This is a genomic window from Haloarcula rubripromontorii, assembly GCF_001280425.1.
GTDB classification, from domain to species: Archaea; Halobacteriota; Halobacteria; order Halobacteriales; family Haloarculaceae; genus Haloarcula; species Haloarcula rubripromontorii.
Map to the genome: position 1 here is coordinate 388,037 of NZ_LIUF01000003.1, position 57,114 is coordinate 445,150.

The 57,114-nt window shown below is 64.1% G+C and carries 50 protein-coding genes (2 of these 50 only partly in view); 15 read left to right on the forward strand and 35 right to left on the reverse strand.

What is annotated here, in order from left to right; genetic code table 11:
• The 3 genes from AMS69_RS11625 to AMS69_RS11635 form a co-directional block, all read right to left on the reverse strand.
• Positions 1-1,255, reverse strand: the 5' portion of a protein-coding gene (locus AMS69_RS11625; RefSeq protein WP_053968234.1) for an ArnT family glycosyltransferase. It extends 533 nt beyond the left edge of the window; 1,255 of the gene's 1,788 nt are visible here — the first part of the coding sequence; the start codon lies at positions 1,253-1,255; its stop codon lies beyond the left edge, outside the window.
• A gap of 42 nt (positions 1,256-1,297) precedes the next feature.
• Positions 1,298-1,984: a glycosyltransferase gene (locus AMS69_RS11630; RefSeq protein WP_053968235.1), complete on the reverse strand. Its 687-nt coding sequence runs from the start codon at positions 1,982-1,984 to the stop codon at positions 1,298-1,300.
• A gap of 69 nt (positions 1,985-2,053) precedes the next feature.
• On the reverse strand, positions 2,054-3,403 hold the full coding sequence (locus tag AMS69_RS11635; RefSeq protein WP_053968236.1) for an MFS transporter: 1,350 nt from the start codon (positions 3,401-3,403) through the stop codon (positions 2,054-2,056).
• Between the two features lie 74 nt (positions 3,404-3,477).
• Between AMS69_RS11635 and AMS69_RS11640 the strand changes: the two genes are divergently transcribed.
• Positions 3,478-3,705, forward strand: a complete 228-nt coding sequence (locus AMS69_RS11640) for a ribbon-helix-helix domain-containing protein (protein ID WP_004518043.1) — start codon at positions 3,478-3,480, stop codon at positions 3,703-3,705.
• On the opposite strand, the gene AMS69_RS11645 is transcribed toward AMS69_RS11640, so the two are convergent.
• Positions 3,702-4,037, reverse strand: a complete 336-nt coding sequence (locus AMS69_RS11645) for a hypothetical protein (protein ID WP_053968237.1) — start codon at positions 4,035-4,037, stop codon at positions 3,702-3,704. The genes AMS69_RS11640 and AMS69_RS11645 overlap by 4 nt on opposite strands.
• Positions 4,038-4,077: 40 nt before the next feature.
• On the reverse strand, positions 4,078-4,623 hold the full coding sequence (locus AMS69_RS11650) for a hypothetical protein (protein WP_004961247.1): 546 nt from the start codon (positions 4,621-4,623) through the stop codon (positions 4,078-4,080).
• A 155-nt stretch (positions 4,624-4,778) separates the two neighbouring features.
• On the opposite strand from AMS69_RS11650, the gene AMS69_RS11655 reads away from it, so the two are divergent.
• Together AMS69_RS11655 and AMS69_RS11660 are read left to right on the forward strand one after the other, a co-directional pair.
• Positions 4,779-5,174: a DUF2237 family protein gene (locus AMS69_RS11655; protein ID WP_053968238.1), complete on the forward strand. Its 396-nt coding sequence runs from the start codon at positions 4,779-4,781 to the stop codon at positions 5,172-5,174.
• 69 nt (positions 5,175-5,243) lie between these two features.
• Complete coding sequence (locus AMS69_RS11660) at positions 5,244-7,931, forward strand: AAA domain-containing protein (RefSeq protein WP_053968239.1); 2,688 nt, start codon at positions 5,244-5,246, stop codon at positions 7,929-7,931.
• Here AMS69_RS11660 and AMS69_RS11665 read toward each other — a convergent pair whose 3' ends face one another.
• Together AMS69_RS11665 and AMS69_RS11670 are read right to left on the reverse strand one after the other, a co-directional pair.
• Entirely contained in the window at positions 7,932-9,647 is a 1,716-nt protein-coding gene (locus tag AMS69_RS11665; protein ID WP_053968240.1) for a PH domain-containing protein, read from the reverse strand.
• Positions 9,644-10,105 carry a PH domain-containing protein gene (locus AMS69_RS11670; protein WP_053968241.1) on the reverse strand — a complete coding sequence of 154 codons (462 nt, stop codon included), beginning with the start codon at positions 10,103-10,105 and terminating at the stop codon, positions 9,644-9,646. The genes AMS69_RS11665 and AMS69_RS11670 overlap by 4 nt, the downstream gene beginning before the upstream one ends.
• A 149-nt stretch (positions 10,106-10,254) precedes the next feature.
• On the opposite strand from AMS69_RS11670, the gene AMS69_RS11675 reads away from it, so the two are divergent.
• On the forward strand, positions 10,255-10,596 hold the full coding sequence (locus AMS69_RS11675; protein WP_053968242.1) for a hypothetical protein: 342 nt from the start codon (positions 10,255-10,257) through the stop codon (positions 10,594-10,596).
• Between the two features lie 24 nt (positions 10,597-10,620).
• Here the strand turns inward: AMS69_RS11675 and AMS69_RS11680 are convergent, their stop codons facing one another.
• Positions 10,621-11,259 (reverse strand): beta-class carbonic anhydrase, encoded by a 639-nt coding sequence (locus AMS69_RS11680; protein WP_053968243.1) that lies wholly within the window; start codon positions 11,257-11,259, stop codon positions 10,621-10,623.
• Positions 11,260-11,351: 92 nt separating this feature from the next.
• The gene (locus AMS69_RS11685; RefSeq protein ID WP_053968244.1) at positions 11,352-14,102 is read right to left on the reverse strand and encodes an ATP-dependent helicase; all 2,751 of its coding nucleotides are present in this window, start codon (positions 14,100-14,102) and stop codon (positions 11,352-11,354) included.
• Between the two features lie 97 nt (positions 14,103-14,199).
• Between AMS69_RS11685 and AMS69_RS11690 the strand changes: the two genes are divergently transcribed.
• Both AMS69_RS11690 and AMS69_RS11695 read left to right on the forward strand, forming a co-directional pair.
• Positions 14,200-15,075, forward strand: coding sequence for a dihydrodipicolinate synthase family protein (locus AMS69_RS11690; protein ID WP_053968245.1), 876 nt, complete (start codon positions 14,200-14,202; stop codon positions 15,073-15,075).
• A 68-nt stretch (positions 15,076-15,143) separates the two neighbouring features.
• Positions 15,144-15,956: an ArsR/SmtB family transcription factor gene (locus AMS69_RS11695; protein ID WP_053968246.1), complete on the forward strand. Its 813-nt coding sequence runs from the start codon at positions 15,144-15,146 to the stop codon at positions 15,954-15,956.
• Between the two features lie 12 nt (positions 15,957-15,968).
• Here the strand turns inward: AMS69_RS11695 and AMS69_RS11700 are convergent, their stop codons facing one another.
• Complete coding sequence (locus AMS69_RS11700) at positions 15,969-16,583, reverse strand: class I SAM-dependent methyltransferase (RefSeq protein ID WP_053968247.1); 615 nt, start codon at positions 16,581-16,583, stop codon at positions 15,969-15,971.
• A gap of 283 nt (positions 16,584-16,866) precedes the next feature.
• Here AMS69_RS11700 and AMS69_RS11705 point away from each other — a divergent pair, with 283 nt between their 5' ends.
• Positions 16,867-17,619, forward strand: coding sequence for an MBL fold metallo-hydrolase (locus tag AMS69_RS11705; RefSeq protein ID WP_053968248.1), 753 nt, complete (start codon positions 16,867-16,869; stop codon positions 17,617-17,619).
• On the opposite strand, the gene AMS69_RS11710 is transcribed toward AMS69_RS11705, so the two are convergent.
• The 9 genes from AMS69_RS11710 to AMS69_RS11750 all read right to left on the reverse strand — a co-directional run bounded on the left by AMS69_RS11710 (position 17,616) and on the right by AMS69_RS11750 (position 32,619).
• Positions 17,616-18,773: a sensor histidine kinase gene (locus tag AMS69_RS11710; RefSeq protein WP_053968249.1), complete on the reverse strand. Its 1,158-nt coding sequence runs from the start codon at positions 18,771-18,773 to the stop codon at positions 17,616-17,618. The genes AMS69_RS11705 and AMS69_RS11710 overlap by 4 nt on opposite strands.
• A 119-nt stretch (positions 18,774-18,892) precedes the next feature.
• Positions 18,893-19,960, reverse strand: a complete 1,068-nt coding sequence (locus AMS69_RS11715; RefSeq protein WP_053968250.1) for an mRNA surveillance protein pelota — start codon at positions 19,958-19,960, stop codon at positions 18,893-18,895.
• 60 nt (positions 19,961-20,020) lie between these two features.
• Positions 20,021-20,722, reverse strand: a complete 702-nt coding sequence (locus tag AMS69_RS11720) for a DUF4013 domain-containing protein (RefSeq protein WP_053968360.1) — start codon at positions 20,720-20,722, stop codon at positions 20,021-20,023.
• Positions 20,723-20,874: 152 nt separating this feature from the next.
• Positions 20,875-21,906 (reverse strand): AIR synthase family protein, encoded by a 1,032-nt coding sequence (locus tag AMS69_RS11725; RefSeq protein ID WP_053968361.1) that lies wholly within the window; start codon positions 21,904-21,906, stop codon positions 20,875-20,877.
• Positions 21,907-21,945: 39 nt separating this feature from the next.
• A complete protein-coding gene (gene rqcH / locus AMS69_RS11730; RefSeq protein ID WP_053968251.1) occupies positions 21,946-24,105 on the reverse strand; it encodes a ribosome rescue protein RqcH in 2,160 nt (719 codons plus the stop codon).
• 36 nt (positions 24,106-24,141) lie between these two features.
• A complete protein-coding gene (locus AMS69_RS11735; protein ID WP_053968252.1) occupies positions 24,142-25,176 on the reverse strand; it encodes an NAD(P)/FAD-dependent oxidoreductase in 1,035 nt (344 codons plus the stop codon).
• A 71-nt stretch (positions 25,177-25,247) separates the two neighbouring features.
• A complete protein-coding gene (locus tag AMS69_RS11740) occupies positions 25,248-26,468 on the reverse strand; it encodes a hypothetical protein (RefSeq protein WP_053968253.1) in 1,221 nt (406 codons plus the stop codon).
• 109 nt (positions 26,469-26,577) lie between these two features.
• Entirely contained in the window at positions 26,578-30,627 is a 4,050-nt protein-coding gene (locus tag AMS69_RS11745) for a CARDB domain-containing protein (protein WP_238378386.1), read from the reverse strand.
• Positions 30,628-30,963: 336 nt separating this feature from the next.
• Entirely contained in the window at positions 30,964-32,619 is a 1,656-nt protein-coding gene (locus AMS69_RS11750; RefSeq protein ID WP_053968254.1) for a tRNA uridine(34) 5-carboxymethylaminomethyl modification radical SAM/GNAT enzyme Elp3, read from the reverse strand.
• A gap of 107 nt (positions 32,620-32,726) precedes the next feature.
• Here AMS69_RS11750 and AMS69_RS21110 point away from each other — a divergent pair, with 107 nt between their 5' ends.
• Together AMS69_RS21110 and AMS69_RS11755 are read left to right on the forward strand one after the other, a co-directional pair.
• Positions 32,727-32,861, forward strand: coding sequence for a hypothetical protein (locus AMS69_RS21110; RefSeq protein WP_274378008.1), 135 nt, complete (start codon positions 32,727-32,729; stop codon positions 32,859-32,861).
• A gap of 352 nt (positions 32,862-33,213) precedes the next feature.
• Positions 33,214-35,106 (forward strand): methyl-accepting chemotaxis protein, encoded by a 1,893-nt coding sequence (locus AMS69_RS11755; RefSeq protein ID WP_080508827.1) that lies wholly within the window; start codon positions 33,214-33,216, stop codon positions 35,104-35,106.
• 1 nt (position 35,107) lies between these two features.
• Here AMS69_RS11755 and AMS69_RS11760 read toward each other — a convergent pair whose 3' ends face one another.
• The 6 genes from AMS69_RS11760 to glmS form a co-directional block, all read right to left on the reverse strand.
• The gene (locus AMS69_RS11760; RefSeq protein ID WP_053968255.1) at positions 35,108-35,596 is read right to left on the reverse strand and encodes a cupin domain-containing protein; all 489 of its coding nucleotides are present in this window, start codon (positions 35,594-35,596) and stop codon (positions 35,108-35,110) included.
• A gap of 40 nt (positions 35,597-35,636) precedes the next feature.
• Positions 35,637-37,820, reverse strand: coding sequence for a DHH family phosphoesterase (locus AMS69_RS11765; protein ID WP_053968256.1), 2,184 nt, complete (start codon positions 37,818-37,820; stop codon positions 35,637-35,639).
• 64 nt (positions 37,821-37,884) lie between these two features.
• A complete protein-coding gene (locus tag AMS69_RS11770; protein WP_053968257.1) occupies positions 37,885-38,148 on the reverse strand; it encodes a hypothetical protein in 264 nt (87 codons plus the stop codon).
• 26 nt (positions 38,149-38,174) lie between these two features.
• Positions 38,175-38,807 carry a YIP1 family protein gene (locus tag AMS69_RS11775; protein ID WP_053968364.1) on the reverse strand — a complete coding sequence of 211 codons (633 nt, stop codon included), beginning with the start codon at positions 38,805-38,807 and terminating at the stop codon, positions 38,175-38,177.
• A gap of 152 nt (positions 38,808-38,959) precedes the next feature.
• Positions 38,960-39,538, reverse strand: coding sequence for an NADPH-dependent FMN reductase (locus tag AMS69_RS11780; protein WP_053968258.1), 579 nt, complete (start codon positions 39,536-39,538; stop codon positions 38,960-38,962).
• A gap of 252 nt (positions 39,539-39,790) precedes the next feature.
• A complete protein-coding gene (gene glmS / locus AMS69_RS11785) occupies positions 39,791-40,237 on the reverse strand; it encodes a methylaspartate mutase subunit S (RefSeq protein WP_053968259.1) in 447 nt (148 codons plus the stop codon).
• Between the two features lie 249 nt (positions 40,238-40,486).
• Between glmS and AMS69_RS11790 the strand changes: the two genes are divergently transcribed.
• Positions 40,487-41,029 (forward strand): GNAT family N-acetyltransferase, encoded by a 543-nt coding sequence (locus AMS69_RS11790; protein ID WP_053968365.1) that lies wholly within the window; start codon positions 40,487-40,489, stop codon positions 41,027-41,029.
• A 68-nt stretch (positions 41,030-41,097) separates the two neighbouring features.
• On the opposite strand, the gene AMS69_RS11795 is transcribed toward AMS69_RS11790, so the two are convergent.
• From AMS69_RS11795 to AMS69_RS11805, 3 genes are all read right to left on the reverse strand, one after another.
• Positions 41,098-42,105 (reverse strand): sodium:calcium antiporter, encoded by a 1,008-nt coding sequence (locus AMS69_RS11795; protein ID WP_053968260.1) that lies wholly within the window; start codon positions 42,103-42,105, stop codon positions 41,098-41,100.
• A 46-nt stretch (positions 42,106-42,151) separates the two neighbouring features.
• A complete protein-coding gene (locus tag AMS69_RS11800) occupies positions 42,152-43,087 on the reverse strand; it encodes an A/G-specific adenine glycosylase (RefSeq protein WP_053968261.1) in 936 nt (311 codons plus the stop codon).
• Positions 43,088-43,199: 112 nt separating this feature from the next.
• Positions 43,200-45,065 carry a HAMP domain-containing sensor histidine kinase gene (locus tag AMS69_RS11805; RefSeq protein ID WP_053968262.1) on the reverse strand — a complete coding sequence of 622 codons (1,866 nt, stop codon included), beginning with the start codon at positions 45,063-45,065 and terminating at the stop codon, positions 43,200-43,202.
• Positions 45,066-45,223: 158 nt separating this feature from the next.
• Here AMS69_RS11805 and AMS69_RS11810 point away from each other — a divergent pair, with 158 nt between their 5' ends.
• Positions 45,224-45,550 (forward strand): hypothetical protein, encoded by a 327-nt coding sequence (locus AMS69_RS11810; RefSeq protein ID WP_053968263.1) that lies wholly within the window; start codon positions 45,224-45,226, stop codon positions 45,548-45,550.
• Here AMS69_RS11810 and AMS69_RS11815 read toward each other — a convergent pair.
• The 3 genes from AMS69_RS11815 to AMS69_RS20635 form a co-directional block, all read right to left on the reverse strand.
• Positions 45,547-46,830: an MgtC/SapB family protein gene (locus AMS69_RS11815; protein ID WP_053968264.1), complete on the reverse strand. Its 1,284-nt coding sequence runs from the start codon at positions 46,828-46,830 to the stop codon at positions 45,547-45,549. The two genes, AMS69_RS11810 and AMS69_RS11815, sit on opposite strands and share 4 nt — an antisense overlap.
• 141 nt (positions 46,831-46,971) lie before the next feature.
• On the reverse strand, positions 46,972-47,247 hold the full coding sequence (locus AMS69_RS11820; RefSeq protein ID WP_004518082.1) for a PadR family transcriptional regulator: 276 nt from the start codon (positions 47,245-47,247) through the stop codon (positions 46,972-46,974).
• Between the two features lie 705 nt (positions 47,248-47,952).
• Positions 47,953-48,099: a hypothetical protein gene (locus tag AMS69_RS20635; protein WP_202904541.1), complete on the reverse strand. Its 147-nt coding sequence runs from the start codon at positions 48,097-48,099 to the stop codon at positions 47,953-47,955.
• 59 nt (positions 48,100-48,158) lie between these two features.
• Between AMS69_RS20635 and AMS69_RS11825 the strand changes: the two genes are divergently transcribed.
• Positions 48,159-48,878 (forward strand): DUF7117 family protein, encoded by a 720-nt coding sequence (locus AMS69_RS11825; RefSeq protein WP_053968265.1) that lies wholly within the window; start codon positions 48,159-48,161, stop codon positions 48,876-48,878.
• Positions 48,879-48,881: 3 nt separating this feature from the next.
• Here the strand turns inward: AMS69_RS11825 and AMS69_RS11830 are convergent, their stop codons facing one another.
• The 4 genes from AMS69_RS11830 to glyA form a co-directional block, all read right to left on the reverse strand.
• The gene (locus tag AMS69_RS11830) at positions 48,882-49,364 is read right to left on the reverse strand and encodes an NUDIX hydrolase (RefSeq protein ID WP_053968266.1); all 483 of its coding nucleotides are present in this window, start codon (positions 49,362-49,364) and stop codon (positions 48,882-48,884) included.
• Entirely contained in the window at positions 49,365-50,258 is an 894-nt protein-coding gene (locus AMS69_RS11835) for a bifunctional methylenetetrahydrofolate dehydrogenase/methenyltetrahydrofolate cyclohydrolase (protein ID WP_053968267.1), read from the reverse strand.
• A gap of 75 nt (positions 50,259-50,333) precedes the next feature.
• On the reverse strand, positions 50,334-50,909 hold the full coding sequence (locus AMS69_RS11840) for a hypothetical protein (protein ID WP_053968268.1): 576 nt from the start codon (positions 50,907-50,909) through the stop codon (positions 50,334-50,336).
• Between the two features lie 81 nt (positions 50,910-50,990).
• Positions 50,991-52,238 (reverse strand): serine hydroxymethyltransferase, encoded by a 1,248-nt coding sequence (gene glyA / locus AMS69_RS11845; protein ID WP_053968269.1) that lies wholly within the window; start codon positions 52,236-52,238, stop codon positions 50,991-50,993.
• A gap of 150 nt (positions 52,239-52,388) precedes the next feature.
• On the opposite strand from glyA, the gene AMS69_RS11850 reads away from it, so the two are divergent.
• The 3 genes from AMS69_RS11850 to AMS69_RS11860 form a co-directional block, all read left to right on the forward strand.
• Positions 52,389-54,476 (forward strand): hypothetical protein, encoded by a 2,088-nt coding sequence (locus AMS69_RS11850; protein WP_053968270.1) that lies wholly within the window; start codon positions 52,389-52,391, stop codon positions 54,474-54,476.
• Positions 54,477-54,850: 374 nt separating this feature from the next.
• A complete protein-coding gene (tbsP, locus tag AMS69_RS11855; protein ID WP_053968271.1) occupies positions 54,851-55,669 on the forward strand; it encodes a transcriptional regulator TbsP in 819 nt (272 codons plus the stop codon).
• A gap of 31 nt (positions 55,670-55,700) precedes the next feature.
• Positions 55,701-57,114 carry the 5' portion of a YcaO-like family protein gene (locus AMS69_RS11860; RefSeq protein ID WP_053968272.1) on the forward strand. Its footprint extends 296 nt past the window's final position, so only the first 1,414 of its 1,710 coding nucleotides appear in the window; its start codon is at positions 55,701-55,703; its stop codon lies off the right edge, out of view.

Here is a 57,114-nt window from a genome sequence, read left to right on the forward strand (position 1 = left end):
CCAACAGAACGGCCATCACCGGTCGCGCCAGAGACGACGAGCGCTCGCGGAGGTCCACCAGTCGTCCCCCGACAAGTAAGGCGAGCAGCGGGAACGTCGGCAAGAGGTGGTGCACCCGGAAGTCGTGCCACTGGGAGAACATGGCGACGTAGGCTACCAGTCCCGTCAGAACGAGGACAGTGCCGTGGACGGCAGAACCGCGGTCTCGCAACGTGGCGACTGTCGCCACGACGCTAGCTGCGGCCGCGGCGACCAGCGGCAGTCCAAGCGCGCTGAAATAGCCCCGCAGGAACCACCACCACATCGGGGCGTCGGGACCGGTCGGGTGACTCATCCGGGAGGTTGAGCCGCCGAACACCCGCTCGATGAACGGTTCGGGGCCCGCCACGAGCGCGGTAGGGAACCCAAGCACAATCATGACAAATCCAAACAACGCGCCGCTCAGGAGGAGTTTCGGCCGGTACAGCGTCTCCGTTAGCGGCGCGTCAGCGGCACGGGCACGCAGCAGGAAGGCGACGCCGATAAGCAGGATAACTGGCGCGGCCGTCAGTTTGAACGCGATGGCGACCCCGCCAGCGGCGCTCGCCGCCAGAAACAGCGTTCCGTCGTCGGTCTGGACGTACCTGACAAGCAGATACAGCGCGAGGAGGACAAACACCAGCGCCGGCATATCCTCGCCGGCTTCCTTCGAGATGGTGAGGAAGCCGAACGTCAGCGAGAGCACGACGGCCGACAGCCGGCCCGCGTTGCGCCCCTCGATTGCGACGCCGAGGCGGTAGGTGAGGTAGACGGCACAGATTGCAGCAACGACGTTGGTTAGCCGGATGAAGACGAGGCTCCCGGTCCATATCCACTCGGGCGTGGCGGCCCAGGCCTCGTAGTGGCCGAACTCCCAGCTTGGGAAGGCGATGGCCGTGAACGCGCCCAGGTCGCCGGTCAGTGCTGCGACAAGGACGACGGGGAGGATGGCGAGTACGTAGAGGTACAGCGTCGCGCCGAACGGGGCCCGGCCCCACTCGACGCCGGCCTTGAGGCCCTCGAAGGTCGGTTCTTCGAGGACCGACCCGTAGACGACCATCGCGTCGAGCAGGCGGCTGTACTCGTCCCGGGTTGCGAAGTTCGGGATGCGGTGCCAGAACCAGAATCCGACCAGCACAGTCGACAGGAGGAGAATGTAGCGGAGATAGGGGTCGTCCCGGAGGTCCGACCGTCCCTGTTCGACAGCACGTCGGGGCAGTGACCGCCAGCCACTCATCGTGTCAGTGCTCCGGTGTGTGCGTTGAAAAGGTTGCCCTTCTCAGAAGTAGTCGGCATCGAACTCCCGGCGGAGGATGTAGTGGTTCGCGTACCCGCGGACGTACTTCGCAAACAGCGAGAGATACCCCTCGTCGGCCTCCCTGCGGGCCGACGTGGCGACACAGGAGTCGGCGTCGTAGACGATTCGGCCGTGGTCTTTCATCCGCAGGGAGAGTTCCGTGTCCTCCATAAACGGAATGTCTTCGTCGAAGCCGCCGGCGGCCTCGAAGGCGTCGGCCCGGAAGCTACAGTTGAAGCCCGGTTGCTGGACGAAGCCAAGGGGCCACGAGACCCGATACCAGTAGTCCGACAGCAGTTTGAACAGCACGCGGTGTTTGAGACTGTCCTCCAGCGGACGCGCAGGCCCGCCGACGCCCACCACCGCGTCGTCGGCGTAGTGTCTGAGATGCAGGCGGACCCAGTCATCGGGGACGACTGTATCGGCATCGGTAAACAACAGAATCGGCGCTGTCGCGGCTTTGGCTCCGCGGTTCCTGGCAATTCCCGCCCCGCCCTCGTCACACCGGACGACGGTGTCGACGAAGGGGGTGTCGCGGGCTACCTGTTCCGTCCCGTCGTCGCCGCCGACCACGACGACCAGTTCGACGGGCTGTGACTCGAAGGGAGCCAGACAGCGGGCCAGCGACTCCGCCTCGTTGTAGGCCGGGACGATAACTGCGGCGTCCATCTGACCGTCAGGTAGATTGTACAGACAGAAATAGCAAGCGATGCGACGGCTTGCCCCTCACGCAGGTCGTCACGAGCGACGCGCGAGGGTGGTTCCCGCGAGGACAGCGACGAGTGCGATTCCGGCGAGTGTCCCGAACAGCGCCGTCACGTTCGCGAAAGCCAGAATCGACCCGGCCAGCCCACCACCGAGCGCGCCGACGCCGAACACACCCAGATACGTGTAGCCGTACGACAGTCCGCGCGTGCCAGCAGGCGTGTGCTCCGCGACGGCGGCCTGATACATCGGCTGGACGACGAACAGCGCGACGCCCAGAAGCGCACCGAGCACCGCCAGCGGCCCGAAGCCCATCGCCGACACCGGAACGAACAGCACCGCAAGGGTGGCAAGCACAAGGAACGACCCGGCGATGCCGTACTCGACGGGAATCCGGTCGCTGAGTTTGCCCCCGGCGTACTGGCCGAAAACACCGATAAGCAACAGGCCGGCGTAGAAATAGTCCTGTGGCTTGAAAGCCTGCCCCGTCCCGGTTTCGATGCCAAGCGCCGAGAGCACGGTGGGTGGCAGCAGCGTCTCCACCGGGACCGGCTCGAAGCCCGGCAAGTCTCGCAGGAGTTCCGGAAGGAACGTGAGGACACCCCGGTAGTACAGCCCCGAGCACATCACGACAACGAACACTAAGAGGAAGCTCCCGGCCAACAAGTGCTTGCTCTCCGAAAGGAACCCCTCCAGCGAGTCGATACCGCTGTTGGCCTTTGACCCGCCGTCAGTCGCTGTCGTCACCGCCGCCGTTTCGTCGAAGCTCGCCTGCGAGGCGTAGACGGCGGCGAGCAGCGCCGGAACCCCGAGAACGAGCGCGACGGTCCGCCACTCGGCGACCAACAGGAGAATTGCGGCGACGAGCGGGCCGAGGCCGATGCCGAGGTTGCCGGCGACGCCGTGATAGGCGAGCCCGGTCCCGCGCTGTTCGACGCCTTTGCTGATAAGCGAGAGCCCCGCCGGATGGTACACGCTGGCAGAGAGGCCCCAGAGGACGAGCGCGAGCGCGATCACGACCATACTCGGAGCCAGTCCCAGCAGGATGTACGACGCGCCCATGCCGAGCAGACACCCGGTGATGAGCCGGCGAGAACCGATTCTGTCGACGATGATACCGCCCGGAAGCGCGCCGGCTCCGAACAGGCCATAGCCTACCGTGACGATGATACCGACGGTCGCTGTCGTCACATCGAACTGCGCGATACCGAGGTTGATGAGGTCGAACTCGGTGAGCCAGATGACGACAAATATCGGGACCGCCATCTCGTAGGTGTGGACCAGTCCGTGTGCGAGCATGACCAGCGCGGTGATCGCTCGGTCGTTCGCGTTCACACTGTGGTTCGTGTCGGCCGCCGGCAAGTGTGTGACGGTTCCGCGCATCCAGCAGTGCGCCTATTTTACCCATCTCAAAAGCAGGGGTGGGTTTTTATGTCCGAACAGTATAGGCGGCAAGTGTGAGCAAGATCAAGGTGTCACTCCCGGACCAAGTGGACTCGGACATCCAGCGACTCGTCGAACAGGGCGAGTTCCTCAACCGCGACCAGGCAGTCGAAGACCTCCTGAAGCGAGGGATTTCGGCCTACAACACCACGACGGAGGAGACCGAGACGCTCGACGAAGAGATTTTCGACCAGACGGCCTCCGAACAGCAGGACCCCGCGATGCAGGACGACTTCCTCTAGTCGCGGTTCTGTGAGAGCCGGCCGTCGTCCTCGGCTGCCCGCTGTCCGGAGCCGTCGTTCTCCTGCCGACGTTGCTTCATCTTTGCGCCGGGTTTCGGACCCCTGTCGACCGACTCGTACGGGGTTTCTGCGATGCTCTCTGGGATGAGATACCACGCGAGAGCGCCACCGACAGCGGTGCCACCAACAAACATGCCGACGACGATCAGCAGCTCGGCACCACCGTACATCGTCACAAGCCCCATCGACCCGCCGATGAGGAGCGCAAACCCGACTTGCGTGTATCTGAGAAAGCGTTTCCGGTCGGCGTCCGTCATCGAAGGACCGACCATCAGCGGCCCCCGTAACAGCCGGCGTCTGTCCGTTCGGCCATCAGTAGAAGCCCCGCTCTACGTCTTCCTCGATGACGTCTTCGAACTCCGCGTCGAGTAGCTCCTCCGCTTCCTCGAACGTCTCAGTGAGTTCGCTCATCTGGTCGGGTCGGTCGTGGTGATCGAACTCCATCGGGCCGTAGGCCGGGGAGTCCATCGCGTCCATCATATCTTCAAGCAGTGCCTGCGGGGATGTGGGTGCATCAGCGTGAGTTTCGAGCACCGTTTCGAGGTTCTTCGCCTTCTCCTTGGCGTCGTCCTCGTCCTCCGGTCCCTGCTGGACGCCGAAAATGCCGGACCCGTCGTTGGGAAACAGCGGGTCGATGTCGTCGTCGATACGACGGGCCACCTGCGACCCGACGCCCTGTACCTCGAAGGGGTTCTTCGCGTAGGTCTTGAGTTGGTAGACGCCAGCGTCGGGGTGCCCGAAGTAGATGTCCTCGCCGATTCCGTTCGCGCGGTCGCCCCCGACGGCACGCCAGTCCCCCGGATTGGCATTGCTCTCCATCACGTCTTCGAGAATGTCCTGCCAGTCGCGAACGCGCATTGTCAGTTTCCTGTTCGGACTGGGTCAGAATGAACCCATCGGTCCTGAATGGCACAGCGACCGGTCGTCGCTGCGCGGGATCGAAGCATCTGGCAACAGCCAGCCTGTCAGTTAGTAGCCGAACGGCTTTACTCCCCGGAACAGCCAGACGTGGTATGGAAAGCGAACGCAACGTCCTCGGCGGGGAACTGGCCCCTTGCTCGATGGATCCGAAGACGGGCTTCATGCGCGACGGATACTGCTACCCGCTCCAGCGTGACCCGGGCCGGCACGAGATCTGTGCCGTGATGACAGCGGAATTTCTGGAATACAGTAAAGCGCAGGGCAACGACCTCGTGACGCCACGGCCGGAGCTAAACTTCCCGGGACTCGACCCGGGCGACCACTGGTGCGTCTGCGTCCCGCGCTGGATAGAGGGTCACGAGGCCGGGCGCGCACCGCCGGTGAACCTCGACGCGACGAGCGAAGACGTACTCGAAGACGTGTCGCTGGAGACGCTGCAGGAGTACGCCGCCGACACGGAGTCCGAAGCCGATGCGACCAGCGAATGACCCGCACCGCGAACGACTTTTGAAGGACCGCCCCCTCGCTTGGGGCGTGCAACAGGGGAGGGCCAAAAGATGAGCGGAGACCGCGTTCGCGGCGTCGTCGTCGACATCGAGGAGGCAAAGACGGTAACCACCCAGTACGGCGAGAGCGACCTCTGTGAGGTGACGATACGCCCCGACCGCGGGGCCGGCGAGCCGACGACGGTGACGCTCTGGGGGAAGTGGACCGAGAACGCCGCCGTCATCGAGACGGGCATGGAAATCGCCGTCTACAATCCCGACGAGCGGGAGTATCAGGGCGAACAGCAGTACTCCGTCGGCGGCGACGCCACGCTCGTCGTCCAGCCGGACTTTCTCGTCGACGTGACCGACATCCGGGCATGGGTGCAGTGCCCGCGGATGTACTACCTCCGGAAACTCGACGGCGCGGAGCACGCCTATCCGCTGGTGAAGGGGACAGTCGTCCACGAGGTGTTCGGTGACCTGCTCCGCGGTCGGGACCTCGACACTGCTATCGAGGAGCAGGTGGACGCCGCCGGACTGGATATCGGATTGCTGGGCCGAGAGGCCGACGAGGTGGCCGGCGACGTTCGCGACCACGCGTCGGCTATTCAGGGGTGGCTCCAGCAGGGGACGCTAACTGAAACAGACCAGTGGCGCTCCGAGATGACCCTCATCTCCGAGCGGTTCGGCATGAAAGGGCGGGCCGACGCCGTCCGGCGGGGGATGCCGGTCGAACTCAAGACCGGCAAGAACACGAAGCGCGAGCCGCGCTTCCAGGACAAGATTCAGGCAACGGCCTACGCCCTGATGCTCGGCGAACGCGCGGCCGATGCGAGCAGCGCCGTCGAGGCGGCCCCAGACACCGGGACGCTCCTCTACACGAAAAACGCCGCCGTCGACCGCAACGAGGAGAGCGGCGACCTCTCGCCGGCCAAGGAGTTCTCTATCGGGAGCGGGCTGCTGAACTACGTCGTCCGGACGCGCAATGCGATTGCGGCGATGGAGTACGACTGTAGCGTGCCGACCGGCTACGAGGCCAACGCGAAATGCGAGTACTGCTTTGAGCAGGACACCTGCATGGCCGTCTCCGGCCGCCTCGATCAGGAATCCAAGGCGGGACAGGTCGGCCGGGCGGTGCCCGACGAGGAGCGTGAGTACTTCGAGCGGTTCTACGAGGCCATCGAGGCCGAGCGCCGCGCCGTCCACCGGGAGTACGCGAAGCTCTGGGAACAGACGCCCGAGGAGCGCGCCGACAACGACCGGGCGCTCATCGGCCTCGAACCGACCGGTCGGCGGGAACTCGACGGCGGGCGCTGGGAACTCCGCGCGACAGGGACGGGGGCCGTCTCGAAAATCCGCGAGGGGAACCTCGTGCTCGCGAGCGACGGCGACCCGGTGACCGGCGACGCTGAACTGGCCCGCGTGGAACGTCTCGGCGAAGAAATCGTCGTCACCGCCGACGAACCGCTGGAACTGCGGCGGCTGGACGTGTACCCCTCCGAACTGACGACCGACCGGCTCCAGAACGCGCTCCACGACGCCGTGCTCCTCCAGTCGCCCGAGCAGAAGGACGTGCTGTTCGGGCGGCGCGAGCCGGAGTTCGCCGCCGTCGATGAGACGTTCATCGACAACAACGACGCCCAGAACGAGGCCGTCCAGTTGGCCGTGGGCGCCGAGGACTTCGCGCTCGTCCACGGGCCGCCGGGCACGGGCAAGACCTACACGCTGGCCCGGATGGTCCGGGCGTTGGTCGAGCGGGGCGACCGCGTCCTCCTCTCGGCGTTTACGAACCGCGCGGTCGACAACCTCATCGAGGCGCTGGAAGACCAGGGATACACCGATATCGTCCGCGTCGGTACGGAGAGCGGTGTCCGCGAGGACATGCAGGAGTACCGGCTGGAGACCAGCGGCGACCCCAGTGCGTGTGCGAGTCGGCTCCAGAACGCCCAGGTCGTCGCAGCGACGACAGCCACCTGTGGCGGGAGTACACTTCAGACACAGGAGTTCGATGTCGCGGTCGTCGACGAAGCCGGGCAACTGACAGAACCGGGGACGCTGGCAGCGACGACGCTCGCCGACCGGTTCGTGTTGGTCGGCGACCACCAACAGTTGCCGCCCGTGGTCCAGTCCGAGGACGAGACGCTGTCGACCTCGCTGTTCGAGCGGCTCATCGACGCCCACCCCGAGGCCGGCGTCATGCTGGACCGCCAGTACCGGATGGCCCAGCACATCCAGGCGTTCGCCTCGCGGGAGTTCTACGACGGGCAGTTGCGGCCCGCGACCGGCGAGGTGGCGGCCCAGCGGCTCGATGACCTTGACGGCGTCTCGACGGCGAGCCTGCCGAAGCCGCTCCGGGACCGCGTGGCGTTTGTCGACCCCGACGGCAGCCAGCGTGGCAACACGAACCCGGACGAGGCCGACCGCATCGCCGAGATAGTGGCGTCATACCGGGAGGCCGGCGTGCGGGCCGACGACATCGGCGTCATCGCGCCGTACCGCGCGCAGGTCGCGGAGATTTCCAAGCGCCTGCCCGACGTGACCGTCGACACGGTCGACCGGTTCCAGGGGTCGAGCAAGGAGGTCATCGTCATTTCGTTTGTCGCCACCGGAACGCTCGACAGCCCCATCTTCGAGGACTACCGGCGCATCAACGTCGCGCTCACGCGGGCAAAGAAGGCGCTCGTCCTCGTCGGCGACGGCGATGCGCTGGCGACCGACGAGGTGTACGGTCGGATGGTCGAGTGGGCGCGCGGGTAGTCAGGCCTCGCTCGACCGCTCGGAGGCGTCGCCGCTCTGTCGCCTTTCTGAGCGCTCTCTCCCGGCCCGGCGGGCGGCGATGTCGGCCCGGAGCCGCTCGCGAAGCGCGTCTCTGAGTTGGCTTGCGGTGTCCTCGTCGATATCGTACACGCGGGCGATACCGCCGAGCAGGCTGGAGGAACTCGCCGTGTCGGCCCCGACCGTCGCCAGGTCGCGGCGGCGCTGGAACGGCGACCGGGTGACGAACACCGTCTGGAGCCGGTAGTACGGGACGATACGGGTCGTCCGCCGCCAGAACCCGCTCCGTGTCGCAAGCACGGACTCGCTCAGGTCGTACCCGCGGTGTCGCCAGCGGAGGTGGGCCGCCGGCACGACGGGGAGAAAGAGGAGGGCTGTGAGCCACCAATAGCCCGTCCCCAGCACTAGCGAATCGACGGCGTAGGCGACCGCGGTGAGGCCAGCTGCGGCCAGCGAGAAGCGCGCGAGATAGCGCCGTCGGGCACGTTTGGGCGACCGGTCGAAGTCAAGGTCGCCGAACGGTTCGATGTCACGGGCCAGTTCGTACACTTCCTCGCGTGGTGCAAGCGGGACGGCGACACCCTGGGTCGACTGCTGGTTCCCGCCGCTGTAGCCGGCCGTCTCGACGGCCAGCGTCGCGTAGCCGAACCGCCGCATCAGGACGTTTTCGCGGATGGTGACCGTCTGGACCTTCTCCAGTGGGATGTTGCCGCTGTAGCGGCGCAACAGACCCCGCTCGTACCGCAGGTCGCCGTCGGCCTGCGTGAGCTGGAAGCCGTAGTATTCGACGACGGTTAGCGCCACGCTGACGACAAGTGCGAGCAAGAGGAACTGGACGAGCGAAACCGCAGCGAAAATGCCAAGTCGCGTGGTTTCTGGTGAGCTGGCTAGCCAGCGGACGACAGGCCCATTCAGCGATGCTCCAACGAGGGTCGCATTGAACCGCAGCACGGCCCAGACAATGTCCATCCCCAGCGGGAGCGATGCGAGCGTCAGGACCGGCGCAGCCGGCCGAACGGAGACGAGCGCGTACGTCAGGAGTTCGCGCTGGTCGAACGCGAACAACAGCGACCCGTCCGGCTGGTCGCGGTCCTCCACCTCCGATGTCGAACCCGGCTCCGCGAACTCATTCGCGGTCTGGGCGTCGCCCGCGCGTGCCGGAGTGGGACCAGTCACACCGGGGAGGTCCGCGTGGGCCGACCGGACCGCTGTCGCAGTCTCAGACACCGCATCGGAGTGGGCTGCCGCAGTTTCGTCGTCGTCCCGGTCGTGGGTCCGAACGTAGTTCCGCAGGCGTCTGACTTCGGCCTCGTCGACTGCATCGAGGGTGGCCTCTGTCGCGCTGCCACCGGCCGTCTCGAAGCGGACAATAGCGAGGCCAAGCAGGCGATTGAGGATATTCTGCTCGACATCGAGATTCTGGACGCGGCCCAGCGGAATCTGCCGGGACTGTCTGGCGAAGACACCGGATTCGACGGTGAGCGTGTCCCCGTCAAGTTCGTAGCGAAAGCGGAGATAGCGCGCCAGTGCGTAGCCGCTGAATGCCAGCGCGCCGAACAGGCCAAGCAGCGGAACCGCGAACGCCGGGAGTCCGAGCATTCCGGTCCCGAGTGATCCTCCGAAGAAGCCGAAGAAGCCGCCCTGTAGCGCCGCTCGGGCGACGCGCAGGACCGCACTTCGCGGGTGGAGCCGGTTCATACCGCGTCGGTGGCCTCGCTCTCGTTTGCGAGGTCGCGTAGCTGCTCGCGCAGTTCGGTTGCCCGTTCCGGCCGCAGCCCGGGAATAGTGATGTCCGCGCCGCGGGTCCCGGCGGTGTAGACGACGACACTCGCTAGCCCGATAGCGCGTTCGACCGGACCGCGCGTGGTATCGACGTGCTGAACGCGGACATACGGGACTGACGTGTCGGTCCGAGTGACGACCCCACGAAGGAGAAACAGTGCGTCGTCTTGCAGGTCAAATCGCCAGATGCGGTGGGCAGCGACGGCGTGGACGACACCCAGAACCACGAGCACGACCCAGCCGCCGACGATGACCGTCTGTGGCAGTGAGACAGCAAACCGATCGACGAGATACGCGATGACGCCGAGCACCGACGCCTGAATAACTGTCGACAGAATCCACAGCAGTCTCACCCGCGGGTGAATCGACTCCATGCCCGGATTGAGGGGCCGGCCGCGGATTAACGGTTTGGCTCCGGGGCGAAATTGGAAGGGTTTCGACCCACACACGGGGCAAACAGCGGGCAGAATTGTCCGGAACTTCGAAAAATGTCCTTGTATGCCCCCGCCGCCGAACAAAGCGTATGCCACGACACCGACGGACGTTTCTGACGACGCTCGCCACTGCAAGTGTCACGCTCCCGCTCGCCGGCTGTGCCGGCGGCGACGAGCAATCCGGAGACGAGGAGACTGAGGCAATGAGCGACGAGGAGACTGATGCAATGGAGGGCGAAGGACTGACGGACTCGATGGAGGGCGAGGGAATGACTGAGTCGATGGGCGGCGGCGAAACGAACAGTTCGATGGAACAAGAGAGCGACACGGAATCGATGGAGGGGAGCCCAATGACCGAATCGATGACGGAGTCCGAAATCGGCGAGTCGATGGGTGACGACGAGATGACCGAAAACGGGACGGCGTCGTAAGTCACCCGGGATGGCCGTAGCGGACTACACGCGCTCGTTGACCTGTTCGGCGACCCGCTCGCCGGGCCGCCGGAGATGGCCGCTCTCGACCTCGTAGACGTACCCGGTCACGCTCACGTCGTCGGGAATCAGTTCGTGGTTTTCGAGGTACTCGACCTGTGCCGCACACGCCGCGTCGATGTCGTCGGTCATCCGGACCCACTCCGCGATGGACGCATCACCGATGGTTAGCTCCGGCAGCGCCGGGTCGAGATCGACGTCGTCGAGGTCGCCGTCGACCGCCGCCTCGAACCCCGCGACCACGTCCTCGTCGGACGCGCTCATCATCCCACAGTCGGTGTGGTTGACGACGATGATTTCGGTCGTATCGAAGTACTGTGTTGTCAGCGCGGCCGAGCGAATCACGTCGTCTGTTACTTTGCCGCCGGCGTTGCGGTATATCTGTGCGTCGCCCAGCGAGAGGCCGAGCGCCTCCTCGACGGGGATGCGCTCGTCCATGCAGGCGACGACGAGCAACTGCTTGTCGGTCGGAATCCCCTTCCGGCGACGCCGCGCCCAGTCGTCCCGCGCGTCGACGCCCTCGTCGACTGATTCGTGGACGTGACCGGCCTCCGGTTCTTCGTGCTCGTGTGCGCCGTCGCTCCCGTGTGTGTGGTGTGGCATTGCAGGACACGCCTTTGTGCCCCGTGGTCTTTACTGCTTGCTCGACGGCAGGCCAGCGGACAGAAGGCACCCAGTCGAACGGTGCCAGCCGCTCAGTCGTCAGTGGCGACGGCGCTGTCGTCGGCGTCCCCGTTCTCGATTTCGTTCAGGACTCGCTGGTGGAACTCCTGCAGGACGGCCGATTCGTCCTCGGCCAGCACCACGTCGCTGGCCATCAGCGTCGCCAGGCCGAAGGCCCGCGGCGACGGCGAGTCCACGCGGGTTCGGACCACCTCGACGTCGCCGTCCCGCATCGCACGCAGGACTGACTCGATGCCGTCGACGTTCAGTTTGTCCTCCAGAATCTCGCGGTAGGTCTCCTCGACGACGGCGAACTCGCCCAGGTCCTCCGCAAAGCCCAGCAGCATCTCCGAGGAGACCTGCTGTTCGCTGGCCGATTTCTCGTAGCCCTTGTAGCGTTTGAGTATCATCAGCGACCGCGTGGCGTTGATGCGGAAGTACCGCTGGAGGAGGTCCGTCCCGTCGAGGCTGGCCCGCAGGTCCTCGCGGGCCGTCTCCGGGTCCAGGTCGCGGACGATACGCGAGATGTCGACCTTTCGGTTCAGCGGCATCGAGAGGGTGAAGCCGTTGTCGGCGACGGCGACCTGGACGTTCGCGCTTGCTTCTCGAGCGATGTGGTACGCCAGGAGCCGCGAGAAGCCGTCGTTGAACCGCCGGCCGTAGTTCGAGTGGACGTGGTAGTGGCGCTCGTACTCGTCGTGGTCCAGCGCCTCCTCGATGACCAGTCGGTCCGACGTGGCGACGCTCTCGGCCCCCGCGTAGGCCACCTGCTCGCGGAACATCCGTGCGATGGCGCGCACGCTGTTCTCGTCGACGGGGAAGGTCCGGAGCCAGTTCCGAACTTCGGACATGCCGCCGTCGGCCAGCCGGTCCAGCAGTTGCCCCTGGAAGTCGAGTATCTCACGGCCGAGGTCATACGAGAGGGGGAGCCGCTCCGAGAACCACGACGGGACCGTCGGCCGCGCTGCCGTGCGGTCGACGTACACCTTCGACCCGCGGCGGTAGCGGTACTCGAAGTTGTCCCCGCCCAGCACGAACACGTCGCCTTTCTCCAGCGTGTCCAGGTACGACTCGTCCAGTTGGCCGACCCAGCTGTCGTCGCTCCGGGTCACCACGTCACAGGTAAACGAGTCCGGAATCGTCCCGATGTTGGTCATGTAGATGACCCGCGCGAGCCGGCCGCGCTTGCCGATGAGGCGCTCGCCCACGTCGTAGCCCTCGTAGTGGTGCTGGCCGTCGGGCGCGTCGTTCGTGTCCCGCCAGATTTTCGCGTAGACGTTCTTGTCCTCCATCCCGGGGTAGTCGGCGGTCATGTACCGCATCAGTTGCTCCCAGTCCTCGTCGTCGTAGTTCCGGTACGGGTAGGCCCGACGGAGGACGCTCTTGAACATCTCCTCGGGGCGAACGTCGTTGATCGCCATGCCGTAGACGTGCTGGGTAGCCACGTCCTGGGCGTTCTCCGGGATGAACACGCGGTCGACGAACCCCCGCTCGGCCTTTTCGAGCATCACCGCACACTCGACCAGTTCGTCGCGGTCCAAGGCGATGACCCGGCCTTCGACAGTCTCGCCGAGTTGGTGGCCGGCGCGACCGATTCGCTGGAGCAACGCGGCGACGGATTTCGGTGATCCGACCTGCACGACGAGGTCGATGTGTGGCATGTCGATGCCCAGTTCCAGGCTCGTCGAAGTCGTCACCACGTCCAGGGTCCCGGCTTTCAGCGACTCCTCGATGTCGCGGCGCTTCTCCTTCGAGAGCGAGCCGTGGTGACAGCCAGAGTTGGACTCGTCGTAGTCGTCGAACGTCTCCCGGAGGTTGTGCAGGACCCGCTCGGCCCCGGAGCGCGTGTTCGTGAACACGAGCGTGTTCGTATGCGACTGGATGTGCTTGTGGAGTTGCCTGTAGAACCGCTCGGTGACGATGTCTCGGGGCGTGTTGATGAGGTCGTCGGCCGGACAGGACAGCTCCATGTCGAAGTCGCGGGCGAAGCGCGTGTCGACGATTTCGTAGTCGCGTGGGTCTCCCCCGGGTTCCTCACAGCCGACCAGGAACTCCGCGACGGTGTCCAGCGGCTCGACGGTGGCCGAACAGCCGATTCGCGTCGGCGGTTCCTCGACCATCTCCTCTAACCGCTCAAGAGACACCGAGAGGTGAGTCCCGCGCTTGTTCTCCGCGAGGCTGTGTATCTCGTCGACGATGACGTACTCGATAGTTTCGAGTTTCTCCTTGAACTTCGGGGAGTTCAGGAGGATGGCAAGCGTCTCCGGCGTCGTGTTGAGGATGTGGGGCGTGGTTTCGAGCATCGCCTGGCGCTCGCTGTCGCTGGTGTCGCCGTGGCGGATGGCGTGCCGGATTTCGACGTCCTCGCCCCGCTCGTCGAGCTTGGCCGTGATGCCATCGAGTGGCTGTTCGAGGTTCCGGTGGATGTCGTTTGCCAGCGACTTCAGCGGCGAGACGTACAGGCAGTAGACGGAGTTCTCCAGGTCGTCCTCGCGGGCCTTCCCGAACAGTTCGTTGATGATGCCGGTAAAGGAGGCCAGCGTCTTGCCGCTGCCCGTCGGGGCACAGATGAGGGCGTTCTCGCCCTCGTGGATGAGCGGGATGGCCTCCTTCTGTGGCGGCGTGAAGAAGCCGCCGTTGCCCGGGACGAACTCTCCGAACTGCTCGACCCACCACTCCTGAACGACGGGCGCGAGGCGGTCAAGCACCTCCGCGTCGTCAATGTCGACCGCGTCCGGGTCGAAGTCCGGGTCCGTCGCCGCGAGACGCTCGCGTCCTCCCATTGTCGGTTCTTACCGAGTAGTAGGACCGCCGCGGCAAGTGGGTTCCGCCATATCGACGGGGAAAACGCCTAAGCGACCCCCGCGTCTGGCCTGGGGCATGGCCGAATCCTTCGACGTACTGACGCCGCTGGTGACACCATTCGACGCCGATGGCGAGCTTGATGTCGCGGGCCTGGAGTCGCTGGTCCGGCACGTCTCGGCGGCCGGCGTCGACGGCATCGTCCCCTGCGGGACGACCGGCGAGTTCGAGACGCTCTCGCCCGAGGAGTACCGGACCGTCGTCCGAACTGCAACGGAGACCGCGCCCGAGGACTGCCGCGTCATCGTCGGGACGGCCGCAACCGACGTTCCGACGGTCCACGACCGGATGGCCTTCGCCGCCGAACAGGGCGCTGACAGCACGTTGGTCGTGCCGTCGTACTACGGCGGCCAGGCCAGCGAGGCGGGCAACGAGGCGTTCTTCGACGCGGCGCTCGCCGACGCGCCGCTGCCGGTCTATCTCTACAACATCCCCGGGGCCGTCGGGCAGAAACTGTCCGTCGAGACGGTCGCCGCGCTCGCCGAGTCGGACGCCGTCGCAGGGCTCAAAGACTCCTCGGGGGACCTGCCCTACGTCACGTCGGTCCTCGACCGGACGCCTGAGGATTTCACGGTCTACCAGGGCCACGACGGCCTGTTCGTCCCGTCGCTCGTGCTGGGCGGCGACGGCGGGGTCAGCGCGCTCTCGCACCTGCTGTTCGACGATCTGGAGCGGGCGGGCACTGCCGTCGCCAGCGGTGATGTTGCACAGGCCAGAGCGGTCCAGCGGGATGTCCTCTCACCACTCTCGGAGGCGTGTGCCGAGTTCGGCTTCGCGCCCACGGTGAAAGCGCTGCTCGCCGACCGCGGCGTCATCGACCACGCGACGGTGCGGCCGCCCCGGACCTCGCTCTCGCCGGACGCGGTCGCGTCGGTGACAGAGCGGCTGGAGTGACTCCAGACTCAAACAAGTCTGTGAGGTTCCACGAGATTCATTACGCTGGGCGGCAGTGAACGGAATATATGTCGTTGCTGCCCTCCCGCGGTCCCGACACGAGCACCTCACAGGACGGGGAGCTGCAGGTCGTTGGGGTCGACGAAGACGTTTCGGCGGTCCTCGATGCCCTTTCTTCCGAGACGGCCAGAGAGATACTCAACACGGTCTACGAGGAGCCGGGAACGCCCTCCGAACTGGCAGACCGGCTCGATATGTCGATACAGAAGGTGTCCTATCATCTGGAGAAACTGGAAGACGAGGAACTCATCGCCGTCGCTGGGGTCCAGTACTCCGAGAAAGGTCAGGAGATGAAGGTGTACGAGCCTCCGGAGGACCCGCTGGTGTTGTTCGTCGGCACGCAGGAGCGCAAGCAGTCCCTCCGGTCGCTCGTCCGCCGTGTCCTCCCTGTTATCGGTATCCTCACCGCGGCCAGTGTTATGCTGCAACTCCTGCTCGGACAGTTCCCGATTCAGTTCGGGAGTGCGGGGGCTGGCGGCGGAGACGCGGGAGCCGGCGATGAGGCTTCCCAGGGCGGTGGGGACGCTGAGAGTCTTGACGCGGCGAACCAGACAGAGCCCATATCGACCCCGACAGCGTCGGATGACGGTGGCTTCCAGATAGCTGAGGCGACAGAGACACCAGAAGCCACGCCGGCCCCGGCACGGACCCCGGCTCCGGAGGCCGACACCCCGGTGATGACCGAGGCGGCGCGGCGACTGACAACCGACGCCGCGGCCAGCGGCGGCTTTCACATCGAGCCCGGCGTAGCCTTCTTCCTCGGCGGGCTGCTGGTCCTGACGCTGTACGTCTCGTTCTGGGCGTACAGGAACTACCGCTAGGTGACGGCGGCTTCAGTCTGAACCAAGTCGGTCGGCGACCAGCACGCCAGCCTGCTCGGTGACCATCTCGACGGCCGTCAGCGCGTAGCCAGCATCTGTGAAGGCGTCGGCGAGGACGCCAACCGTCGCCGGGTCGTCGACCTCGGGACTGTAGAACGGTGCGTCGGGGTCGTCGTCGCCAAACAGCATCACGTCCCCGAGCACGATTCGCCGCGGCCCCAGATCGGCGATGGTGTCGATAGCCTCGCGTTTTTCGTCGTCGCCGAGGTGGTGCATCGCGAAGTTCGACGTGACAATGTCCACCGAACGGTCGACGGTGGGGGCGCGGAAGCGGCCGTCGGCGAAGGAAGCGTTCTCGACGCCGCGCTCGTCGGCTTTCTCCCGTGCTTTTTCCAGCATCCCGTCGCTGATATCGCGGCCGAGAATCGCCTCTGCGTCGGGCGCGAGCGCGAACGCGATGGCTCCGGTGCCAGTGCCGAGGTCGAGCACCACGTCGTCGGCTTCGGGGGCTGCGTGCTCGACAACGAAGTCGACGCAGGCGCGATACGCCGCTGAATCCTGGTTCTCGTCGTAGGCATCGGCGTGTTCGGAGAACCGTTCGGCGTGTTCGTCGAGTGATTTCTTCATACTCGCGTCTCGGCGTACTCGCACAAGTGTCTCCCGCTCCGTTTCGCGGGTTTGCCGCAAGCGCGGTTCGGTTAAAATGGTTTTTGAGCCACGGGTGAACTTTTGCTATCCCCGTCCGAAGCATGAACTGCGCCGTCGACGGGTGACCTTCCCACACGGCCGCCCTGACCCCGTCCCCGCCGACGGCCACCGCCCTCACTCCGCTGACGCTCCCTGGTGGTTCCCCTGCCGACGTGTGCCCCCAGACACCAACCCTTTGTCCGTTCGCTCGCTGTCGTCCGGTATGCGTCTCACGTTTCTCGGCACCGGCAGCGCCATGCCGACCGGCTCTCGAATGCAGTCCGGCTACCTGCTTGAACGCGGCGGCCACCGACTGCTCGTCGACTGTGGGAGCGGCGTGTTGCACTCACTGGCCCGAACAGACGCGGGGTACGAAGGCGTCGACACCGTCCTGCTGACACATCACCATCTGGACCACGTTTCCGACCTCGACGTGCTGATGAAGGCCCGGTGGCTGGCCGGTGAGACGGACCTCACTGTCGCAGGGCCGCCGGGGACGAGTGACCTGATTCGTGACCTGCTCGACACACACGACTATATGCAGGACCGTCTGGACCTGACGCTCATGGATCTCGACAGCGGGCCGTTTGAACTGGCGGGGTTCAGCGGCGACGCCTGCGAGACGCGCCACTCGATGCAGTGTTTCGCTTACCGACTCTCCGTCGATGCCGGGCCAGCAATAACGCTCGGCGCTGACTCCGAGGCGTTCACCGATCTCATCGAGTTTGCTGACGGGTCAGCTGTGCTCGTCCACGACTGCTCGTTCCCGGACGAGGTGGACGTGTCGAACCACCCGACGCCGACGACGCTCGGACGGACGCTCCGCGATGCCGACGCCGAGGTCGGGCGCGTGTATCTCACGCACCTGTATCCACACACCGAAGGGCGACACGAGGAGATGCTCGACGCGATAGCCGACAGCTACGACGGCGACGTGCAGTTCGCCGAGGACGGCCTGACGATAACGGTCAGCTAGACGCGTTCGAGCGTGACACGGAACTCGGCCCCGCCAGCGTCGCTTTCGGCCACGCTGACACTGCCGCCGTAGGATTCAGTCAACGCCCGAACGAAGCCGAGGCCGAAGCCGGTCCCCGGACTCTCCTGTCCTTTCACGCCCATCTCGAAGATATCCTCACGCAGGTCCGGCGAGACTCCGCCCCCGTCATCGCCGAAACAGACGGTGACCTCGTCGGGGCTGACGTCGGCCGGTGCGACTCGCACATGAATCGCACCGTCGTTGTGGACCGCCGCGTTGGACATGATGTTCGTGAACACCGAGTCGAGCAGGTCACCGCCGTACACCTGATAGTCGAACTCGGCCGCATCGAAGTCGATAGTCAGCGACTCGTAGTTGGCCTCGATGTCACGGACCGTCTCTCCGAGGACCGTGCCGAGATCGCGTGGCTCCGGATTGTCTTGTGCTTCAAGCGTCGAGACGAGGTCGCCAACGCGCTGGATGAGGTCGGCGGCGCTCTCGGCCGCGCGCTGGATCTTGCCGGCATACTCTTTCGTCTGGCCGTCGACCTGTCCAGCGACCACATCTGCGAAGCCGGCGATGACCTGCAGGTCGTTCCCGAGGTCGTGCCGGAGCAGTCGGTCGTACATCTCGATCATCTCTTTTCGCCGTTCTAAATCACGGTGTGCCCGTTCTAACCGTTCGCGGGAGCGGATATTGGAGATGGCCGTCGCGGCGTGGGTGGCAAGAATCTCCATCGGTCTGATGTACTCGTCGCCGAACTCCTCGACAGTTTGTGACCGAGTGACCAACACTGCAGTCACCTCATCGCCCATCCGGGCCGGGACAGCCAGCGCACCCGTCACATCTGAGTCGGCTGTGACAGCGGCATCAGTGCCCTGTTCGACAAGCGTCTCGCCGGCCTCCTGTGCCCGTCGAGCCAGATCGCTCGGTGGCTCGCCCTGGACGAGATTCGGGTTCGTACTGTGGACGACACGGAGGTCGTCGTCGCGAACCTCAACGAATGTAGAGTAGGAGAACTCGAACAGCAGCGACATCGCTTCAAGCGTGAGTGAGACGACTTCGTCGACGGACTCGCACCGATTGAGCGCCTGACCGTATTTGTTCAGGTCGGCGACCTGTCTGGCGAAGTCCTGTTGTTCATCGAACGACATATTACCCACACCTCGAAGACATTGGAATTATATATCAATAGAGAGCGGGGCAAAAAACGGTTTCGGGGGATTCACCGGCGGAATGAAACATGGCAGACACGTATCGTGGGTACGTGGCCTCAATCGAGCCGGTAGCGCAGCAGTGCCGCGACACCGCCGAGGTTTGAAAGCTGCTGACCCGGCGCGAACTCTGCGGAGAATACGGTCACATCCCCACCTTTCTGCTCGGTCGTCTCGATTATGTCGTCGACATCGATGTCCCAGTCGCCCTCGCCGGCCCGCTCAAGTCGGAGTCGTTCATCGAGTACGAGCAGCGTCTCGATAGCGCCGTAGTCGGCCGCCTTGGCGACTTCCGCCGGGCCGTAGGCCACCTCCGAACCCGATCCGATCCGCTCCATCAGTTCGTCGATGTAGTCCGCCTCCTCGGCGATACGGGTCTGCTGTTGGACATCCTCGACGGCACCGCGTTTGAGTACTTCGTGGACACCGCGGTCACCGACGGCAGACGTGTCTACGACGGTAATCTGTTCGGCGATATCGGGAATCTCGTCCTGAAAGTGGTCCAGCGCGTCCTGTTTGGTGAAGCCGGGACCCGCGAGGATGTAGGCGTCCACGTCCTGGCGTTTCAGCACGTCGGCCAGTTCGTCGAACAGTTCCTTCCGCGGGCGGGCGTACTCGCCCTTCCCGGTCGTCGAGGTGATGGTCGCCCGCTCCTCGGTGCCGTACTGGGCGACGGTGTGGACGTGGGCCTCACCCTCCTCGACGGTCGCAATCGCCACGTCGGGGTTCTCCGTCGCCTCGACCGCCTCCTCTAAGCGGTCGGCCTGGTCGGGCTTGAGATGCTTCTCGACGGTGAGTTCGGTGTGTTCCTCGACGTTGAGCGTGTGGTGAAAGCCCAGCTGGTCCTCCCGGGAGCAGTCGACGATTTCGCCGCCGACCCGGAGGCGGTTGGCGAACTTCGCGAACTCCACGTCGGTGACTTCGATCTGAATCCACATCGGCTCGCGCTCGCCGCCCTTGTCCCGGAGATTGTCGTCGTTGCGCTGGATGCGCCGCGTCGTGTCGCCGGAGACGAGGTCCCCCGGCTCGATGACGTACGAGAGATGCCAGAGGTCGTCCAGCGTCTCGGGGACCACCTCGATGCGTTCTGCCCCTTCCGCGGTGGTCTCCTGACTCTGTATTTGCATACTGAAGCGTCCGCTTCAGGGACACAAGTGTTCTGCCATTCGACGCGCCGACGGTCCGGGTCAGGCCGCGGGCTGTGCGTCAGGCGTTTCATCGCCAGCGTCGACGGCGGGCATATCTCGCACAGCGGTCCCGACTGCGTAGGTCCCCGCCACGTTCGCGTAGAACGTCACGAAGGGAGCCAGCACTGCGCCGATAACGACGGCGTTCAGCGCGCCGATGATGACACCGGCGAGCAGGCTGATACCGAACGCGACCAGCCAGCCGGTGGCGTAAGTCCGACTGAACGCGAGCCGCCGGATTTCATCCGGTGCGAACGCCGCCGCAATAGTATCCGTCCGGACGTACGCAACGATTGCGGCCGGGAGTACGTACGCGATAGCGAGCGAAAGCACAGTCATCGCGAGCGTTGCGACGAGGACGATGATGGCGACGGCCAGTCCGCTTCCGGCCCCGTTGCCGCCCAGGCCCAGCGTCGCGCCGCTTGTGAACACTGCCACGAGAGCGATAGCCGTCGGGACGAGCGAGTAGGCGAATCCAATGACGAACACCTTCAGGCCGTCCATACCGAGGTCGCTCCAGTCGTCAAACACCGGTGGCTCGGTTTCGCCGTTCAGCACCGCCCGGAGCGTCCGCGTGATGTAGCCGAGGACGAAGAACACCGGTACGACGAGGAAACTCAGGAGCAGTAGCACGCCCCCAATGGCGATGGTTTTCACTGCGCTGTCGCTGTCCCGCGGATACGAGAGTGCTTCTTGGAACATGATGGTACTCCGTGACATCAGCCTGGCCGGCGTGGTCGCTGCCACGTCAGTCTCGACGAGGTGTCACATCGAATTATAATACAACTTACAGCTATATATACCAGTACGTGTGCCGTGCTATCACTTGTGGACGCTGCGGTAGAGTCAGTGGGTCACTGGCTGTCGGGGTCCCCGTCCGCGGCCGCCTGCAACCGCGCGAACGCCTCCCACGAGGGGTCAGCCCCGGGATGTGACTGCCGAGCGCCGTCGACGTACAGCCCCGTCCCCTCGCTCACCTCGCCGACGACGGCGGCCGGTGTCCCGCGGTCCCGGAGCGCATTGACAACGTCGTCGGCGTCCGCAGGGTCGACGGCGGCCAGAAGCGTCCCACAACTGCTGACGTGCCAGGGGTCGACGTCGATGGCGTCACAGAGCGCCTCGACGCCGTCGGCCAGCGGTACCGCGTCGCTGTCCACGTCGAACTGGGCGTTCGCGCCGTCGGCCATCTCGACAAACGCGCCGACGATGCCGCCCTCAGTGGCGTCGTGCATCGCCGTCACGTCGCCGGCGTTCGCCGCGGCCATCGCGTCCTCGACGAGGGCAGTGTCGGCCAGTCGTTCCTGTGCGACGGCGGCCTGCTCTGGCGAGAGGCCGATCTGTCCTGGGAAGAGGCGGGCGAACAGGCCCGTGACCTCCGCGGCGGGGCCGGTCCCGACGACCAGTTTGTCGCCGGGGCGCGCGCCGTCCGGCCGGACGACATCGTCGTGGGACCCGACGCCGAGCACCGTCGCGCCGCCGACCCAGGAGTAGTCGACCCCCGCATAGCGGGCGGTGTGACCGGTGACGACACTTACGCCGACCTCCTCGGCCCGCCCGGCGAAGCCGTGCCACATCGCCGCCAGTTCGTCGTCGGTCATCTCGGGCGGAAGCGTGAACGTCACCGAGAGGTGCGACGGCGGGATTCCGGAGACGGCCACGTCGGCAAGCACCACGTCCAGCGCGAACCGGCCGGCCCGCTCGAATCCCAATTCGGGAAGGACCGACAGCGGGTCGGTCGCCGTGACGAGCGCCTCGCCGCCCATGTCGATGACGCCGAAGTCGATGCCGTGTGTCGGCCCGAGAACGACATCATCGCGGTCCGCACCCAGTTCCGGGTAGATGACGCTATCGAACACCTCGCGGTCGATTTTCCCGAGGTCACTCATGCCGACCACCACCGGCCCCGGCGCGCTGGCCCGGCATCGTCACTCCTCGGTCATCCGACTGCCGCCGGGCGGCAGGAACTCCTGTATCTGATCCGGGCTAGCCACCTTACGGACGAACGTTTCGTCTGCGAATCGGTCCTTGAACTCCCGATAGAGGCGCTTGGCGATGTCGTTCTGGGCGTACTGACCCGGCTCGACGGTGATACTCGTCGCGGCCTGCCCCTCGATGGCCGCCGGTGGGCCGCCGATGACCCGTGTCTCGTCGTCGCAGGTGATGCCGACAGCGATACCGGCCGGCGTTGACTCGAAGTAGGTCCGGTCGCCGCGGATAGCGAAGCCGCCCTTCTCCAGATACTCGCCGCTCTCGGGCGTCTTCGACACTTGGTCGGGGTCGACCATGTACACGTCGCCGGCGAACTTCCCGTCTTTCCAGACCGAGGAATAGGAGACGGCGAACTGCGCGGCCTGGTCCAGCGAGGATTGCGGGAAGTCCACCTCCTTGGACGGCTCACTGGGGCCGGTGGCTTTGAGCACCGTGACCGGGCCGCCGTGAGCCTGTGCGTGGAAGAACTTGTCACCGCCCTCCAGATATTTCTGGACGAGTTCCTCGTTGTCGTCGGCGTCGCGGCCACCGATGACGAGGAAGCCGTCCGAGGTGTGGAACCAGCGGAACTGCTCGTACCAGCGTTCGGTCGACCGGGTGGGGATGGACTGCATCGAGAGCCAGTCAGTCGGTTCGTCCTCGCTCTCGTCTTCTTCAAGGTCGTCCTCGCCGTCGTCGGCCTCCCACTCGTCGCGTCGCTCTTTGACCGCTTCGAGGTCCTCGCGGGTGTTCTCGATGGCGGTGAGCGCGCCCTCTTTCTTTTCCTCGATGCGTTTTGCTTCCTTGTACAGTTCGTCGGCGTTCTTCTCGACGCCAGTGAAGGCGTCCACCGTGACACGCGTCCCGTCGATATCGAGCGTCACCGTCCCCTCGCTGCCGTCCAGCGAGACGACCGCCTCGGCGGCCGGGATGCCGCGCTCCGCGCCCTCGTCGAACTTCGCTTCGATGTCGTCCCAGGACACGTCGTCCTCACGCGCGGTCCGGACCGTCGAGAGCACGTCGTCGACGAGGTCGTAGTTGGCGTACAGCAGTTCGGCCTTCTCCCGCTCGGCTTCGGCGTCGGCCTCGAAGTCCTCGATGGCCTGTTCCTGCTGCTGGATAATGCGCTTCTGTTTCTCGATTTCGGCCTCAAAGTCGGGGCGCTGTGTTTCGCCGCCCTCGACTTCCCCCTCACGCTGGAAATTGAAGAAGTAGTCGTCCAGCGCGGGGTTGAACTCCGTGAAGGATTCGCTGTACAGTTCCTCGTACTCCGCCAGCGGAATCGGCGTCACGTCGACGCGTCGGCGGTCCGGTTCGTCGTCAGGGTCCGAACTGCTCGCACCATCGCCGTCACCGTCGTCGAGCGTCTCGTAGTACACCCGGGGGTCGACATCGCCCTCACGCAGGCGCGTCCCCATCTCGTCAACGAGTTCGTACAGCCGCTCGAAATCGGACTCATCGAGGTCGTCGACGGCGACGTTGTAGTCGATGCCGGCGCGGGTACACAGCTCCTCGCCGTAGAGACCGCCGAAGTTCAGTTGCGTGGCCAGCGTCCGGACGAGGTCGGCATCGGATTCCTTGATTCGGGCGACGAAGCCGTCGTAATCGACGGTCATCGGATTGAACCGCGCCGACGGGAACTCGTAGGGCGTCCCCGGCGCGACAGTGCGGGACTTGAGCCGCACCGTCTCCAGACAGTCGATGACCTCGCCGTGTTCGTCCAGCACGGCAACGTTCCCGTCACCGAACAGTTCCGCGACGATGGTGGTCGAGGCGTCCTCGCGGTCGAACTCCAGTTCGATGATGCGGTCGAACTCGAACTGCTCGACGCGGACGAGGTCAGCGCCCGACAGCCGGTTCCGGAGCATCATTGCGAAGTCCGGCGGCCGACCCGGCGCGTCGGGGACGTGGCTCTGGTCGGCAACGTGGGCGCGCTTGACATCACCGACCTCGATGAGGAACTCGACGCGCCCGCGGTCGAAGTCCCGGAGCTTCAGTCTGACGAGGTCGTCCTCGGGGTAGAGGTACGCCTTGTCGAGCTTCGCGCCCTCGTAGCCGGCGAGTTCACCCTCCAGGGCGGCGAGATCGACGCTCGTCAGTTCCCGCTTGTGGTCCATGTCGGTGGCTGTCGGCGGGCACCCAAAGGCGTTCCGTTACCCGCCGTCGGCGATTGCCTCGCCCGTCTCCAGTCCGTTCCGCAGGGCCGCGTGGAGTCGCCCCTCACCGACCGCCCAGTCGCCGGCGAAATGCAGGTCGTGGTCGGCCGCACAGGAAAGCAGGTCGTGGTCGACGTCGCCCTCGGGCTGAGAGTAGCGCCAGTGCTGGTGGTCGGTCCAGTCCGGGTCGGCCAGCCGGTCGTCGTCCAGCAGTCGAGCCGTCCTCGCGGCGATATCGTCGACGAGCGTGTCGGGGTGTTCGTCGTAGTTCGCAATCGACCACGGCTCGTTCATCTGGACCAACAGCAGGGACTCGCCGTCGGGGACGTGGCCGTCCTTGCACTCTTCGCGGCCGATCCAGCCGATGTCGTGGTCCTTGTCGCTGTTGACCGCGGCGTACCACGGCACGTCCAGTTCGAATGGGTAGTGCAACACCCCGGCGATGACCGTTCTGTAAGGGACCGACGCGATTTCCTGCCGAAGCTCCCGGCAGTCGTCGTGGTCCCACCGCGACTGCCCCAGCAGGTCAGCCGTCTGTGGGGCGGGCGGTGTCAGCAGCGCGGCGTCGTAATGCCCCAGGTCCGTTCCGTCGTCGTCCTCTAGTTGCCAGCCGTCGTGTTGTCGCTCCAGACGCTCGACCCGAACGCCGTTCTCTATCTCGGCGTCGGTCTCGTTGAACAGCCGCTTCGCGAGCTGTGTAATGCCTGCCTCGTACGTCCACTTGTGTTCGTCAGCGTCCCGGCCGGCATCGATGTCGCCAGTCCTGTCGAACGCGTACACCGGTTCCTCGATATCAACGAGCCCCTCAGTCGGGAGGACCTCCGTGACCAGTTCCGTCACCCGGTCGTCATCGGCCTTGAGATAGTTCGCCCCGTACTCGTACGTGCAGTCGCCGCGTCGCCGGGTCGCAGCGCGCCCGCAGACGCCGCGGCTCTTCTCGAACACTGTTACGTCGACGTCCGCATCGTGGAGCGCGTACGTTGCCGCCGCGCCGGCACCACCGGCACCAACGACTGCGAGGTTACGAGCCATACTGACCAGTCGGACGGTACGAGTAAAAATCCACCACACAAGCAGTTCGGACCGCCCGCCAGTGGTCCGATTCAGCGGCCCCGGCCGCGCCGGACGCCCTGACGCGTCCAGCAGATGACCGTGAGTATCGCCATAGCGACGCCCGCCTGCGTGAGCGAGAACCCGGGGCCTCGGGCCGCGGTCGTTTCCCGGTCGTCGCCGTCAGTTCCGGAGACGGATTGGGTTTCGACTGTGAGCGATCCCGCGGTCTTGCCGTTGACCCGAACGGTTCCATTGACCGCCTCGAACTCAGTCTCGACGACAGTTTCTTCTCTGGGATTGAGCGCCACCCGGTCCGTTGTCACCGGTTCGCCGTCGACCGTCACAGTCAGTGTCTCGTTGACCGGCCGCGAGCGAGTGTTCGTTACTGTCGTTCGCACAGTCGTATTGAACCCGGCCCGGACCCAGTCAGCCGACAGTGACGCATCCGAAATCCGGACATCGGCGCTGCCCTGCCCGGCGGGTGTGGGTGCCCCATCGGTGACCGATTCAGTTTCCATCCCGAACCCGACGGTTCCGTTCTCGCCAGGGGTCGTGTTGTCAGCAGGCGCACCGCCGCCCGCCGTTTCGTTCTGTGTCATCGCGTTCTCCCCGTCGTCTGAGGCATTCGAGCTATCGGAACTGTCGTCTGGATTGTCCGAATCATCGGTGTCAGAATCGCCTCTGTCGGCACCGCCATCTGTGTCGGTTTGCGTCTGGCTTCCGTTCTCGGTTGGTTCTTCCGTTTCGGTCGGTTCCTCTGTCTCGTCAGTATCTTCGGTTTCAGTCGGCTCCTCGGTTTCAGTCGGCTCCTCGGTTTCAGGGGGTTCTTCAGTCTCGGTCGGTTCCGCCGTTTCTGTGGGTTCCTCGGTTTCAGTCGGCTCCTCTGTCTCGGTCGCTTCCTCCGTCTCCGCAGTTTCTGTAGGTGCTTCCGTTTCAGTCGATTCTTCAGTCTCCCCTGTTTCCGTTGGCTCTTCGGTTTCACTCGGCTCCTCAGTTGCTTCAGTTTCCGTCGGTTCCTCGGTCTCAGGTTCTTCCTCAGTCTGCTCACCGTCATCCGGTGTGTCTGTCCCGTTGACCTGCCCGAGCAGTGTCCCTGTGTGGCGCTCGAGGCCAGATGAAACGGTCATTCCGGGTGTGCTTGCTGTTGCGTCTGACCCGCTCTGTAGACTGGCGTCGGAAGCAACTACGCTGCCGACGGCGAAGGCGGACGCGAGTACAGCGATGGTAAAAACGACAGCGACGGCAGTGTAGAGTGTTCGTGCCTCGCTCATACAGGGGCGTACGTGAGTGGCGAATTAGTTACGGAGCAGCCAAACCGTCGGTAAGGTCGTCCTTCCAACGCTGAAACAGGAGCGACAGGCGGCCTCTGTCGACGACGCCCTACACTCGTCGACGGAGGCGGGCGAAACCGGTGATCAGCGCCAACACGACGGCGACTAGCTGGACGGTGAATCCCGGGCCGGACGCTGTGACCGTTTCCGCAGCTGGCTCCGCGCCGCCGCCGCTTTCACCAGCATCGGCAGTCCCGGACCCGCCTGTGCCCTGGGCGGTAGTCGAGCCGACACGGAGGTCGCCGGCACTGACGCCGTTGACTGCGACTGGGCCGTCGACAGCCTCGAACTCTATCGTCACAGTAGTTTGCTCGCCGGCAGTGAGTCGGACGGTCCGAGATGCGACCGAGTCGCCGTCGACGGTGACTGTCAGTGCCTGCTCGACGGTTTTGTCGCTCGGATTCTCGACTGTCGCTCGCACTGACGTGTTGAACCCTGCCCGGACCCAATCAGCCATCAGGGACGCATCAGCAACGGTGAGTTCAGCAGGCGTCGGAGTCGATGCATTCGCCGAGGACGGCACTGTCGTCTGGGTGGACGCATTAGCGACCGGGGAAACGATGGCAATAGTTGCTAGATTGGGCGATGTCGCTCGAATTGATCTGTTCGTTCCGTTGACGGTGCTTGGTAGCTGACTCCAGGACTCGTTGTGGTACTGATACACCCGGACGGCGTCCATCGACCCGTTGTTCGGAAGCGCCGATTCGTTGAGTCGAAGCGTGTACGTCGCCCGGCTGACGGCGGACGCATTCGCGCCAGAGGTGACAGTCACGTACCCGCGCACACCGTCTTCCTGAACCGCGGCCATGTCGTTCGGCGTAGCGTGTGGGCCAAGCAGTGTCGTGTTGAACCCATCACTGGCATTGGTCACGTTGAGCGAGAGCGCTGAGAGAGTGAACGCCGGCGCGGTCTCTGACGGGCCGGAACGGTTCAGCGACTGGGAGACCGTCGAGTTCGCAGCGTCGGCAGTCACTCTGACAGTGACTCCGTTATCAATCTGGGACTGCGAGATAGCGGGCGCCTCTGCGCCGCCGCCGTCGTCGGTCTCCTCCGGTTCGTCATCGAAATCGAATCCGCCACCGCCGCCACCGCCACCACCGCCACCACCGCCACCGTTACTACTGGCTTCAGCTTCGACTGCAAGCGTTTCAGTCGGGGTGTTGCCAATAGAGAGCGACCGGTTGCCCTCATCGTCGAAGGAGATACTGAACGACACAGTTGCAGTCTCGCCGCCGGCAATCGGACCGATTGTTTTGGACTTGAGCGTCTGGTTGCTCTCTGCGAGCGCCGCGGTGTAATTCCCGCTCTCCGTGCCGACATTTGCGACAGTCGCTGTCACGTCCACTGACTCACCGGTTTCGGCGGACTGGCTACTCAGTTTTGCGTCGCGAACCTCGAACGTCGCGGGTTGTGTCACTGAGATGTTTCCGCCGGAGTCACCGTTGACCGCCACGTCGTACTCGCCGCCACTCTCGAAGACGTAGACGAAGGTGACCTCGGTCTGTTGGCCGCCCGGGAGCGTGACGTTCGTCGTGTCCACGATGTCGGCGTTGGTCTGGAGGCGAACCGGAGAGGTCCCCGTCTGGTCGCCATCGTTGACGACCGTGGCAGTCACCTCAATTGGCTCGCCTGTCCGGGCGCTCGTCCGGTTCAGGTCGACGGCAGCTGTGTCGAACGCCGCCGGCTCCTTGACCGTGACCGTGCCCGCCCGCTCGCCATTGATACTGACCACGTAGTTCCCACTGTTGTTGAAGACGTGTTCGTACGTGATTTCCGTCGCCTCGCCGCCAGCTAGGGTCACTTCCCGGCTCTCCACGACGGAATTCGCCACTGAGAAGTTCCCCGTGACGCTTCCCGCCTGTCCACCAGTGTTCGTGACGGTCGCGGTAAGCTCGACAGCACCACCCTGAATCACGGATTCGCTACTGACCGCTGCGTTGCTGATTTCGAACGTCGCCGGCTCAGACACGGTCACACGGGCCCCGAACTGGTTGTCGACGGCGATAGCACGCGTCCCCGCATCGCTGAACGACTGGACGAACGTGACGGTCGTTTCCCCGCCGCCGTCGAGTGTCACCGACTGCGTATCTATCGTGGTACCGTCCCCCTGCAACCGCACGTCGGCCGTCCCCGTCTGGTCGCCTTCGTTCCGGACGGTCGCGGTGACCGCTATCGGCTCTCCGGTGACGACATCCGTTCGGTTCAGGTCGACAGCGGTGGTTTCGAACGTTGCCGCCTCAGACACGCGAACCGTCCCGACCCGCTCGCCGTCAAGGTCGATAGGGTACGTGCCAACGGCAGTGAACGGCTCGGTGAACGAGACAGGCGTCGATTCTCCGGGCTCTAGTTGCAGTTCCGCGGCGTTTGCCCGCTCGTCAGCGACGGTAAGCGGGATTTCGTAGGTACCGGGCTGGTCGCCGGTGTTCGTGACTGTTGCAGTCACCGTGACGCTCTCGCCCTCGCTCACACTCGTCGTGTTCAGCGCCCTATCGGATACCGCGAACGTCGCTGGCTGCTCGACTGTGACCGTCTGTGTCTCGCTGCCGACCGTGAACTGGTACGTCCCGGGCTCGTTGAACGTTCGAACGTACGTATCAGTCCCGGAGTCGCCCGGTGCAAGGTCGAACGAGACGGCGTCGACGACTTCGGTCTCCGTTTCGACCCGGAACTCCTGCCCTGCGGTCACGGTCCCGTCGTTCCTGGCCATCACCGTCAGCTCTGCCGCGTCGCCTCGGGTAATCGTCGTGCGGTTCCAGCTCGCGTCGGTCACCTGGATATCAGGCGTTCCGACGGTCAGGGTGCCAGCGGTGACATCTCCGACCGTGACCTCGTGGTCGCCCTCGTCAACAGCTCCTTCGAGTCGATAGCGGAGTGTCTCGTTGACAGTCTCTCCGGCCGGAACCGTCATGGACTCCTGTCCGACCTGCGTGCCGCCGACTTCGATTGGCAGCGTTATCGTCCCGGCCTGTCCGCCAGTGTTCGCAACCATTACCCACAGCTCTGGCTCGCGGGTCCCGATACCACCCGTGTCCGTGTCAGTGTTGACCTGAGTGTCGATGAGCCCCGCGTCTCGAATCTGGATCGAGGCCGCATCTGCAACTTCAACGGTCCCGACCGACTCGCCGTTTATTATCAGGTCATACGCCCCTTCGCTGTCGAAGGTCGGCGAGAACACCAGTGTCTCCGTCTCGCCGTTCTCAATTTCGACGGTCCGGGTGGCGATTTCAGAGCCGTCAGCCTGCAGCACGACCGTCTCCGTCGCCGAGCCGTCGCCGTCTCTGGGGTTTGCCATCCGAACGGTGAGTTCGACTGGCTCGTCTGTCACTGTCGATTCATCACGTAGCCGTGAGTACTCGACAGTGAACCGCGTCGGCTCTTCGATGGTGAGTGTCGGGTTCGAGTCCCCACCGGCTCGCAGTTCGTATTCCCCGGCAGGCAGGTCGTCAAGGGATCCGGTGTTCAGCGTCCACGAAGTCGTTTCCGTCTCGCCGCCACCGACCGCAACATCGAGTTCGTTGACAATCTGTGACTCCCCCGTGTCCGTGTCCTGCAGCGCCGGTGTAATGGTCAGCTCGCCGGCTTTCCCGCCGGTGTTTTTCAGCGTGTGGGTTACTTCGACATGTTCACCTCGCGTAACGGAAGTTCTGTTGACGGTCGTCTCGGTGACCGTGATGTTCGGTGGGTCAACGACGGTTACCGTCCCGGCTGAGACACCGTCGACGGCGATATCGTACTCGCCTGTGTCTTCAAGCGTGATTGGGACGCTCTCCGTCGTCTGCTGGCCGCCACCAACCGCAACGTCGACCTGGTCGACTTGCTCGTCGTCTGCCGTGATCGTTACCTGTTTGGTGCCGTCGACGTCTCCGGTGTTTTCAGCCGTGAACTCCACCAGAAACTCCATGTCGGAGACGACTGAGAACGGCGCGTCGTGCGTTCCTGAACTGTTGGTTTTTGTCGCTGACGCGTCGGTCACTTCGATAGTCGCTGTCTCGTGATTGGCTCCCGCCGCGACACCCGGCCCGAACATCGGGGCCGTCGACACCGCAACCACAGCCAGTAGCGTCATCGCTGTTAGCCACAGGCCCGTAATCTTACCCATGGGTGGGCCGATGACAGTATGGTAATTAGTTAGCAGGAGTGAATCGCAGAGTAAGGTGCTATTATCGCGTCTCCCGTCCGCTACCGTCGGTTCTGGTCTAATAAACGGCGTAACCCAGCCTTACAGATAATGGCTCGTTCGCCGCGCCCGGCCCGCATGGCTACCGCGTCGGTATACATATAGTACCTCAAATGACAGCCGGGCTTTCGCTCATCGCCTGATTCCTGCCGCGCGATGCCGCAACTCCCGTGGTAAGACACACGACAGCGTAGTTCCGCAGCCATACTTTGTCGACAGAACCCCGGTCACACGCCCGGGCAGCAGGTCAGCAGGCTATCAGAGACGCTTGCTCACGTACGGCCCGTCCTGCTTGTATCCCAACTTCTCACGGTAGTACTGACGGACACCGATGCCGGAGATGACGGCCAGTTTCGGGAAGCCGGCGTCTCGGGCCAGTGTCTCCGCTTTTTCCAGCAGCTTCTTGCCGTACCCCTTGTGCTGGTGGTCATCGTCGTCACCTTCCTGCCCGACGCCGACGGCGTTGCCGTAAACGTGGAGTTCACGCACGATTGCGGCGTTCTGTAACTCACGGCGCACCGGGTCGTTGGGGAACCGAAGTCGGCAGAAGCCGACGAGGACGTCGTTCTCGAAGTCCTCGAAGGAGATGAAGTGTTCCGTACCGCCACAGGCCTCGTAGGTCATCACGCCGAGTTCGATGTTCTCGGCGGCCTCATCGCTGTGTCCGGCCTCCCGACAGCGGATGCAGTCACACGTCCAGCCGTGTTCTTCCATGCGCTGCCAAGCGAGCTGGCGGAGGTTCGACTTCCAGACGCCACCCTCGATGAAGTCCGCCGGGATGTCCCGCTGGACGCGCTGGAGGCGGGTGTAGCGGGGAATCATGTCCTTGATTTCGGCGACCAATTCAGCGGCCTCGTCGTTGTCCAGTGGGTCGAACTCGTCTTTGCGCCACCAGTCGTAGGTGACGGTCCCTTCGACGATCAGCGTCGGGTATATCTTGAGGTAGTCCGGCCGCCAATCAGTCTCCTCGAAGATACGTCGGAAGTCCTCCAGACACATCTCCTTGGACATGCCCGGCTGGCCCGGCATCATGTGGAACCCTACTTTGAACCCTGAGTCGCGGAGTCGGCGGTTCGCGTCGATGGAAGCCTGAACGCCGTGCCCGCGGTGCATCTCGCGGTTGATCCGCTCGAAGGTCGTCTGGACGCCGACCTCGACTTTCGTCCCCCCGAGGTCCAGCATCCGGTCTATCTGCTCGGGGTCACACCAGTCGGGCTTCGTCTCGAAGGTCGTGGCGACGTTGCGGACATCTGCGGTCTCGTTCTCGGCGATGACGTCCTCCAGATAGCGGAACTCGTAGTCGTCTTCGGCGAAACTCACGTCTTCGGCGGGCGTCGGCTCAGCGTCCACGTCGAAGTCGTTCATCGCCTCCAAGGCTCGTTTGACGAACCACTCCTGATAGTCGTGGCTCCGGGCCGTCATCGTCCCGCCCATCACGATGAGTTCAGCCTTGTCGACGGGGTGACCGATCTCCCGCAGTTGGTTGAGCCGAAGGGTGACCTGACCGTACGGGTCGTAATCGTTCTGTTCCCCGCGTGCGGCCGCGGGTTCGTGCCCGGTGTATGACTGGGCGGAGGAGAACTCCGAGTCGGGGCCGCCGGGACAGTACAGGCACTTCCCGTGGGGGCACCGCTCGGGCGAGGTCATGATGGCGATAGGGGAGACGCCTGAGGCAGTCCGAACCGGCTTGCGCTGGAGTACCTCCTCCAGCACCTCGCGGTGCTCCTGTGGCGCGTAATCGAGCAGCTCGGAGTTTTTCGGCACTTTTGGTGCGGAGTACTCGCGGCAGACGTCAATCTTGGCTGATTCGACGTCGTCGCGTTCGACCTCGCCTGCGAGAATCCGGTCGACCAGCTCCGCACACACCTGCTGGAAGGTCTCTGTCTCGTCTGGGTCCGGCGTCTCCGTACTCATCGGCGTTGTGCGAAATCGGCTCTTCGGCCGAATAAGCGTGTCGCTCGGGTATCGTCAGCGGCAGGGGTAGCCGTGGGGTTCATTGTGCTGTCACACCAAGTAGACATATGAGCAGTAACGCTGACGACACCGGGAGCCTCGACCGGCCGACCTTTCGCGGGTGCGTGTTCTGTTACAGTGCGGAGTGGGCATACTACGGTGCGAAGAAGGCAGCCAGGTCCGTCTCAGGGACCGATACGTAGCGGGCCCGGACGGCCGGAAGCGAGTGCGAATTTGAGACAGCCGCGAAAACGTCAGCTCCTGACCGCAGAGAGCGGTACCTGTTATTTCAGTTGATACTACGGTACGAGTCGTCTGTGTTTGAGCGCACCGTGTGAGTGTACGTACACGCTATTCCCGGGCTGAAACCGCTATCGAAAATCAGAGTGTTGTGACCTGAACACCACGCACGTCTGTAAGCGTAAACAGTAGACAGTGCCGACGTCGGGAGCGGGGATACCTCTTCAATATATCTGTTCCGTGGCGATTCGGCAGTTCAGGGAATGATAATCTGCGCGAAAGGGTTAATCCGTGGTATCCACACCGTGTGTACATATGGCACAGCCAACGGGAGATATTGGGCAGCCAACAGACGGCAATCCAGGCCCAGTCGAGCGGCTAGAAAGCTTTGTATCCTATATCCCAGACGGGTCGACAATCCCGGACAAGCAGTGGCGTAACCGACACCGGAGCGTAGTGCTTGTGACGTTGCTGCACATCCCGTTTCTGTTCGGGCTCGGGGTCTACACCGGGTCGACGCCGATAGCTGAAGCGCAGATACCCGCGACTCCGCTGCCTCGGGTCCTCTTGCTTTGTGGGGTTGTGTTCGCCCTGTCGGCGGGGAGCCTCATCAAACGGTTCAGGCGGCGTGTCAGGACGATTCTCTCGGTCACGGGCGTGTTCGTTTCGTCGCTCGCTCTCGTCCAGTTCTCCGGCGGCTATATCGAAGCCCACTTTCACTTCTTCGTCGGGATGGCAATGGTCGCCGTGTACGAGGACTGGGTCCCGTTCCTGTGGGGACTGGCGTACGTGGTTCTCACCCACGGCTACTTCGGAACAATCGACCCGAGCCGCGTCTACAACCACACGGCGGCGATTAACAACCCGTGGGTGTGGGGGCTCATCCACGGCGGGTTCGTCCTGATGCTGTGTGTCGCCCTCGTGAACAACTGGGTGTCGACCGAGCGGTCGCGCGAGAAATCACGAGCGCGGTTCGAACAGGCCGAACAGCGCGCCTCTGAAATCGACGACCTCCAGGCAAAGCAAGAGGAGATAGAGCGGAAACGCGCCGAGGCGAAGGAGGCCCGTGAGGAGGCGGAACAAAAGATGCGGGCCGTCGAACAGCAGAACACGGAACTCGAAGCGACGGCCAGCAGATTCAGCGAGGCGATGGCGGCCGCCGCCGACGGCGACCTGACGGTTCGCGTCGACCCCGACGTGGCCGACAACGAAGCGATGGTGCAGATAGCCGAGTCGTTCAACAAGATGATGACCGAGACCGAGTCGGCGATGGAGGACATACAGACGTTCTCCCAGGAGGTTGCGACGACGAGCGACCAGGTCACGGCCGGTGCGAGCGAGGCGACCGAGGCCAGCGAGGACATGAGCGAGTCGATTCAGGGCATCGCCAGCGGGGCGGTCGACCAGCGCGAGATGCTCGAAACCGTCTCCAGCGAGATGACTGACCTGTCGGCGACCGTCGAAGAGGTCGCCGCGTCCGCCGAGACCGTCGCGGAGCGGTCCCGCGAGACGGCCGAAATAGCGGACGCCGGCGAAGAGACGGCACAGGAGGCGATAGAGGGGTCCCGCGAGGTCCAGACCGCCATCGACTCCACGGTCGAGAACGTCGAACGGCTCGACGAGAAGATGGCCGAAATCGGTGAGATCGTCGATCTCATCGGCGACATTGCCGAGCAGACGAACATGCTGGCCCTGAACGCAAACATCGAGGCTGCACGGGCCGGAAACGGGTCGGGCGGCGACGGGTTCGCGGTCGTCGCCGACGAGGTCAAACAGCTGGCCGAGGAGACGCAGGCCTCGGCGACCGAAATCGAACAGCTCATCGAGGAGACCCAGGCACAGACCGAAACCACGGTCACGGAGGCACGGGGAGCCAAGGAGGATATGCAGGAGAGTACAGCAGCCGTCGAGGAGGTCGTCGATACGTTCACACAAGTGGCCGAGAACGCAGAGGCGACCGACAACGGGATTCAGGAGATCAGCGACACGACGGACGACCAGGCCGCCACGACCGAGGAAGCGGTGTCGATGGTCGAGGAAGCCGTGGACATCAGCGAGGCGACCGCCGCGGAGACCGAGACTGCCTCCGCGACCGCCCAGGAACAGGCTGCGTCCATGTCACAGGTCAGCGCCAGCATCGAATCGCTGGCCGAGCAGTCCGAGCGGCTCCAGACGATGCTGTCGGAATTCGACGTCGGCAGCCGATAGCTCACTCGTCCCAGTACTCTTTTTCGGCGTTTATATCGAGATACGTCGACAGCGTCCGGTCTGCTTTCTCGCCGCCCGGGGGCGACCCCGCGTACAACCCGACCATCTCCCGGTCGGGGTAGACGGTGATGTCCGGCTCTTCCATCGTCGAAACCATCAGCAGTCGGAGTTCAGACTCGCCGGCTTCGATTTCGTGTGTACTCTCCTCGCCAGCCGGGAGCGCAACGTAATCACCCGGTTCTACCGTGTGTTCTTCGGCCTCGGGGCCGAGCCGGAGCGTGCCTGTTCCGCCGCGGACGAATATCGCTTCCTCGTTGCCCTCGTGGTAGTGGCGCACCCAGAGTCGCTTGCCCGGCGGCACGGCGTAGAGGCTCGCACCGAGTTGCTCACCGCCGGCGGCGTCACCGATCTGCTTGCGCTTGAATGTCCGGTCGCCGTGGTCGTGGTCGGTCCAGTCGAGGTCGGCTTCGTTGACGGGGCCGTCGCTCATGCCCGGTCAGACTGCCGGCAGAGAGAAAAAGTCTGCTTCGTTACAGTTCCTCGGCCAGCACGTCGAGCGTGGCGTCGAGGACAGCCGGGCGTTCGCCGGCCAGATAGCGGATGGTCCCCTCGCGGACGCTCCGCGTCGCGACGCCGCCTTCGGGAACTCGCTCGCGGACCTCGTTGACTAGCTCGTGCAGGTCCATCTCGGCGTTGGCACGGATGTACATCGTATCCGTCGAGATGCCGAGTACGGCGTCGCTCTCGTCGCGAACGTCCCGGTGGAGTTCATCGAGCAGGAGCGACTCCGGCGGGAACTCGTACTGGTGGGTGAACGCGTCCGTGTCGAGGACAGCGATGTCGACGCCGTCGACAGTCCGGTGGTCCAGATTCGCGCGAGCGGTGGACACTTCCTCGTCGACCTTCTCGCGGAACTGCTCAGCGATGTGGCCGGCGAGGCCGCCCACGTCCTCCTCGTCGTCACCGAACACGAGGTCAGTGATGAGTTCGCGCTTGTCCTCGTAGGACTGGTAGTGAGCTTCGAGCGCGACGGCTTCGCGGAGTTCCGACACGGCAGTCTCGTCGTAGCCGGCCTCGCTGGCGGCGTCGACGTACGGCTCTGGGATGTCCTCCCAGAAGCTCACGGCCGGAAGGTGTTGCAGGTCGTCGCGAACGTCCTCGTTGACGTGTGCGGCGACATTGGCTGCAAGCGCCGTCGACGTGGTCTCGGAGACGGTGTCAGCGGACGGCGAGACGACGGCATCGACCGTGTCGACGACCGCGCCGTCGACGTTGATGTCGTCGATGACGACGCTCGGCGCGCCGTAGACGTTCAGCAGGTCGAAGCCGTCGAGACTCTCCCGTGTTCCGCCGGCGGCGACGAAGACGAACAGCGGGAGCTTCTCCTCGTGGCGCTCCCGGTTGTCCAGCATCGTCGTCGTGTCTTTCGTCGCGTCGTCCATGTCGTAGACGCCGCCCTCGATAGGCCGCCGGTCGAAGTAGTGGTACTTCGCGTCGGCGCGGCGATGCTGCTCGGTAACGAGCGGGAGCGCAGCCCGTTCGAGCGCGCTGCCGGCGAGGTAGCCGTCCGCGGTGTTGGCGTGGCGGACGATGACCGGTCGGTCCGTCAGCACTGCTTTGCGGATCTGGGTCGCCGCTTCGACGAGTTCGTCAGAGAGGGCCGCGACCGCCGTATCGTCGGCGAGCGGGTCAGCCGTGTCGGGTCGGGCTTCGTCGTCGAGCGCGTCGGCGAGGCGCTGTTCGACTTCCTCACGCTCCTCGGCTTCGAGCACGTCGAGTTCTTCGGTCTCGACCTGCAGTTCGCCGCGACGCTCGCGGACTTCGCCCGACAGTCGGACGAAGTCGTCTTCCTCGACTTCAGGGTAGGCGCGGACGCCTGCCTCGACGAAGGCCGCACAGTCGACGGTGCCGGTCTCGTCCTGCAGTTCAAACACCGTCGGTCCGGAGGTCTGCCGGATGCCGACGACTTCGCCTTCGAGTCGGACATCCGCACCGACGTGGTCGTCGAGGTCGCCGATCGCAGCGGCGACCGGTTCGACCGCGGTCGCCTCGTCCGTCTGGCTTCCGTCGCTCTCTGTAGCGGTTTCGTCTTCAGACTCGGTGACAGCAGCGGTGTTCGACCCGCCGTCGTTGCCACCGACAGCCGCAGTGCCCTCGACGCGGTCGGCGTCGCTGGCCCGGCTGACAGCACCGGCGCTTGCGGTACCCTCGGAGTCAGACTGGCTTGCGCCGGAGTCGTCGCTCGAAGCCGATTCGTCATCGCTCTGGCGTGTTGACTCGTCGGCTGTTGATTCAGGTTCTGCTTCGTCGTCCGCCTCGTCGTCCTCGTTCTCGAGCAGGACAGAGTGGCCGATCTCCGGGTCGTCGACGAGGACACCGCGGAACTCGCGTTCGGACTGGCGGATCGACCAGCCGAGGTCGACGTTGCCGTTGTCCCGTACGTTCTTGACCTGGACGTAGACGGTGTCGCCCGAGTCCCAGTCGAGGGAATCGAGCCGCTGGTCCAGTTCGCTCCGGTGGAGCAGCCCCGTCACGCTGTCGCCGATGTCGACGAACACGCCGAACTCGGCGAAGCCGTCGACACTGCCGCGGTAGTAGCGGTCGACCGATAGCTGGTCGGCACGCGAGCCACGGAACTCGAACAGGGCGTCCTCCTCGTGGAGGTCACAGATGCGTCCTTCGACAGATTTGCCGCAGATGATACACGAACCCATTACACGGTGCAAGCATGTCGGGCCTAAAACGGTTGTCGAATTCCGGACGAGCCAAATAGGTGCTCTAGTCGAATATCTCGCTTTCCTCTTCGAGTAGCTCTAGCCCTGAAGCGACGGCTTTCGCCTGCTCCGGGAACAGAGCGACTTCGATTTCGCTCCCCTGTTCGTCTTCGAAGGCAATTTTGACGCGCTTGTCGCCGTACTCGCGAACCTCGACGCCGTCCACGTCGTACATCTTGATCGTCGCTTCCTTGTTCGACGGGCCGACGCTCTTGAACGCGCCATCTTTGAGTTCCAGCATGAACTGGTCGATGTCGATACTGAGCATCGTGGAGAGATGCATGCGGGCAGCCCCTAAAACCCGTAGTCGGCGACCAGCACCGAGAGGGCCTGAAAGCCGCGGAAGCCGTAGCCGAAAATAACGGCGGCGGGGATGGCCCCGACGATTGCGGCCACCGGAAGCCTGACGTTGTGGACCACGGCAGTGCCCAGCAGATATAGACCCGCACCCCAGGCGGTAACGAGAACCCTCACCTCGGCGCTGGGCAACCCAGCCAGCAGGCAGGGGGCCATCGCGTAGCACATCACCTGCACAGTTTCGCTCACACCACCGCGGTCCGACGCGACAGGGAGCAACAGTAGGGTCTGCAACGCCGCCGTCAGATGGACCGTCGCCGGCGTGACGAACACGAGGATAGCAAACAGCGCCAGCACCGCGACGCCGGGCGAGAAGCCGCCGATGGCGGGGTAGTCAAACGGCCCCGTAGACAGGAGCCCCCGCTGGGCCAGCTTGACGACAGCGTACCGGCTCACCTCCTCGAAGAGGACCACCGTCGCGGCGAACACCAGTCCCGGTGCCTGGTCGCCCGGTGCGACGCCGGTACGAAAGAACCGACGCGGGCGGCGCAGTATCTCGACCCACGCGCGCAGTAGCGCGGTCGGCCCCCGGTCCCGGCCGCCGGTCGGATTCTCGACCCACTGAGTCACGTCGGAAACTTGGGCGCGAGGCGGTTTGACCGTTTCCTTCTCTCGGTCAGCAGCCTGCCGTTGTCCGGCCACGCAGAGCGGTCCTCGCGGCTAATCGTCTACTCCTTCGAACCAGACGCTCACGGCCCGGACACGCAGAGCGGTCCTCGCGGCTAATCGTCTGCTCCGACGTTCTCCGCACTCTCGAAACACGCCGGGTCCGGCTCGATGTTCGCGTACTGGACTGCTTCCTCACCGAGCGTCGTCACTCGGTCTTCGATGTCTGGGTCAGTTATCCGGCCGTCAGCGACGTAATTGCCCGCGTTCGGAACCGCGGCCTGATGCGGGATGACCCAGCAGTTCAGTGCCCGGCAGACCGAGCGGAGGTGTTCAAGCGCGGTGATCGGAAAGCCTCCGCCAGCGACCGCAAGCAGTCCCACAGTCTTGTGTTCGAACTCGTCGAAGCCGCAGTAGTCGAGGGCGTTCTTCAACGCGCCGGAGTATGACCCGTGATACACCGGCGTCCCAAGCAAAATCGAATCAGCCGCGTGGACCCGATCGGCGAATTCGACGGCGTCGCCTACCTCGCGGTGGTCGGGATCGAACACCGGCAGGTCGAACTCTCGGAGGTCCAGCAGTTCCGTCGTCGCCCCCGTCTCTTCGGCAGCGACCAGCGCGCGCTTGATAGCAACTCTGGTGTAGCTCTGGTCTCTGAGACTCCCGACGACACCGACGACGTGTGGTTCGGCCATGGCAGGGCTATGGAGTGGACCCGGTATATCAATGGGGGTGCAGGGTGCGTCGCTGGTCTCGGTTCCGCCGCCGGAGTGTCACGGCTACGGAGGCCACTGGCCGACGCTCAGTTGTCGTGGGACACGTTGCGGTTGCTCGGATACGGAATGCACGGGCCTCAGGTTGTGCGTGGTCGACAAGAGCGGTCGCTGAGAGTGTTCCGAATTGGGCACGGGTCGCCGACCCAAGCGTCTGAAGAAACAGTCTGTGAATCAGGAGCCAAGCTGAATCTTTTCGGACGAGGCCTCTTCGCGGGAGCGGTGGCCGAGGTCGGCTTTCAGCGCCTCGATGGCCTCCTCCGGGTCAGTCTCCGAATCGAAGACCCGGTCGAATCCGAGCGCCTTGAACGTCTCGCGCGTCTCCTCGAAGGAATCCTGTCCGACAGCGAGGTTGCCGCCGATGTACGTCGTCACGTCCAGTCCTGCCTCATTAATCTGCTGCTGGAACCCCTGACAGTCCTGCTCGGCGTGGCCGTACAGCGACGACACGAGTATCGCCTCGGCGTCGTGTTCATCCGCGGCGTCGATGAACTCCGACTGGGACGACTGGACACCGAGGTTGACTACGTCGAATCCTGCCGCTTCGAACGCTCGTTCCAGAATAGTAATCCCAACGACGTGCGCGTCGGAGCCGATGACACCGAGGATGACTGTCCTCATACAAGACCACCAATGGGTGTCAACTACATAAACCTAATGATAAACCATGATAGATTATGCGAACGGTTCACACACGCTGGGGGAGGATATTAGCCATGATAGCCCAAACGAACCGATAGACACAGTACCTATGGTACGCGACACGCCTCAGCATCTGGCCGAGCCTCGGGTAATGCGCTGGCTGTCACGCCAGTCCACTCGGTGTGGAATCGGCTCGGAACAGCCCGTCTCTCCGTCGTCGGGACACGCATGACGACCATCCGCCGAGCCTTCGACGCTGACGCCGACGGCATCCGCAGAGTCGCACGGGCGGCATGGCACGACGCCTACGACTCGCTGGAATCCGAAGTCATCGACGAGACGATAGCCGACTGGTACGCTGACCCGCTGGGGAGCGCGCTCCACGGGTGGGCTGGCGGCGTCCCTGCCAACGACCTCGACGATATCGAGGCGGTGCTACTGGTCGCCGAGCAGGACGGGGACATCGTCGGGTTCACGCAGGGCATCACCATGCACACCATGGGGACGATGCTGCGGTTGTATGTCCACCCGGACCACCACGGAGAGGGCATCGGGACGGCGCTGTACGACCGACTCGAATCGATGTTCCGAGAACACGGCGTCGAGCAGTTCCGCGCGCTCGACCTGGCCTCGAACGACCGGAGCCGAGAGTTCTTCGAGAACCTCGGCTTCGAGCGGGTCGAGACGCGCACGCTCACCATCGGTGGCGACCCGTACGATGAAGCGGTCTACGCTCGCGAGCTATCGCTCAGTGGCGACGGCGACGAGTAGCCCAGCGTACCGTCAGGCATGGCGCTGTCAGGGTTCCGTTCACCGGACGGAAGCGACGCGGTCCCCGCTCAGATACCGCGGACCGTCTCGATGAGCCCGACGGACTCTAAGGTCATCCAGCAGACGAACATCACATACAGGCCGAGCAACGTGTACGCCTCGCGGTCGGTGAGTTCGAGGTCCGTCCGCGTGAAGACGATGAACACGAGCGTCGCAAAGCCCAGAAATCCCATCGTCGGAATCGCCACGAGGAAGTCGATTGTCGCCCGCCCAGCCAGCAGGACGCCGACCGGAATCGCCACTAAGAGATTGAACGTGTTGCTCCCCAGGACGTTCGTCAGGCTCGTGACGCTGTCGTCGTTTTTCGCCGCCCGGACACTGACGAAGGCGTCGGGAAGGCTCGTGCCGGCGGCGATGACAGTCAATCCCCAGAGGAACGGCGGCGTGTCGAAGATGACTCCCAGCGAAAGCGCACCCTGGACCATTCCCTCGACGCCGACGGTGATGATGACGAGGCCGACTCCGAGAATGCCCCACTCCCGGCTCGGACGGACGCTGTGGGTCTCGTCTGCGACGTGGTCGCTCGCGTCCTGCTGGTGCAGGAAGACGTAGATGCCGTAGGTCACGAGCGGGACGACAGCGAGCGTGGGGGTCAGGATGGCCGCCTGGTTCGTGCCGCCCGGGACGTAGGTCGCCCCGAGCGCGAACACCATAAAGAGGATGAGGACGCTGATAACGTAGAACTGAGCGTCTTTGTGGACGATGTCGCGGGTGGATCGAAGCTCCTCGCTTGAAAGCGCCGCGAGCGCTGGAATCACGAGCAGATTGAAGATCGCGCTTCCGACGATAGCACCGACGCCCAGCGAAAACTCGTCGTGGACGACGGTGCTGATGACGACCGAACTTATCTCCGGAAAGCTCGATCCGACGGCGACGACGATAGCACCGTGGACCGCTACCGGCAGCCCGTAGTACTTGCTCAGTCGTTCGGCGGCCTGCTCGAAGTACCCACTGCCTTTCCAGATGACCACGGTTGCGATGACGATGAGGGCGACCGAGCCAAGCAAGCCAACCATTGTGAACGTATTAGCAGCAGGGGTTCAAGATGTATTCCACTCGCGGTCAGCGCTTGAGGCGTGCAACGAGGGCGTCGTCGGTTTCGTCGACAGCAACCAGGCCGTCGTCCGCGAGGTCGTCCAGCAGGCCGCGGAGCCACTCGCGGCCGTACTCCCCCGAAGGTGCGTAGTCAACGCGCACACGCGGCCCCAGCTTGTCCAGTGGCAGTTCGTCGTACTCCTTGAGCGCCGAAATGACGCGCCCGCGCATCTGTCGACGGCTCCCCTCGAACTCGGGCTGTGTCGGGACATCCGGTGCGGTGAAATCGCCCGTCTCGTAGGCCGAGCACCACTCGCGCCAGGGACACTCCGCGCCGTCACAATCTGGCGTCTTCTCACAGGCGACACCACCGAGTTCCATGACAGCGTTGTTCCAGACCCGCGACTGGCCCTCCGGCATGAGCGCGCTCGCGGCCGCCTCGAACGCCGAGTCGTCGTCCGGCACGTCGAAGGCGCGGTACAGGACGCGCTTGACGTTCGTATCCACGACGGAGTTCCCGTTGTTGAACGCGAAGGAGGCGACGGCGTTTGCGGTGTAGGGGCCGACACCCATCAGTTCGCTGAGACCGTCGGGGTCCCGGGGCCACTCGCCGTCGTAGTCTTCGATGATCTGGCCGGCAGCCTCGTGGAGGTACTTCGCCCGGTTGTTGTATCCCAGCGAGTGGCTGGTCCAGAAGCCTACCACGGCCGAACGGTCGGCCGCTGCCAGCGCCGCCGCAGTCGGCCAGCGGTCAAGAAAGTCCTCCCATGCGTCGACGACCCTGTCCAGCTGGGTCTGCTGACTCATCACCTCGGAAACGAGGATCTCGTAGGGGTCTGTCGTCTCCCGCCACGGGTACGAGCGGTGATCCGCCTCGTACCACTCCACGAGCGCGTCCCGGACAGCCGACGGGTCCGCGGGCACGCCTCCCGGACGGTCCGTCGCTGTCGACTGGTCGGTCATACCCCCGCTTGGCTCTGTCCTGATTTGTGCGTGGCGGTCGGTACCGCTCGTCCGACTGTGCGTCTAGAAAGAACCCCGGTTTGGGAATGGAATCCTGCAATAGCCGGTGGTATCAGTCGTCGGCTTCGGGTCGGCCCCACTCGAACTCGGTTCCGTACCAGTCCGGCTCGTCCTCGCTGAACACGTCCGCGAACACGAACATCGCGCCGTCTGGGTAGGTCGTATCGATGTACAGCCGCCAGCCGTGGGCCTCCGCGATAGTCTTGACGATGGAAAGACCGAGCCCGGTCCCGTCCTCGCTCGTCGTGTGGCCGTACTCGAAGATACTGTCGACCGCGTCGGTCGGTATTCCCGGCCCGTCGTCGGCCACATAGAAGCCGTGTTCCGTCAGTCCGACCGTGACAGTCACTTCCGGGCCGACGTGGTCGGTTGCGTTGCGAAACAGGTTCTCGAAGGCGCGCAAGAGTCGCGTCCGGTCGGCGTCGATGGTTCGACTGCCCGTGACTTCGATGCTAGCGCTTTTGTTGTCGATGTTGTCCCACGCATCGGTGACGACGGCCTCCAGCGGGACCGGAGCCGTCTCCTCGACGCTTGCGCCCTTTCTCGTCAGCGTCAGCACATCGTCGATTATCGATTCGATACGGTCGTGTGCGTCTTCGAGTTTCTCGATGTGGGACTGGAGATCGGCCGAATCCGTCTCCTGATCCGACAGCCGCGTCGCAAGCAGTTCGACGTGTCCCCGAGCGACCGTCAGCGGATTGCGGAGGTCGTGGCTCAGCGTCGACGCGAACTCGTCCAGCCGCTCGTTCTGGCGTTCGAGTTCGCGGCTCGACCGCTCGGCTTCCTCACGAGCCGCCTGAGCCTGTCGAATCTGGCTCCGGAGCGTATCCCGCATGTTCCCGAACGCGTCGTACAGCCGCCCGATCTCGTCCTGCCGAGTGGTCGAGATGTCGACGCCGAGGTCACCCTCTTTCATCGCCTGCGTTCGGTCGCGGAGCTGTACTATCGGTCGAACCGTGTGCCGTCCGAAAAGATACCCGGCGACGCCCAGCGAGACGACTGCCGTCCCGATGACAGCGAGGAATCCCCAGCGGACGAGCCGACTTGGTCCGTACAGCGACTCGCGCTCGGCGCTCGTCGCGACCACCCACGACGTGCCGTTGACCGGCGTGTACGTTGTGACACGGTCTTCAGTTTCGATAGTCGTCGTTCTGCCCGCTGTTGCGGCCCGGAGACCGTCCTGACTGAGAGGCGCAGAACCGCCCTGACCGTCGACAAGCGGGTCTCCGCCTCCGGTGAGCAGTCGCGTCTCAAACCCGCTACGCCCGTCGCGGACCTCCTCGGTTGGGACCCGGGCAACCAAAACTAGTGCTCCGTCCCCATCGGAGACGGGAGTCACGAACGCCATGGAGTGGCCGCCACCGTCCGCGTATGCCGCCGATTGCACTACTGTCTCAGTGCCGGTCGTATCGTTTATCGTCGCCAGTACAGGGGACTTCCACGCGGGTTCGACCGCCCACGGTGCCCGGCCTTCTGTGCTTTCCTCAGTGCTGGCAACAATTAACTGCGAGTCGTCGACGGTAGAGACGTAGTGGAGCGACCGAATCTGTGACGACTCCGCTGTGGCTGCTGTGGTGAGGTACTGCCTGACCTCTGCGGCCGTTCCGGTATCGTACACCCCTGTGGCTGCGATAGCAATAGTCTCCGTCTCCGTGGTCGTCCGCCACTGCTCGATACTGTCGGCACGATGCATGGCCGACGTTTCGAGGTCCGTCGTCGCGTCGCTGACAACCTGTTTCTGTATCTGCAGGTAGCTACCGAAGCCCACGGCTGCGAGTACGACGGCGATTACTGCCAGCGCGACAGCGAACTTCGCCGCGTAGTTTCGCGCGTACACGGCCGGGAGGACTGGGTGAAGCCGCTCTCGCAGCCCGTCGGGCTGGCTTGACCGCGCTGTCTCGTCCCCACCACCTGTCATTATCTGATCTGAATCCTTCAGTGGTCGACCGCTACCCATCGTTATGTTCAACCCATGATATAATTTATCATATGATATACTCACATCGATACGTGTTTTGAGGGAGCAGCCCCAGACGAGTCGTAAGGCGTTTCCTCGCGCTCGTCGTCCCCTTTCGTATGAGCCTCGAAGAGCTACAGGATGATATCGAAGCGGCGTACGGCGACTTCGACGACGAGTTCGATCTGTCCATCGACCGTGAGACGCGTAACGAACTCGCGATGCTGTCAGTCGCCCTCGATCCGGACGACCCGGACGAACTCATCAGGCGGGCGGTTCATATGCTGTTTCAGTCGACCGTCGACCGTGGGACGCTGGATTTCCACCTCCGGTCGAGTTACGACTGCACGTACGACGAGTACCTCTCTGGGATGACCTTCGACCAGATGACCGGGAACGACTTCCCCCAGCAACAGGACAAGGACGACCGGCGCTACCAGTTTTAGATCAGGAGCCATAGCGCCAGCACTGTTGCGATACCAAGGACGACCGAACTCCAGAACGCGACACGCGTGGCGAAGGCACGGTTCGGTCCCGGGGCGGTCAACGCTGCTTTGATCATGATACTGGCGGCCGTCGCGGTCAGAATAGCGACCATCGCCGTCGGCCCATCGATAGCGCCGCCGCGGTACAGCAACACGGCTGAGGTCGTCGCCCCGGCACTGGAAACCAGCCCGCTGAGTGCCGACGTGACGTAGAGGCCTGCCGTTCCGAACTGCGTCTCTGCGAACCCGCCAGCGACCACGACCAGCAGGAACACCCCGCCGAAAGCAAGCGCATTCCGTAGGGAGAACGGGCTTTCAAGCCCCATGTCGACCGTCTCAGACCAATCCGCGGTGTATGCGGCGACAACGACACTGCCGACAATGACGGCCCCGAGCGGAACGATTGCCTCCACTAAGACGCCACGCTCGATGGTGAAGAACACGGTAATCAGGAGATTACGGAGCGCCATCGCTGCGTCGGCCAGCAGAATCGCGGCAACGGCGTACGAGGTTGCGTCCGGCCGCTGTCGAACGTGGTCGAGCATCGTGCCCACCACCGCTGTCGACGACGCGAGACCGCCGAAAAAGCCGGTAACGGCGATGCCACGGCTGCCGTACGTCTGGACGATGGCGTAGTTGACGATGCCGATGCCAGCGACGAACAGCACCATCAGCCAGATAACGCGCAGTTCCACGGCCACGTCGACCAGTCCGCCAGGCAACTCGACCGGTTCAGACGGAAGCAACGGGTAGATGACGAAGGCGATGATAGCGAACTCCGTCGCTGAGCGTAGTTCCTCGCGAGTAAGTCCCCATGCGAGGGAGTGAAGCTCCCGCTTGAGCACCAGCAGCAGCGACGAGAAGACGGCGACCGAAACACCTTCCAGAATGAACCCCTGTGCGACCAGCGCCCCGATACCGTAGGCGACGAGCATCGAGACAGACGTGGTCAGTGATAGCCCCTCTTCTTCCGCAGTGCCGAGAAGCCCCTGCACTGCGAGCAAGACCCCCTGCACGATGACCAGGACGCCGCCGACGACGAGGAGCGCCTGGTTTTCGATCAGCGTGAACACCGCAGCGAGCAGGCTAATCAGTGCGAACGTCCGCACACCGGCCGACTTCTGTGACCACTCCCGTTCGAGCCCCAGAAACATCCCGAGCGCCCCCGCAAGCAGGATTCGAAACACGGTCGTCTGAACCGGCTCCGGAGAGAACTGCAGGAGAATCGACATAGGGCACATACGCGTGACATTAGTTAACAGTTGTTGATACCGGATATCCGCTTCTCGCTCGGCAGTCAGTGGCCGACCAACAGTACAAGCTAGCGATGTGTCTCGTCACTACCCGGGAGCGACAGTCTCACCAGCGACAGTGTGACCTCGTCACAGGTCGACGTACTGGTCTTCCCACTCACGACGGGCGTCGATCTCGCGACGCCCGCGGCGCGTGAGGGTATAAAAGTTGGTCCGGCGGTCGCGCTGGCCCTTCTCAACGAGTCCCTTGTCGACAAGCGTATCGAGGTTCGGATACAGGCGACCGTGATGGATCTCCTTCTCGTAGTACGCTTCGAGTTCCTCCTTGATAGCTAAGCCGTGTGGCTCCTCCCTGCCAGCGATCACGTAGAGAAGGTCACGCTGGAATCCTGTCAAGTCGTGCATCGATTCTCCTATGTAATGATTTAGTATCTATACTGTTAAATATATCGGCCCAGAGAATTTGATATAGTTTCACTATCACTAGGTGTCGAATTTTCTGTATGTAGGCCCTCAGTCATCGTTTTGTCCATACGGTAAATACAGTCAGTATATCATCATTCTCTGGAAACTGATGGCAGCAGTATTATTTGTCACTGTAGGATACAGTTGGCAGAAACACGCTTGATTGGAGCGGAGAGAGTAGTCAACGGCACCGACACTGTGGTATACCTCAGAACGATGACCGACCGGTGACAGAAAAATCACATCAGCGCAGTGGGCGCTACCTCGCGGCACTACTTCCGATAGAGTTTGAGGTGACAGTCGCGCACGGTGGTCAAGGACGAGGGTGCCACGGGCAGCATCGAAGCTGAACTGGCGTCCACAGGACGCGGCGGACACAGAGGTGTCTCTCGGGCGCGACATACCGGAAAGCAGCCACTTTTCAGGTACACAGAAATCGCTCGTATTAGGTCGTTAGCAGCGAAGTAAGTGGAAAGCGGTCGCGAAAAACGCGACCGCTTGCCGCCCTGAATTGGTCCCCGCTGACGCTTCGGCCCTCCAAGCGAAGCGTCACTTGGTCGAATGGGGCAGAATAACTTAAAAGTACCGGCCCCGTCCAGCAGATGTTAGTTATCGAAGTGAATGTGAATGTAAGTTGTAACTAATTTAGATATGCTCCTCCTCAAGCGCCCATCCGAGTGCCCGCTTGTAGTGGGTGAACATCATCCGGACCCGATCGTGGTTCATCTCCTCGTCGTCTAGCTGTTCAACTAGGAACTCGTACTGCTCGCGGATCTCATCTTCCGAGCGCATACGTGGGCGTAGACAGCCCTCACGGAACAATCTTGAGGGCTGCCCTCTCAACGTGACGTATGAAAGTCCGCGGGGAGCGCGAGTGTCAAGACTGTGGTACGCGGTGGCGGTACTACGAGACCGGAAGCATCGCCTGTCCGGACTGTGGCAGCATCCACAGCGTCGGGATCGACGAGCACACCGAGCACACCGATACACCAGCCACGCTCGACCTGACGCCGGTACGGAGCCGAATCGACGCGGACCAGACGCGGGAGATCGCTGACGCGGCAGCGGAGCACTGCCGAGAGTACACGCGCAAGCGAGGATTCATCGACGCGGGCGAGCTTCGACAGTTCGACCAGACGTTCGTCGCCGCAGTCGAACTCCAGCACATCGGCACGCACCTCGCCCGCGAGATGCGACACGGCGACCCGGCCGAGCGGTACTTCTACGAACTGCTCGGCGGGGCTGACGACGGCAATCGTCCGGCCGTCGAAGACGTCCCGTCGGCGCTTCGCGTGCCGTACGGTTTAGCGATGGCGGCCGCTGTCGACAGCTATCAGCGAGACGTACGGACGTATCTGGACGCTCACCCGGACCCCACAGCACGACAGCTCTCCGGGCGGATTCGCGACCATCGAAAGCGGGTCGAGGCGCTGGACGGCGATGTCGACCCAGCGGACGCCAACCGCCTCGTCCACGCAGCCCGGGGCCTGGGGTCGTACATCACCGGTGACGAGAGCGCCTTCGTCAGGGCCGAGAACTGGCTCGCCGGAATCGAAGACGACACCGCCTAACCCCTATCGGAGCCGCCGGAGCAGCGACTCGTCCAGACAGTCCGACGGTACGGACGGTCGCCACGCCACGGCTTCGATGCCCTCGCCGTCGAGCCCGGGGTCCGACGCGAGCGCCGTCGATTCGGGCGTGGCGCGGTAGGTGCCGAAGAAGAACGTCGCCTCGCGTCCGCCGTCGGTCACTGTGACCTCGGTGACGGCGGCCAGTTCGTCGACGGTGATGTCCACGCCGGCCTCCTCGCGCACCTCGCGGCACACGGCCTCCCGGCGGCTCTCGCCGGCCTCGACGCCGCCGCCCGGGAGCTTCCACGTGTCGTCCTCGTAGACGAACAGCACGCGGTCGTCGGGGTCGGTGACGAGCGCGCCCACCGCCCAATGGCGGCCGCGCTCTGTGCGGGCCCGGACCCCGTCGACGCCCGCCGCGTCGGTCTCGCGGGTCACCCGCCGGGTGAGCACGTCACGGTCCCGGAAGGCCGCAAGCGCCGGCATTCAGGGGAGGTCGACTTCGACGTCGTGTTGCAGACCCGCCGCTTTCACCGTGTTGTACAGCAACATCGCGCGGGTCATCGGGCCGACGCCGCCGGGGACCGGCGTGATTGCGCCGGCCTTCTCCTTTGCGCTCTCGTACTCCACGTCGCCGACGAGTTCGTAGCCCTTCTCGGTGTCGGCCTCGACGCGGTTGATGCCCACGTCGATGACCGTCGCGCCCTCCTGTATCATCTCGCCGTCTATCATCTCGGGGACGCCGGCCGCGGCGACGACGATGTCGGCGTTTCGCGTCCGCTCGGCGAGGTCGTCGGTCCGGGAGTGACACACCGTCGTCGTCGCGTTCCCGCCGGGGGCCTTCTGGATGAGCAGGTTCGCCATCGGCTTCCCGACGATGTCCGAGCGACCGACGACGACGGCGTCTTTGCCCTCCGTGTCGACGCCGGCGCTCTCGATGAGCTTCTGGATGCCGTGGGGCGTGCAGGGCTTGTAGCGGGCGTCGCCGGCCACGAGGCGGCCGACGTTCTCCGGGTGGAAGCCGTCCACGTCTTTCATCGGGTCAATAGCTCGGAGGACCTCCCGGTCCTCGACGTGGTCCGGGACGGGCATCTGGACCAGAATACCGTTGACGTCGTCGTCGGCGTTGAGGTCCTCGATGGTGTCGTACAGTTCGGCGGCGTCAGCGTCGGGGTCGATGTCGATGTCGATGGCCTCGATACCGACCTCTTCGCAGTCGTCCTGTTTCATCGAGACGTACGTCTCGCTGGCCGGGTCCTCGGACATCAGCACCGTCGCGAGCGACGGACGATGGCCGGCGTCGGCGAGGCGGTCGATGGACGCGACCAGATCGTCCCGAATCGACTGTGCGACAGCGTTGCCGTCGATAATCTCTGTCATTAGGTACAACGGCGGCGCGGGGCGGTATGAACGTCCCGGATTTCGGTCACCTGCGACAGGCAAGTGCGCTCTCTCTCAGGGACAGTCTGCTTCAGTGACTGACCGGCGCTCCGACCCCTGCTGGATGGCCTGTGTCGCGCCCCCCGGGACAGCCACCGTTATCGCCTGCCCGCCGTACCCGTGGGTCTGGTCGTGCCCCCGGACCACGACACAGCCCACGTCGTCGGGAACCGTAATCGTCGCCGACCGGGCGAACGGGGCCGTCGAGTGAGCGTGCCGGAGGTCCCGGCGGCCAAGCTGGTCGCCCGCCGGCGTTTCGACCTGCCACCAGTTCGCATAGCCGTCCTCACCGTCGTCGTCATGATAGAGTGTTACGTCGAAGCGGTAGTCGTCGCCACCCTTGTCCGCGAGTTCGACGCCGACGACGTTGGCCTCTCGCAGGTCGAGTTCCTCAGCATCGAGTGTCTGACCAGTAGTGGGCCGCTCGGCTGTCGCAGTAACAGCCTCTGTCTCTGACGCCGCCGTTGTGGGTTCTGTTTCGCTGTGTCCGGTTTCTTCCCCTGACTCGCCCTCGAACTGCGTACAGCCGGCGAATATCGGGAGGAAGGGAACCAGCGAAAAGAGCATCTGCCGTCGAGTAGTGTGGGGCATACCAGATGTGTCGGGGAGAGACATGAAAAAGGGAGATACCAGTGGGCGGACAGCAGAATCCGCGCTGCAGGTAGCCTGTCGCTACTCGTACAGCGTGTACTCGTTGGTCATCTCGTCAACGCGGTCGCTGACTTCCGCGACGACATCGTCGTCGTGGGGGGCGTCGACGACTTTGTAGATGAGGTCCGCGACCTCGCGGCAGGCATCCTCGTCGAAGCCGCGGGTGGTGAGCCCGGGTGTGCCGGCGCGGATACCCGAGGGGTTAAAGGCCGAGCGAGTCTCGCCGGGGACGGTGTTGGCGTTGAGGACGATACCGGCCTCTTCGAGGGCTTCCTCGACCTCTTTGCCCGTGGTGTCGGGGTGAGACGGTCGGAGGTCGATAAGCACGAGGTGGTTGTCCGTCCCGCCGGAAACCAGCGAGAGACCGTGTTCTTTGAGCCGTTCACCGAGTGCGACGGCGTTGTCGACGGTCTGCTGGGCGTACTGTTCGAATTCGGGGGCCAGCGCCTCGCCGAAGCCGACGGCCTTGCCGGCGACGTTGTGCATCAGCGGGCCGCCCTGCGAGCCGGGGAAGACGGCGGCGTCGATGTCGTCGGCGTACTCCTCGTCGCACATGATGATGCCGCCGCGGCCGGCGCGGATGGTCTTGTGCGTCGACCCCGTGACAAAGTCGGCGACGCCGACCGGCGACTCGTGGACGCCGGCGGCGACGAGGCCGGTGATGTGAGCGATGTCCGCGAGGTGGTAGGCGTCGACCGCATCGGCAGCTTCCTGAATCCGCTCGAAGTCGACCTCTCGGGGGTACGCGGAGTAGCCCGAAACGATGATGTCCGGGTCGAACTCCTCGGCGTGGTCGTGCAGTCCCTCGTAGTCGATGTAGCCGGTCTCCTCGTCGACCTTGTACTGTTCGACCTCGTACACCTGGCCGGCGAAGTTCGCCGGGTGGCCGTGCGAGAGGTGGCCGCCGTGGGTCAGGTCGAGCGAGAGAATCTTGTCGCCGGGTTCGAGCACGCCGAGGTAGACGCCCATGTTGGCCTGCGAACCGGAGTGTGGCTGGACGTTGACGTGGTCCGCGCCCCACAGTTCCTTCGCGCGGTCGATAGCGAGTTCCTCGACATCGTCGGCGTACTCACAGCCGCCGTAGTAGCGCTCACCGGGGTAGCCCTCGGCGTACTTGTTCGTCAGTTCGGAACTCTGTGCCTCCATCACAGCCTCGCTGACGTGGTTCTCGCTGGCGATCATCGCCAGCGTGTCGTTCTGCCGGCCTCGTTCGCCCTCCAGAGCGTCCGCGACTGCCGGGTCCGCTTCCCGGACGGTTTCGTAGCTCATGTATCCGAGTCAGAACCGATACGACAATAATCTACCCTTTGGTCCGCGTGTGTGACAGTATTATTTCGTGTCCGGTGCCGAATACGGTGGGCGATGAGGACGTGCTGACAACCGTACGTATATATCAGATGACGGTCCACATACTCACATATGGTCACCTGGGGGGTGGCAGGCGAGCGGGGAGGCCGGGACGGCGGTGAAACGCCGGACTGGGATGGGGAAACGGTCGACCCGACCGCACTGGTGCACCAATTACATGATCGAGAAGTCACAGACGGCGAACAGTTGCCACACACTGTCGACGACTGTTACCGTGGGTCCGTCACCGAGTTGGCGCTGCCGGCGGTGGATGCCACGGTAACCCGAGTCGACACTGACACGGACACCGAGACGGTTGATTCACCGACGACGCTTGAGACAGGAGCGTACCTGTTGACGATGCAGGCCCGTGCTGCGGATAGTGGTCAGGAGTCGCCGCTTGGCATCGTTGACGACATTCGGATCCACGTCCGCTTCGACGGGCCGGCATCGCTCCACTCGGCCGGTGTTACCACTGTACTTAGCTTCCAAACGCCGACGAGTATTACCGTCGGGTTCGTCTGGGAAACGAACGCAGAGCGGCCGCATCTGCAGGTCCCTGCGACGCCTGCGGGGCTTGCAACGGCGATTACGCATCTGGGTGGGGCCCATCACACGATGCAGCCGTCCCGCTCGCACCCAGAACTCCGCGGACACCCGCCGATAGTCACGACCGGCGAAACGACCCGTATTCCCGAAACGGTTCGGCAGAACCGTCCCGAGACCGGTATCACGCTCCGTGTTCCGGCGTGCGAGGCGGAGCTGCTCGTCAGCGCACCGCTAGCCTACTATCTCGGGGCGGACGTGGTGGTCGAGTCACGTGATGCCGCACTGTTGACGGCCGAAGGCACGTCCGTGAACCTCTCCTTTGACGCCTGGCCGTCGTTACAGGCCGGCGTCGCGGCGCTACTCCGCAAGGTGTTCTACCTCGACTGTCAGGTCAGACGCGTCGACCCGGCCGAGAGCGGCCCCCGTATCACGTCGGCGCTCTCACTCGACGCGGATACGCTTCGGTCGCTGTCGCCGGCTGGACGGCTCGAACGATACATCGATGTCTCCGACGAGGCCGTGAACTCGATTCTGCCTGAATGGCCCCTTTCGACGTACGTCTCGCCGAAGCCGGAACGGGTCCGCTGCCTTCCGTTCCTCCTCGACCGGCTGAGCCTCATCTACTTGCCGGACAGCTCCCGGCTCAACCGGGATGAGCTTCTCGACAGGACGCTGGCGGATTCGTATCTGAGTCGTGGGTCGGCCGAGCGTCCACCGGTTATCGAGCCGAACCTGCGCGAAGGGCAGTTGCACTCGTGGCTCGCTCCAGGGAACCCGATAGACGCGTGCAAAACGCCAGCGGAGGCGTACCTGAACCGCTACCGGATTCAGAACCGGGATGCCGACGGTCAACGGGTCGCGGTCGTCCTCAACGACGAGGAGATGGCCGACGAGCACACGGATGTCACAGAAATATACCGGGCAGCGGACCTGCCAATGGACGTCCAGGTCAGCGAACTGCTGTCGGTCAACGAACTGGCCGACGTGTTCCAGCAGCCGACCGATTTCGTCCACTTCATCGGCCACTGCGACGAAGAGGGACTGCGCTGTCCCGACGGTAACCTGGCGCTGGCATCGCTGTCGGAAGTCCGAACGCAGACGTTCTTCCTGAACGCCTGTGGCTCCTACGATGAAGGGCTTGACCTTGTCAGACAGGGCGCGGTCGCTGGCGCGGTGACACTTACCGACGTGTTAGACAAGCACGCCGCCCTGGTCGGGACGGCCTTCGCGCGATTGCTCAGCAACGGATTCAGCATCCAACGTGCGCTGGAACTCGCTCGTCGGCGAATAATGATGTGCAAGGACTACGCGGTCGTCGGCGACGGGACCTACTCAATCGTTTCCAATCCTGCACATCCAGCGGTCGTCTGGCTCTCCGAAGGGGAAACAGGCTTCGACGTAGAGTGTACGGTCGTGTCCCCGGAACGGCCCGGCGAGAGCTACCGGCTACCGTTCGACGACAGCGCCGCCCTGAACGGCGAGCAGACGAGCCATTCCCTCGGTGTTTCCGAGTTGGCCGACACGCTGAGCCAGACGTCACTGCCCGTCATCTATGACGGGGAGTTCCACTGGTCCGACGACCTGGCCGCGCGCCTCCGGACGGATTTCTGACGGAGTCCACACTGCCGGGCTCCAGAAGCGAAACCCAGACGGCTGGCGGCCGTTTCAGAGTTCGGTCGTCAAGTAGTCACAATGAGTCAATATTTTGTGTGCAGTTTCTATACCAGATACAGATTTGATACTGTGCTGAAGTCACGGGTTTGCAGAACGGAAAGCAGAGAGACAGCCATTCGTTCTACCGGTTTCATGCGAAATCGACATCAGAACCGGTGGTTCAGTCCGTGAGACGAGCGGCTTCTGCTTAGGACAGTTGACCAATATTTTATCGCCTCTTACCGGTGGGTGTTGTCGGATTGTTGGCGAAATCAACACAGTATGGCCGGTAAAATTAAATATGCTAATACACTAGATACTGCCAAGGGACAATGACCGAAAATCTCCTGCAAGACGACGTCGGTTCTATGTTGACCACGGTGTTTGGGGCAACTGACGAGCCGGTGTACGTCGTGAACCCATCGCGGCGGAGCATCTCGGAGCTTGTATCAACACTGGACGCGGACTCGGACGCCCCCGAAGTTCGGCTGCTGGCCGACGAGCGGGCACTGAAAGATGTCATGGACGATTTCCTCGTTGCGAGTACCGCGGCCGACCTCATCGACGAGGAGCGGCTCACGATGCGACTGCTCGACGACGTGCCGAACCACTCGGTTGCGGTGACTGTCGATACGGTGTATGCGCTCGTGACCATCAGCGACACGGTCGGCGGTCTCGGGACCGACGACGCGGCGTTCGTGGACAACGCCTACGACTACTACGACTCGGCTTGGGAAGACGCCGACGAGTACTCGCTCCGGACGCCGCCGCTCAACCGCGTCCAGAGCACGCTGGAATCCGACATCGGCCCGGAAACCGCGTCGGACTTCAACGACGTTCTCAACTCTCTGTCGACGGCCCGCGGCGACGGCGACGGCCTCGACGAGGTCACCATCAGCCTGCTCGTGGCCGCACGGAACGGTGAACTGCTGTACGACATCAGCAAATGGGGCGAGGATGTCGGGCTGGCGAGCAAGGCGACGTTCTCGCGGACGAAGACGAAACTCGAAGACATGAACCTTATCGACACTGAGAAGGTCCCGATCGACGTGGGCCGGCCGCGGCTCCGCCTGATGCTCGGTGACGACCGGCTCAAAGACGCCGAACCGGACGAGCTGGCTTCCGTGGCCCAGTCCATCCTCGCCGCGTAGGTTTTTCCCGCTTCACCACGAGGGCTTCGGCATGCGAACTGTCGAAGTCGTCGGGCGTGGACCGGCCGTCGATGCACTCACTGCGTTTCTCGCTGATATCGACGTTTCAGTAGCACAGCCGTCGACACCGGCGGACAGCGGTGGCGATCTCGCCGTCGTGGTCGATACCGTCGGGTCGGAGACGTTTGCGGCGTGGAACGACCGAGCGACAGGTGAGGACATGCCGTGGGTCGCCGTCGAACTGGGCGGCGTCGGCGGCGTCCCGGTGACTGACGCCGCGGTCAGCGGGTTCGGACCCGAAACGGGCTGTTTCGACTGTCTCCGGGCTCGGGCCGAGGCCACAGTCGATGACACGGATGAAATCACAGAAGCCCCGGCTGCGGCCACGCAACGATTCGCGGGAGCGCTGGCCGGCCGACTGGTAACCCGGTTTCTCGACGGCAACGCTGCCCTCTTCGGGACGGTCACGGAACTCCCACACACACAGCGGCGGTTCCTGCCGGTCCCGGGCTGTGACTGTGGCGAGACGCCGAGCCGCACCCTCGACGACGGTCGCCAGACGGCCCCGGACAGCGAGGCGCTCTCACGGGCAGAGCTGGGCCTCGACGAGCGGGTCGGTATCGCCACGGAAGTCGGCGAGGTCGAGTCGTTCCCGGCGCCGTACTACCTGTCGACGCTCGCCGACACCACCGGATTCAGCGACGTGTCGGCCGCCGCCAAGGCCGCCGGTGTCGCTATCGACTGGGATACAGCATTCATGAAAGCGCTTGGCGAGAACTACGAGCGGTACGCGGCCGGCGTCTACCGAGACGGGAAACTGCAACGCGGGACGGTCACCGATGTTCCGGACGCCGTCACACCCGATGCGTTCGTGAGGGATGAAGCCGAATGGGACGACTCGACGCCACTCCGCTGGGTCCCGGCGGAAAATCTACTGACCGACGACAGTCGGTCGCTGCCCGCCGAAACCGTCTACTATCCGCCGCCATCGGACGCTGTCAGGCCGGCAACGACGACCGGACTCGGACTCGGAAACACCGTCACCGAGGCACTGTTGACCGGGCTGTACGAGGTCATCGAGCGTGACGCCGCGATGCTGTCGTGGTACTCGACCTTCGAGCCGCTCCGGGTGGCTGTCGAGGACCACGAGCAGTACGACACGCTCCGACGGCGCGCGACATCTGAGGGGCTCGACGTGACGGCACTGTTGCTGACACAGGACGTGGACGTGCCAGTCATCACTGTCGCACTGGAACAGGACGAATGGCCGCGCTTCGCGCTCGGGACCGACGCAGACCTGGACCCGGGTGCGGCCGCCGTCGGCGCGCTGGAGGAGGCGCTCCAGAACTGGATGGAACTCGACAGCATGGGTCTCGAAGCGGCCATGGACGCACAGGGCGCTATCGGGCGCTACGCCAAATCGCCCGGCGCGGCGGCCGACCTGA

Bases quoted from the DNA above. Each gene is read 5' to 3' on its own strand.
- AMS69_RS11630 (WP_053968235.1), bottom strand. From the start codon at position 1,984: ATGGACGCCGCAGTTATCGTCCCGGCCTACAACGAGGCGGAGTCGCTG.
- AMS69_RS11635 (WP_053968236.1), bottom strand. From the start codon at position 3,403: ATGCGCGGAACCGTCACACACTTGCCGGCGGCCGACACGAACCACAGT.
- AMS69_RS11645 (WP_053968237.1), bottom strand. From the start codon at position 4,037: ATGGTCGGTCCTTCGATGACGGACGCCGACCGGAAACGCTTTCTCAGA.
- AMS69_RS11650 (WP_004961247.1), bottom strand. From the start codon at position 4,623: ATGCGCGTTCGCGACTGGCAGGACATTCTCGAAGACGTGATGGAGAGC.
- AMS69_RS11655 (WP_053968238.1), top strand. From the start codon at position 4,779: ATGGAAAGCGAACGCAACGTCCTCGGCGGGGAACTGGCCCCTTGCTCG.
- AMS69_RS11660 (WP_053968239.1), top strand. From the start codon at position 5,244: ATGAGCGGAGACCGCGTTCGCGGCGTCGTCGTCGACATCGAGGAGGCA.
- AMS69_RS11665 (WP_053968240.1), bottom strand. From the start codon at position 9,647: ATGAACCGGCTCCACCCGCGAAGTGCGGTCCTGCGCGTCGCCCGAGCG.
- AMS69_RS11670 (WP_053968241.1), bottom strand. From the start codon at position 10,105: ATGGAGTCGATTCACCCGCGGGTGAGACTGCTGTGGATTCTGTCGACA.
- AMS69_RS11675 (WP_053968242.1), top strand. From the start codon at position 10,255: ATGCCACGACACCGACGGACGTTTCTGACGACGCTCGCCACTGCAAGT.
- AMS69_RS11680 (WP_053968243.1), bottom strand. From the start codon at position 11,259: ATGCCACACCACACACACGGGAGCGACGGCGCACACGAGCACGAAGAA.
- AMS69_RS11685 (WP_053968244.1), bottom strand. From the start codon at position 14,102: ATGGGAGGACGCGAGCGTCTCGCGGCGACGGACCCGGACTTCGACCCG.
- AMS69_RS11690 (WP_053968245.1), top strand. From the start codon at position 14,200: ATGGCCGAATCCTTCGACGTACTGACGCCGCTGGTGACACCATTCGAC.
- AMS69_RS11695 (WP_053968246.1), top strand. From the start codon at position 15,144: ATGTCGTTGCTGCCCTCCCGCGGTCCCGACACGAGCACCTCACAGGAC.
- AMS69_RS11700 (WP_053968247.1), bottom strand. From the start codon at position 16,583: ATGAAGAAATCACTCGACGAACACGCCGAACGGTTCTCCGAACACGCC.
- AMS69_RS11705 (WP_053968248.1), top strand. From the start codon at position 16,867: ATGCGTCTCACGTTTCTCGGCACCGGCAGCGCCATGCCGACCGGCTCT.
- AMS69_RS11710 (WP_053968249.1), bottom strand. From the start codon at position 18,773: ATGTCGTTCGATGAACAACAGGACTTCGCCAGACAGGTCGCCGACCTG.
- AMS69_RS11715 (WP_053968250.1), bottom strand. From the start codon at position 19,960: ATGCAAATACAGAGTCAGGAGACCACCGCGGAAGGGGCAGAACGCATC.
- AMS69_RS11720 (WP_053968360.1), bottom strand. From the start codon at position 20,722: ATGTTCCAAGAAGCACTCTCGTATCCGCGGGACAGCGACAGCGCAGTG.
- AMS69_RS11725 (WP_053968361.1), bottom strand. From the start codon at position 21,906: ATGAGTGACCTCGGGAAAATCGACCGCGAGGTGTTCGATAGCGTCATC.
- rqcH (WP_053968251.1), bottom strand. From the start codon at position 24,105: ATGGACCACAAGCGGGAACTGACGAGCGTCGATCTCGCCGCCCTGGAG.
- AMS69_RS11735 (WP_053968252.1), bottom strand. From the start codon at position 25,176: ATGGCTCGTAACCTCGCAGTCGTTGGTGCCGGTGGTGCCGGCGCGGCG.
- AMS69_RS11740 (WP_053968253.1), bottom strand. From the start codon at position 26,468: ATGAGCGAGGCACGAACACTCTACACTGCCGTCGCTGTCGTTTTTACC.
- AMS69_RS11745 (WP_238378386.1), bottom strand. From the start codon at position 30,627: ATGGGTAAGATTACGGGCCTGTGGCTAACAGCGATGACGCTACTGGCT.
- AMS69_RS11750 (WP_053968254.1), bottom strand. From the start codon at position 32,619: ATGAGTACGGAGACGCCGGACCCAGACGAGACAGAGACCTTCCAGCAG.
- AMS69_RS21110 (WP_274378008.1), top strand. From the start codon at position 32,727: ATGAGCAGTAACGCTGACGACACCGGGAGCCTCGACCGGCCGACCTTT.
- AMS69_RS11755 (WP_080508827.1), top strand. From the start codon at position 33,214: ATGGCACAGCCAACGGGAGATATTGGGCAGCCAACAGACGGCAATCCA.
- AMS69_RS11760 (WP_053968255.1), bottom strand. From the start codon at position 35,596: ATGAGCGACGGCCCCGTCAACGAAGCCGACCTCGACTGGACCGACCAC.
- AMS69_RS11765 (WP_053968256.1), bottom strand. From the start codon at position 37,820: ATGGGTTCGTGTATCATCTGCGGCAAATCTGTCGAAGGACGCATCTGT.
- AMS69_RS11770 (WP_053968257.1), bottom strand. From the start codon at position 38,148: ATGCTCAGTATCGACATCGACCAGTTCATGCTGGAACTCAAAGATGGC.
- AMS69_RS11780 (WP_053968258.1), bottom strand. From the start codon at position 39,538: ATGGCCGAACCACACGTCGTCGGTGTCGTCGGGAGTCTCAGAGACCAG.
- glmS (WP_053968259.1), bottom strand. From the start codon at position 40,237: ATGAGGACAGTCATCCTCGGTGTCATCGGCTCCGACGCGCACGTCGTT.
- AMS69_RS11790 (WP_053968365.1), top strand. From the start codon at position 40,487: ATGACGACCATCCGCCGAGCCTTCGACGCTGACGCCGACGGCATCCGC.
- AMS69_RS11795 (WP_053968260.1), bottom strand. From the start codon at position 42,105: ATGGTTGGCTTGCTTGGCTCGGTCGCCCTCATCGTCATCGCAACCGTG.
- AMS69_RS11800 (WP_053968261.1), bottom strand. From the start codon at position 43,087: ATGACCGACCAGTCGACAGCGACGGACCGTCCGGGAGGCGTGCCCGCG.
- AMS69_RS11805 (WP_053968262.1), bottom strand. From the start codon at position 45,065: ATGACAGGTGGTGGGGACGAGACAGCGCGGTCAAGCCAGCCCGACGGG.
- AMS69_RS11810 (WP_053968263.1), top strand. From the start codon at position 45,224: ATGAGCCTCGAAGAGCTACAGGATGATATCGAAGCGGCGTACGGCGAC.
- AMS69_RS11815 (WP_053968264.1), bottom strand. From the start codon at position 46,830: ATGTGCCCTATGTCGATTCTCCTGCAGTTCTCTCCGGAGCCGGTTCAG.
- AMS69_RS11820 (WP_004518082.1), bottom strand. From the start codon at position 47,247: ATGCACGACTTGACAGGATTCCAGCGTGACCTTCTCTACGTGATCGCT.
- AMS69_RS20635 (WP_202904541.1), bottom strand. From the start codon at position 48,099: ATGCGCTCGGAAGATGAGATCCGCGAGCAGTACGAGTTCCTAGTTGAA.
- AMS69_RS11825 (WP_053968265.1), top strand. From the start codon at position 48,159: ATGAAAGTCCGCGGGGAGCGCGAGTGTCAAGACTGTGGTACGCGGTGG.
- AMS69_RS11830 (WP_053968266.1), bottom strand. From the start codon at position 49,364: ATGCCGGCGCTTGCGGCCTTCCGGGACCGTGACGTGCTCACCCGGCGG.
- AMS69_RS11835 (WP_053968267.1), bottom strand. From the start codon at position 50,258: ATGACAGAGATTATCGACGGCAACGCTGTCGCACAGTCGATTCGGGAC.
- AMS69_RS11840 (WP_053968268.1), bottom strand. From the start codon at position 50,909: ATGCCCCACACTACTCGACGGCAGATGCTCTTTTCGCTGGTTCCCTTC.
- glyA (WP_053968269.1), bottom strand. From the start codon at position 52,238: ATGAGCTACGAAACCGTCCGGGAAGCGGACCCGGCAGTCGCGGACGCT.
- AMS69_RS11850 (WP_053968270.1), top strand. From the start codon at position 52,389: ATGGTCACCTGGGGGGTGGCAGGCGAGCGGGGAGGCCGGGACGGCGGT.
- tbsP (WP_053968271.1), top strand. From the start codon at position 54,851: ATGACCGAAAATCTCCTGCAAGACGACGTCGGTTCTATGTTGACCACG.